Below are 55742 nucleotides of genomic sequence, written 5' to 3' on the forward strand. Positions count from 1 at the left end.
TTGCGACACCGCAAGATAGACGCCGATGGGCAGGCCGAACAGCGTGCCGAGCGCGCCGGAGATGGCGACCATATAGAGGGTCTGAAGCGTGGCTTCGATCAGCAGGTTGATGAGGTTAGCCGACATAGCCCAGCACCTCCGTGAGCAGCTCGTGACGTTCAAGATAAGCGCGGGCTTCGGCGCCGCGGGTGGCATCGACCGAGACCAGCAGGTTGCCGAAGGGGTGCGGGCCGATCTCTTCGATCGCGCCTGCGAGGATATTGACCGGAATCCCGAGCTCGGAAGTGAGCTTGGCCAGCATCGGATCGGTGGCATGGGTCCCGGCGAAGGTGATGCGGATCACCTCGTGGCTGTCGCCCTGCGGGCGCTCGGCCTGCAGATTCCCGGCGACAAAGCTTGGCAGGGTGATGCCGGTGATGCCCGACAGGAAAGAGCGCGTGGTCGGATGCTTGGGGTCGGCAAAGACCTCATAGGTCGAGCCCGCCTCGACGATCTTGCCGCCGTCGATCACCGCCACATGGCTGGCGATGTCGCGGACCACGGCCATCTCGTGGGTGATCAGCAGGATGGTCAGCCCGAGGTCGCGGTTGATATCCGCCAGCAGTTTCAGCACGGTCTGCGTGGTCTCGGGGTCGAGCGCCGAGGTGGCCTCATCCGAGAGCAGCACCTTGGGCTGGGTGGCGAGCGCGCGGGCGATGCCGACGCGCTGCTTCTGCCCGCCCGAAAGCTCTGCCGGGTAGCGGTTGCTGAACTGCTCGAGGCCGACGCGCCCGATGAGGTCGTTGACCCGCCGCTTGATCTCGGCACCGGGCACGCCTGCGATTTCAAGCGGCAGGGCGACGTTGCCGTAAACCGTGCGCGAGCTCAGCAGGTTGAAGTGCTGGAAGATCATCCCAACCTCGCGGCGGATTCCGCCGCAAGTCCGCGGCGCCGGCGCGACCGACGTCATGGCCGGCGACGGTGACCGTGCCCGAGGTCGGCTGCTCGAGCCCGTTGACCATGCGCAGCAGTGTCGATTTGCCCGCGCCGGAACGTCCGATGATCCCGGTGATCGTGCCGGGGGCGACGTCGAGGTTCACATCCTCGAGCGCCATGACGGTGCCGGAGCCCTTTTTGTCAAAGGACTTTCCCAGCTTGTCGAAGGTGATCGCGGCACCTGATGTCTGTACTTCGGCCATCCAAGTCTCTCGTTTTCGTCCGGCCTCCCCCTTGCGGCGCGGTAGACCGGATATGGGCCGGGGACGCAAGCCCTGCCGGGCGCCTGCGCGCGCGGGCCGCCTGTGCGCGAGAGTGTATCATGGCAGAGGGGCAGGAGGCTGTTCCGGCGTGTGGCGCAGGGCACGGGCACTGTTCGCCGCGCGGCGGAAGGGGCCGGAGAATGTTCTTTTTACACGCTGAGGGCCGCGCCCGACCCTGGATGGGCGCGGCGCAAGGCTGGTGCAATGCGGTTTATCTAACAAGCCTTTACGCTATGAGAACAGCCGGGCGGCGTTGCCAATGCGCCCTCCCATGGGGAGGGTCGGGCGCGGGCCGGGCTGGTCGCCCGGGCAGAGGGGCGGCGCGCCAACCCACGGGCAGGCGCTGGCCCGGCTTTCGTTGCGCTATCCCTGACTGCGCGCCGCCAGCCAGGCCCGCCAATTCGCTTCGTTCCCGGCAAAGGCATTGAGATCCACCGGCCCGCGCACCCCGGGCACCAGACCGGTGCCGGTGTACTGCCAGAAGCTCCAGCGCTCGTCGGGGTAGCGCTCTGACGGATGCGCGGTGACCGAGCGCAGCCAGAACTCCGCCCCGCGCAGCGAGCCCAGATCGTTGCGGGCGTAGAAGTCGGGCGTGGTGTAGATCACCGGGGCGGTGCCGTAGTGGCGCTCGACGATGCGGGAGAACTCGCGGATGCTGGCGCGCACCTCATCCGCGGGCGGGCGGATGCGGCAGGTGGGCGAGAGGTGGTTCCACTCCATGTCGAGGATCGGCGGCAGATCTCCGCGCCGTTTCGGGACATTGGCGATGAACCATGCCGCCTGCTCGCGCGCCGCGCGGCAGAAATAGTAGAAGTGATAGGCCCCCACCGGCACGCCCGCGGCCCGCGCCCCGGCGGCGTTCTGTGCGAAGGCCGGATCGATGTGATCCCCGCCTTCGGTCGCCTTGAGATAGCCGAAGCGAATGCCCGCGTCGCGGGCCTCGCGCCAGTCGATCATCCCCTGATATCGCGCCGCATCGAGCCCGTGCACCGGGTAACGCGAGGGGCCGATCGCACCCCAAGCATGGGGATCGGTGTCGCCAAAGCGGCGGGGGATGCCGCTGGCACGGTTTTCGCGGATGTAGAGCGCCTGCGTTTCGCTGGCGGAAAGGGTGGCGGTGCGTGGCGCCGAACTGCCGCAACCGCCAAGGGTCGCTGCGAGTGCGACGATCATCGCGCCCGCCCGGACCCATGGTCTGGGGGATGTCGTGATCATCTTCTTGTCCTGCTCTTGCCTGAGGCGAGCGTAACGCGAAAATCGATTCACGGCATCATGTAGTTGTGCAACATTGGGGGATGACCAAACGTTGCGTCCACGCCGCCGCGCGGGCGGCGACGTGGGGCAGGGGTCAGCGCTGCGAGGTCTGCCAGTCGGGATGGATCCACGGCTGGCCGTTGTCGCGGGGCAGGGGCTGCTTTCCAAGGATATGGTCCGCCGCCTTCTCGCCGCTCATGATCGACGGCGCGTTGAGGTTGCCGTTGGTGATCTGCGGGAAGATCGAACTGTCGGCGACCCGCAGCCCCTCGACCCCGATCACCCGGCATTCGGGATCGACCACCGCCATCGGATCGCTCGCCGCGCCCATCCGGCAGGTGCCGCAGGGGTGATAGGCGCTCTCGGCGTGCTCGCGGATGAAGTCGTCGAGCTGCTCATCGGTCTGCACCGCGTCGCCCGGCTGGATCTCATGGCCGCGATAGGGGGCAAAGGCCTCCTGACCAAAGATCTCGCGGGTGAGGCGGATGCAGGTGCGGAAGTCGGCCCAGTCATCCTCATGCGACATATAGTTGAAGAAGATGCTGGGCGCGTCCTTGGGATCGCCAGACTTCAGCGTCACCGCGCCGCGCGATTTCGAGCGCATCGGCCCGACGTGGGCTTGGAACCCGTGGCCTTCTGCCGCCGCCTTGCCATCGTAGCGCACCGCGATGGGCAGGAAGTGATACTGGATGTCGGGATATTCCACGCCGGCTTTCGAGCGGATGAAGGCGGCGCTTTCGAATTGGTTCGAGGCGCCCGGTCCGCTGCGGGTGAACAGCCATTGTGCCCCCACCAGCGCCTTGCCGAAGAGGTTCCAGTATTTGAACAGCGACACCGGCTGGGTGGCTGCCTGCTGGATGTAAAGCTCGAGGTGGTCCTGCAGGTTCTGGCCGACACCGGCGCGGTCGGCGACCACCTCGATGCCATGCTCTTTCAGATGCTCGGCCGGGCCGATGCCCGAGAGCATCAGCATCTTCGGCGAGTTGATCGAACTGGCCGAGAGGATCACCTCGGCCTCTGCCTTGATCACCTCGATCTTGCCTTTGCGCTCCAGCTCGACCCCGGTGGCGCGGCCGTTCTCGATCACCACCTTGCGGGCGAGGCCGCGCACCAGCTCGACGTTGCCGCTGGCCATGGCGGGCTTGAGATAGGCCTTATAGGCTGACCAGCGCTCACCTTTGTAGACGGTCGCATCGAACGGGCCGAAGCCTTCCTGCTTTTGGCCGTTGTAATCGTCGGTGGCCTCATAGCCCGCCTGCACCCCGGCCTCGACAAAGGCGCGGGTGAGAGGGTTGTCGCGCTTGCCGCGCGAGACATGCAGCGGGCCGTCCTTGCCGCGCCAGTCGGGATCGCCGCCGTGGCCGCCCTCGTGCCATGTCTCCATGCGTTTGTAGTAGGGCAGCACGTCGGTATAGGCCCAGCCCTGCGCGCCCATCTCTTCCCATGTGTCGAAGTCGCGCGCGTGGCCGCGCACATAGACCATGCCGTTGATCGACGAGGAGCCGCCCAGCACCTTGCCGCGCGGGGTCGCCAGACGGCGCCCACCCAGATGCGGCTCGGGCTCGGATTCATAGCCCCAGTCGTAACGCTTCATGTTCATCGGGTAGGACAGCGCGCCGGGCATCTGGATGAAGGGCCCGGCATCGGTGCCGCCGTGTTCGATGACGATGACCTTTCGGCCCGCTTCCGCGAGCCGATAGGCGATGGCGCAGCCCGCAGAGCCCGCGCCGACGATGACGTATTCCGCTTGCATTGAGGGCCTCCTCAGAACGGGGCCTCGGTCGGCGCCATGCCGACGTAGACCGATTTCAACTGGCTGTAGTGCTCGATCGCCGCTTTGGAGTTCTCGCGGCCCACACCCGAGTTTTTCGACCCGCCGAAGGGGGCCTCGACCGGGGTGAGGTTGTAGGCGTTGATATAGCAGGTGCCCGCCTCAAAGCCCGCCGCGACGCGATGCGCGCGGGTGAGGTCATTGGTGAAGACACCGGCGGCGAGGCCGAATTGCGTGTCATTGGCGCGGGTCAGCGCCTCTTCTTCGGTGGCGAACTTCAGCACCGACATCACCGGGCCAAAGATTTCCTCGCGCGCGATGGTCATCTCGTCGGTGACATCGGCAAACAGCGTCGGCTCGATGTAGAAGCCCGCGCCGTCGATCAGCTTGCCGCCCTTGACCAGACGCGCGCCTTCCTCGACGCCCTTCTTGATGTAGCCCTCGACGATCTCGCGCTGGCGGGCCGAGACCATCGGACCGATGGTGGTGGCCTCATCCATGGGATCGCCGATCACCGCGTTTTCCATACGCTCGGCGACGCGGGCGACGAATGTCTCATAGAGCCCGTCCTGCACGAAGACACGGGTGCCGTTCGAGCAGATCTGGCCGGTCGAGTAGAAGTTGCCGTTGATCGCGGCGGAGACGGCGCTTTCCAGATCGGCATCGTCAAACACGACGATGGGGGATTTGCCGCCCAGTTCCATGGTCACATGGCGGATGCCCTCGGCGGCGGCGGCATAGACCTTGCGGCCCGTGGGCACCGAGCCGGTGAGCGAAACTTTGTCGGTGCGCGGGTCGGTGACCAGCGACGCGCCAACCTGGCCATAGCCCTGCACGACGTTGAAGATGCCCGCGGGCGCGCCCGCCTCGATCAGCAGTTCAGCCAGCTTCAGCGCGGTGAGCGGCGTCATCTCGGAGGGTTTGAAGACCATCGCGTTGCCGCAGGCCAGCGCCGGGGCGGCCTTCCAGCTGGCGATCTGGATCGGGTAGTTCCACGCGCCGATGCCGACGCAGACGCCCAGCGGCTCGCGCCGCGTGTAGACGAAATCGCCGCCCGCAACGGGGATATGCTCGCCGGTCAGCGTGCCAGCGAGGCCACCGAAATATTCAAGCGCCTCGGCGCCCGAAGCGGCGTCGGCGATCAGCGTTTCGGACATCGGCTTGCCGGTGTCATGGGTTTCCACCTCCGACAGCGCGCGGTTGTGCTCGCGCAGCAGATCGGCGGCCTTGCGCAGCACGCGGCCACGCTCGGTGCCCGACAGCGCGCCCCATGCCTTCTGGGCGGCTTCAGCGCTGGCCAGCGCTTCGTTGATGATCGCCGGGGTCGCGGCATGCAGGGTGGCAATAACTTCGCCGGTGTGCGGATAGATCACCTCGATCTTCTCGCCTGCGGTGTCTTCGACGTAGCGGCCGTTGATGAAGTGGCTGCCGGCGGGTTGATAGGATGTGGTCATGTTTACTCCTGGGGTCCTGCAAGGGGGGCCATGGGGTCGGGATCGGCCTCCGCCATGGAGATGTCGTCGTTTTCGTGGACTTCGGTGCATTCGGCGGCGATCGCCCGCAGCACATGTTCAGCGCCTTCTGTGCCGTCGACGTCGCCGAGGGCTTCCTCGGGCGGGCGCAGCATCTTGGTATCTAGCGCGTAGCGCAGATAGAGCCCGTCGATCAGGCCGCCGATTCGCCGCGCCACGTCGGGTGCGCGCTCGCGAATCTTTGGGCGCAGCGCGTAGACGAGATTGCTGTGCAGACGGCGCTGATAGAGGTAAAGCAGCCGCCGCGCCTCTTCCGAGCGCAGCGCGAGTGCGTAAAAATTCACCCATGCCGAGATCGCCTCGCGGCGGAAGCTGCCCATGCCGAAACTGGCCTGAACGATCGCGTTCACACGTTCGTCGGGGGTTTTGGCCCCGGCCAGAGCCTGCGTCACATCTGCCTTATATTCCGCGAGGATAGAGCGCATCGCTGCCAGAAACAGCGTGTCCTTGTCGTGGAAGTAATGGAACGCCAGCCCCGGCGAGACACCGGCGCTTTTGGCGATCTGGCTGGTGGTGACGTTGAGAGTCCCCGACGCGCCGATCTCGCGGATCGTCGCAGCGATCAGATCCCTGCGTCTTTCTTCCTCGGATTTGCGTGCCATTCGGGGCTCCCACAGATTTTTGGTTGCTTTTCTGGAATACCCCGTCATTAATTGACTCGTCAATCAATAACTCAGACTTCATCACGCTAACCTCCAAAGGGGACCCTATGAAACTCGTACTGACCACCTCCGCTCTCGCTCTTTGCGCAACCGCCGCCGCTGCAGATTGCTCCAAAGTCAGGTTCTCGGACGTGGGATGGACGGACATCACAGCAACCACCGCCGCCACCTCTACCGTGTTGAAAGCGCTGGGGTATGACACCGAGACCCGCGTTCTGTCGGTGCCGGTGACCTATGTGTCGCTGGAAGAGGGCGACATGGACATCTTCCTCGGCAACTGGATGCCCACGATGGAGGGCGACATCGCGCCTTACCGTGAGGCCGGAACGGTCGACACCGTCCGGGCGAATCTCGAAGGCGCGAAATACACGCTGGCCACCAATGCCGCCGGTGCCGAGCTTGGGATCAAGGATTTCGCCGACATCGCCGCCCATGCCGATGAGCTGGACGAGACCATCTACGGCATCGAGCCGGGCAACGACGGCAACCGCCTGATCATGGATATGATCGAGGCCAACGCCTTCGATCTCGAAGAGTTCGACGTCAAGGAAAGCTCCGAGCAGGGGATGCTCAGCCAGGTTTCGCGCCTGTCGAAGAAGGACGAGCCGATCGTCTTCCTCGGCTGGGAGCCGCACCCGATGAACGCCAACTTCGACCTCACCTATCTTTCGGGCGGCGACGAATGGTTCGGCCCCGACTTCGGCGGTGCCACGGTCTACACCAACACCCGTTCCGGTTATGTCGAGGAATGCCCGAACGTTGGCAAGCTGCTGACCAACCTCGAGTTCACCCTCGAGATGGAAAACGAGATCATGGGCGCGATCCTCAACGACGGCGAAAAAGCCGAGGACGCGGCAACCACATGGCTGACCGCGAACCCCGAAATTCTTGACGGCTGGCTCGACGGCGTGACCACTCTGGACGGCGAACCGGGGCTGCCGGCGGTCAAAACCGCACTGGGCCTCTGATCCGAGGTGTGTGCCCGGCGTCTCCGCGACCGCGCGGGGGCGCCTGCCTCCCTCCTCAACTCTCATAGATAAGGAGAGCTGCCTTGGACTGGCTGACCTCGTATAAAATCCCCGTCGGCGACTTCGCGGCCGCGATCTTCGAAGGTATCCGCGACCACGCCGAAGGGTTTCTCGATCTGCTTTCCGTCGTGCTGGAAGCCATGATCGACGGTATTCTCTGGGTGCTGCAAGAGCCCCACCCGTTCATCATCATCGCTGTCTTCGTCGCCTTCGCCTGGCTGATGCAGCGCAGCTGGAAGATCTGCGCCTTCATCGCGCTTGGCTTCCTGTTCATCCTCAACCAGGGCTACTGGGAAGAGACCACCGAGAGCCTGACGCTGGTGCTGTCGGCCTGTGTGGTCTGCATGGCCATCGGCGTGCCCGTGGGCATCGCCGCCGCCCACCGGCCCCGGCTTTATGCGGTGCTGCGTCCGATCCTCGATTTGATGCAGACGCTGCCCACCTTCGTGTATCTGATCCCGGCGATCGTCTTCTTCGGCATCGGCATGGTGCCGGGCCTCATTGCCACGGTGATCTTTGTGCTGCCCGCGCCAATCCGCCTGACGCAGCTGGGCGTCTCCTCGACCCCCGAGCGGCTGACCGAGGCGGTCCGCGCCTTTGGCGGCACCAACCGTGACGTGCTGTTCAAAGCCGAGCTGCCCTATGCGCTGCCGCAGATCATGGCGGGTCTCAACCAGACCATCATGCTGGCGCTGTCGATGGTGGTGATCGCGGCCCTCGTGGGTGCCGACGGCCTTGGCGTGCCGGTGGTGCGCGCGCTCAACCAAGTGAACACCTCGCTCGGCTTCGAAAGCGGGCTGGTGATCGTGGTGGTCGCCATCCTGCTCGACCGTATGCTCAACTTCGGAGGCGACAAGAAATGACCACCGCTGTCAAAATCGACAATGTCTCCATTGTCTTCGGCGAAGAGCCGGACACCGCGCTACCGCTGATGGACGAGGGGCTGGACCGCGCCACGATCCAAGACCGCACCGGGCAGGTGCTGGGCGTGCACGATTGCAATCTCGACGTCGAAGAGGGCGAGATCCTCGTGCTCATGGGCTTGTCGGGCTCGGGCAAATCGACGCTGCTGCGCGGCATCAACGGGCTGAACCCGGTGGTGCGCGGCGGGGTGCATGTGCGCGAGGGCGACAGCCTCGTCAACGTCACCGAGGCCGCGCCCGCCGACCTGCGCCGCATCCGCAGCGAGCGCGTCGCCATGGTGTTCCAGCAGTTCGGCCTGCTGCCGTGGCGCTCGGTCGCCGAGAACGTCGGGCTGGGTCTTGAACTGGGCGGCATGGGCAAGGCCGATCGCCGCAAGAAGGTGCTCGAACAGCTTGAGCTCGTGGGGCTTTCCGACTGGGCCGACAATAAGGTCGGCGAGCTGTCGGGCGGCATGCAGCAGCGCGTGGGCCTCGCGCGGGCCTTTGCCACCGAGGCACCGATCCTGCTGATGGACGAGCCCTTCTCGGCGCTCGACCCGCTGATCCGCACCAAGCTGCAGGATGAACTTCTGGAGTTGCAGGCCAAGCTCAAGCGCACGATCATCTTCGTCAGCCACGACCTCGACGAAGCGTTCAAGATCGGCAACCGCATCGCGATCATGGAAGGCGGGCGCATCGTGCAATGCGGCACGCCGAACGAGATCGCCGGCGATCCGGCGAACGACTATGTGGCCGAGTTCGTGGCCCACTCCAACCCGCTCAGCTTCCTGCGCGCCAAGGACGTGATGCAGCCGGTCGAAGGCGTCGCCGAAGTGGAGGTCGACGAAGAAACCCCGGTGCTCGACTTCGCTGCAGGTATGACCGAGCGCAACGCGCCGGTGGCGGTCACGCGCGGCGGGGTGCGCGTCGGGCTGGTGACGCCCGCGACGCTGCTCGAAAGGCTGGTGGCGTCGCAAAGCTGAGGCTTACCGCGCAAGCAAAGATAGAAGGGAGGTGCCCGGCGGGGCGCCTCCCTTTGCTTTGTGCGGCGCAGAGTTTCCTGAGGGATCACCCCTACGGGCGATAGACCAGCAGCATTTGCGTCTGCAGCCTCAGCGTCCGCGCCTCGCGTTCCTTCAGCACCTGCTGGCGCGCAAGAAGCAGCGTTTCCAGTGCCTTCTGTCGCGCGTTGTAAAGCTGGCGCACTTTCGAGCCGCGATTGCCGATATGCACGAAGAGATGCTGCCGCGCGCTTGGCACCAAGTCCGCCACGCGGCGCTGTGCAAGCCGAAAGGCCTCGTCCGCCTCAAGCCAGGCGCGATAGGATTTCAGTAGAAGTCGTCGTGATGCAGTTGCCATGCCTCTCCTCCCAAGGAATGCAGCGGTCCCGACAGACTCGAAGTATAGCCCGAGGGCCCGCAGCTGTCAGCCCGGCATGGCGTCGCGGCCTCGCCCTTAGGCGCCGCCGCGCGTGGCGCCGACGACCCAAGGCAACACCTCGGCCAGAATGCGCGAGGTGCCGTGGTCGAAGGCAGCCACCAACGTGTCGGTCTCGGTGTCTACGGCGGGTTCGGTCACCTCGAAGGTGCGCGCCGCCACGACAGAGGCGTCCCGTTCGCGCACGAGCCGCAGCATGATCCGGATCCGCACGACCGCGCCACCCTCGGCCCCCTGCGCCTGAAAGTCCGTGAGCTCGCCCAGCAAGGCGTAGTCCCCTTGCGCCCCCAAGGGCGCTCGCCCGACCGAGGCGAAGGCGCCGGTCTCGGACAGGCTGCGCACCAGCAGGGTCTGTAGCATCGCCGGGGCCTCATCCGACCAGCGCACCCCGGGCAGATATTGCGCCTGCAGCGGTGCCGGGCGGATCATGATCCGCTCAGTCGAGAGCGCGCCGCTGGCAATCGGCGGCTCAACCACCAGTTCCAGCCGCCCGCGCGCCGCCGAAGGCTGGATAGGCGGGGTCTGCAACTCGTAGATCTCCAGCGGCGTGGAGGCGTCGTCGAGCGCGGCAATGGCACCGCAGCCCGAAAGCCCGAGCGCAAGCAGCAAGGCGGGCAGGCGGGCGGGCAGGGATCGCAGGGACAGGAACATATCGGGTTACCTTCGATATTCAGGGGCGCGCGGGTCGAGGAAGAAGCGGCTCGGATCGCGGCGGATCTGCGTGGTCAGCGCATCGAGATTGTCGATCAGTGCGCGCGCCTCGGCGGCCAGCCGCCCGAACTGGGGCAGGGCGGTGGCAGAGAACTCGCGCAGCGACGGGCGGGCATCGCCCACCGCGCCTTCGAGCCCCGAGAAGGCCGAAGCTGCCGAGCGGCTGGCGCTGCGCAACTCGCTGGTGATTTCGGGGATCTCTCCGGCCACCGTGCCGATCGCGCTTTCGAGGCCCGCGAGCGTCTCGCGCAGCTGCGCGGTGATCTGGCGCACCTCGTCGCGGATCACCTTATCGGCCCCGTCAAAGGCGCGCTCGGCGGCGACAAGCGCGCGGTCCCCGGTCTCCAGCGTGCCGTTGATCGCCGCGAGCGTCTCATTGGCATTGGCAAATGTGGTCCGCGCCGCCTCGAGCGTTTCGGAGGCATTTTGCGCCAGCCCATCGAGCTGGCCGGAGGCAGAGGTGAGATCCGCGCCCACCGTGTCGATGGTCTGCGCGGCAGAGCGGGTGGCGCTGCGGATGTCCTCGAAGATGGACGTCAGATCGCCGCCCGCGGTCTGCCCAAAGTCGCGGATGACCGCTGTCGCCTCGGCGGTGGCGGTGCGCAACTCGGCGACAAGGGCGCTGGTGTCGCCCGCGATCAACCCGTCGAGCCGCTGCGCCGCGCCATCCACGCTGCGCGAGGTCTGCGTCAGCTCGGCAATCAGCGCATCGACCGAAGCCAAGGTCTGCTGCGCTTCGGTTAGGCGCTGCGTCGCGGTCTCTCCGGTGGTGGTGAAGGTGCTGGCGAGGGTCTCGGCCCGGTCGCTGAGCGCGGCAAAGCGGCTCTCGATCTCTGCAACCGACCGCTGCACCTGTTCCGTCGCCGGGCCGAGCCGCGTGGTGATGTAATCCTCGGCCAGCTGCACGCTTCCAGAGCCTTGCACGATCAGCCCACGCGCCTCTTCCGAGAGCGCCTCGACCGAGCGCATGGCGGCGCTTGCATCCTGCAGCGTGGTGCCCGCCTCGCGGCTCAGCGTGTCGATGCTCTCGGTGATCGTCCCGACACCCTCGGCAAAGCCATTCACCGAGTCCGCCACCGAAGAGATCGCATCAAGCGTGTTTGTCAGATCCGCAGAGGCCCGCTCGACGTTGCTCAGGATGGTCTGCACCCGCGCCTGCGTTTCACCCCCGATGAGGCCGCGCAGCTCGCGCACCAGTTCCAGCGTTTCCGACAGGATCTCGGGGCCTTCCTCGGTCAGCGATTGCAGCGCGGATTGTCCGGCCTCGATCATCGGCACGTCGCCCTCGGCCTGATCCGACAGCAGCCGCGCGCCGGGGCTGCCCGCGGTGATGCCCACGTAGCCGACGCCGGTCACCCCCTGCGCCTCGATCGTCGCCAACGAATTGCTGCGCACCGGCGTTCCGGCGGTGACCTCGGCCCGCACCCGCACCGAGCCGTCGCCTTCGGGCGAGAGCCCAAGGCTCACCACCTGTCCCACGGGCAGGCCGGAAAAGCGCACCTCCGAGGCGATGCTCAGGCCCGATACTGACGGGAAGTCGATGTCGTAATAGTCGAACTGCTTGTCGAGCTCGACATTGGCGAACCACAGCAGGAAGCCCAGAAGGCCGATGAAGCCCGCGATGGCAAAGGCTCCGACAAGGACGTAATTGGCACGCGTCTCCATGATCAGTCAGCCCCGGCCTGCGGCCCGGCAGCGTCGGGCTTTGTCGCCGCAGCCTGCGCGAGGCGGGCGCGCGGTCCGGTGAAATACTCTTGGACCCAAGGGTGATCGACCTCCAGCATGTCCTGCAGCGAGCCGGTGACAAGAACGCGCCGCTCGGCCAGCACGGCGATACGGTCGCAGGTTGCGTAAAGCGTGTCGAGGTCATGCGTGACGAGAAACACCGTAAGTCCCAGAGCCGTTGTAAGATTGTTGATCAGCTGATCGAAGGCCGCAGCGCCGATCGGATCGAGCCCGGCGGTGGGCTCGTCGAGAAAGACGATCTCGGGGTCGAGCGCCAGCGCCCGTGCCAGCCCCGCACGTTTGCGCATCCCGCCCGACAGTTCCGACGGGTAAGCATCGCCCGCGCGATAGGGCAGGCCGACCATCGAGATCTTCAGATCGGCCAGCGCGCGGCGCAGCGGCGCAGTCAGCCCCGGCACCCGCTGCAGCGGCACTTCGACATTCTCGCGCACGGTCAGCGACGAAAACAGCGCGCCATCCTGAAACATCACGCCCCAGCGGTCGTCGAGCCTTTCGCGTGCGTCGCCGCGGGCGGTGAGCACCTTGGTGCCAAAGGCCTCGATGTCTCCGGCGGCGGGCGTCTCCAGCCCGGTGATCGCCCGCAGCAGCACCGATTTTCCGGTGCCCGAGCCGCCGACAACGCCCAGCACCTCGCCGCGGTAGACATCGAGATCGAGATCCTCATGCACCACATGGCTGCCGAACTGCGTGCGCAGCCCGCGCACCCGGATCACCGTCTCACGCGGCGCGCTCATAGCCCCAGCTCCGCGAAGAAGACCGAAAACAGCGCATCGGCGACGATCACCGCAAAGATCGCCGTCACCACAGCGCTCGAGGTCATCCGGCCCAGAGATTCCGCGTCGCCCTTCACCTGCATCCCCGCGTGGCAGCCCACCACGCCGATGATCAGCGCAAAGACCGGCGCTTTCACCAGCCCGACGATCACATGCGACACATCGGTGCCCTCGATCAGCCGGGTGCGGAACATCGAGGGCGAGATCCCAAGCTCGATCCACGACATCAGCGCGCCGCCGAACAGCCCCATGATGTCGGCCACCAGCCCGAGGATCGGCAGCATCAGCAGCAGCGCAAGGATGCGCGGCACGAAGAGCACGGTCACCGGGTCGAGCCCGAGGGTGCGCATGGCGTCGATCTCCTGCCGCATCTTCATCGAGCCGATGGCGGCGGTGAAGGCCGAGGCCGTGCGCCCGGCGACGATGATCGCGGTAAGCAGAATGCCCAGTTCACGCAGCACCGAGATGGCGATGAGATCGACCACGAAAACCTCGGCCCCGAACTGGCGCAGCTGGCTCGCGCCCTGAAAGGCCAGCACAACGCCGATCAGAAAGGCCATCAGCGACACGATCGGCACGGCGCGCAGGCCGACATCGTCGCAATGCGCGACCAGCGAGGTAAACCGGAATTCGCGCGGATGGGTGATCACCCGCAAGAGCCCGGCAAGGAAGAGCCCGAGATAGGCCAGCAAGCCGCGCAGGAAGGCAAGGCCGCCGATAACCCGCTTGCCCGTGGCCTCGAGGAAGGCCTTGGGGCCATGCGGGGCGGGATCTGCGGCATCGGGCTGCGGCATGGCGCTGCGCACGGTGTCGAGCAGCAGTGTCGCCGTCTCGCTGGCGTTTTCAAACCGGGCGCTGCCGCCTGCCTGCGCCACGCGCTGTTCAAAGGCGATGAGCGCCCAAGCCCCGGCGGTGTCCATGCGGGTGACACCGGCCAGATCGACGCTGACGTCGCTGCCGCCGGGCATTTGGCCAAGCGCCGTAGCCAGCGCGCCGACATCCTGCACGCTCAGCGGGCCGGAGAGGCTGATCCGCCCGCCTCCGACTGATTCTTCGTGCTGAAGCTGCATATGCTCGGCGCTCATGCGCGGGACCCTCCCGGCCTATGCTGCTCATTTTTAAAGGCTTTGCTTGGCGGCGCCAGCGCTATTCACCCGGCCAGCCCGGCGCTGTTGCCGCAGGGGCGCGCTTTGCCGCAGGTGCCGCCCGGCAAAGGAAGCTGCCGCTTTGCGCGCATCATAGCCTCAACAAAACGCCTCATGCGGGAGTTCGCGCGCAGATTTTGGGCAAACACGAGCGGGCCGCCTTCTCTCATGATTAATCGTTTAATTAAGCGTTGACCGACGCGAAATGCCCTGATTAATCGTTTCACCAAAGAGGACATCATGGCCAGCATCAAGCAGATCGCACAGGATATCGGCGTCTCGAACGCCACCGTCTCGAACGCGCTCTCGGGCAAGGGGCGGGTGTCGAAGGATCTGGTGGCGCGTATTCAGGCGCGCGCGGCAGAGCTCGGTTATCAGCCCAGCAGCGCGGCGCGTGCGCTGAAGACCGGGCAAAGTGGTATCCTCGGCCTTGTCATGCCCGATCTGACCAATCCGCTGTTCCCGCGCATCGCGCAGAACCTCTCGGTTGCCGCCGAGGCGCGTGGCCTTGGCATCCTCATCGCCGACTCCCGTGGCAGCGAGGCGCGGCAGGCCGAAGCCTTGCAACGGTTGATCGGGCGCGGCGTCGACGGGGTGGTGATCGTGCCGCAGAAAGGCACCTCGCCAGAGGCGCCGGGCCTCCCTTCGGTGACGATCAATACGGTCTCGGATCCGCGCAACACCGTCTCGGCCGACCATGCCGGGGGCGGCGCACTGCTGGGTCGGCACATCCGCGATCTGGGCCACCGCCATGTGGTGCTGCTGGGCGGCGACAGCGTGTCGGACGTGCAGCGCGACCGGATGCGCGGCATGACCGAGGGTTTGGGCGAGGGTGCGCGCTTTGAAACCGTGTGGGGTGAGCCGGGTCTGGAAGACCTGCCGGGCCTCGTGCGTCAGGGCGCCACGGCGATCCTTGCAACCTCGGATCTGCTGGCGCTGGCCGCGCTGTCGCATCTGTCGCGCGCCGGGCTTTCGGTGCCCGGTGACGTCAGCCTCACCGGCTTTGACGATCTGCCCTTCGCCACCGCCATGCATCCGGCGCTGACCACCACGGCGCAGGACATGGCAACCATCGCCGAGCGCGCGCTCGAAGTGCTCACCGGCATGATCGCCGGTGGCGCCGCGCCCGCTGCGGGCCATGCGGTGCCCATGCGCCTTGTGACGCGCGCCTCTGCCGCCGCGCCGCACCCTCACAAGATCAACGAAGACCCAACCAAGACCCCGACCAACACGGAGTGACTGCCATGAAGACCTCGCTTTCCATTCTCGCGCTCGCCAGCGCATTCGGCACGGCGGCGCATGCCGCCGACAAAACGCTGACCATCTCGGTCTATTCCTTCGCGCAGGACGAATACAAAGAGGCGCTTTACGATCCCTTCGAGGCGATCTGCGGCTGCGATCTGGTGGTCGAGACTGGCAACAGCGTCGAGCGTATGGCAAAGATCGAAGCCAATGCCGCCGACCCGGTGATCGACATGGCCGTGATCTCGACGCAGGACGCGCTGGCGCTGTCGCGCAAGGGGCTGATCCAGCCGCTCGACAGCAGCAAGCTCAGCAACTTCGACAAGCTCTACGACAGCGCCAAGGATCCGATCGGCGACAACATGGCGGTGGGCTACACCTTCTATGCCAGCTCCATCGTCTACCGCTCGGACCTGGTGGACATCCAAAGCTGGGGCGACCTGCTGGGCGACGAGTTGGCCGGTCAGGTCGCGCTGCCCAACATCACCGGCACGCAGGGTCCGCTCACCGTCATGATGCTGGGCAAGTCGATGGATCGGGAAGGCGATCTCGCGCCGGTGATCTCCGAGATCGGCGCGCATTCCGATGACATCGTGACCTTCTATTCGCGCTCGTCCGAGCTGGTGCAGCTGATGAACCAGCAAGAGGTCATCGCCGCCCCGGTGGGCCGCTTCGCATGGGGCAGCTTCAAGAACGCGGGTCTGCCGTTTGCATGGGCCGAGCCCAAAGAGGGCCAAGCCGGCGGCATGAACGTGATGATCATGACCAAAGACAACGGCAACGAGGACCTGGCCTATCAGTTCATGGACTACTGGCTCTCGACCGAGGTGCAGACCAAGATCGGCGAGATGCTGATCGACAGCCCGGCCAACAAAGAGGTCGAGCTGAGCGAAGAGGCCGCCAGCAACCTCACCTATGGGGCCGAGGTGATCGACGCGCTGAACATCCTGCCGGCGGCAGAGGTGCTCGACAACCGCGAAGGCTGGGTCGAGCAGTGGAACACCGAGGTCATCCAGTAATCCGCGGCACACGGAACGGGGCAGGGCGGCGCGCCGCCTGACCCCGATCCGCTCCCTCACTCCGCACCTCACTCCGCCATGGGCACCGATTGCTCCCCGGTGCCCATGGCCCCTTTCCAGACGGGACCCTTACCCATGTTTCGCAACACGCGCGAAGGGCTGGCATTGGCCCTTCCGGCAGCCATCTTCTCGACGCTGCTCTTCCTCGTGCCGGTGTGCATCCTGCTCTCCGAGGCATTCCGGGCCGAGAGCGGCTGGTCGCTGCAGGGCTATATCGATTTCTTCTCCACGCCGCTCAACCGCACGGTCTTTCTGCGCACGCTGAAACTGGGCGTTCTGGTCGCGGGCACGGCGGCGGTGATCGGCTATGCCGCCGCCTTCTGCATCGTCAACCTTGGCCCCAAGTCGCGCGGCAAAGTGTTCGGCATGGTGGTGCTGCCGCTGATGATCTCGCCCGTGGCCCGGACCTACGCGTGGATCGTCATTCTGGGCCGCACCGGCATCGTCAACGAGGCGATCACCGGGCTGGGCCTGTCGGACACGCCGCTGCGGCTGCTGTTCACCGAGACCGCCGTCTTCCTCGGGTTGCTGCAGCTCTTCCTGCCGCTGATGATCATCAGCCTCGTGTCGGCGATGGAGAACATCCCGCGTGACGTGGTGCCCGCCGCCCGCGTGCTCGGCGCAAGCTGGATCGCCGTCTTCTTCAAGGTGATCCTGCCGCTGACCAAGGAAGGGCTCGTCATCGGCGGCACGCTGGTCTTCACCGGGGCGCTCACCGCCTATATCACCCCGGCGATCCTCGGCGGCTCCAAGGTGCTGATGCTGGAAACGCTGCTCTATCAGCGGGTTAACGTGTCCAACGATTTCGTCTCGGCCAGCGTCATCGCCATGATCCTCATCGTCATGTCCTTCTCGGCGAACCTGCTGCTGAAGCGCATCGCCACCGCCCGGAGCTGACCTCATGAACACCTCCATGCGCCACCTCGCCAACTGGTCGATCCTTGGCCTCACGCTCACCTTCCTGATCGGGCCGTTCCTGATCATCATCCTCGCCGGGGCGTCGGACACCGAATACCTCGCCTTCCCGCCCGAGGGGCTGACCCTGCGCTGGTATCTCAAGGTCTTCACCGTCGAGAGCTTCCGCGCCTCCTTCCTGCTGTCGATGGCGCTGGCGGTCTTCGGCACCCTCGCGGCGCTGCTGCTTGGCGTGCCCGCGGCCTATGCGCTCAACCGTTACGACCTGCCGATGGCCGAGACCGTGCGCACCATCGTCGCCGCGCCGATCATCGTGCCGGGCATCATCGTCGGCCTTGCGCTCCTGCGCTACATGGTGGTGCCCACCGGGGTCACGGTGACGCTGGCGCTTTTCATGGCGCATACCGCGCTGGTGCTGCCCTATGCGGTGCGCGTGGTCAGCTCGTCCATGCACAACCTGCGCGCCGATATGGAAGAGGCCGCCGTGCTGCTCGGCTGCACGCGCCTGCAGGCCTTCACCAAAGTGGTGCTGCCGAACATCCGGGGCGGGGTGCTCGCTGCCTTCATCCTCGGCTTCGTCACCTCCTTCAATCAGGTGCCGGTCTCGCTGTTCCTTTCGGGGCCGGGCGTCCGCACCCTGCCCATCGACATGCTCGCCTATATGGAGATCACCTTCGATCCCTCCGTCGCCGCGCTCTCGGCGCTGCTCGCCTTCATGTCGCTCGCCATCGTCTTCACCGCCGAACGCCTGCTGGGATTCTCTCGCTATGTCTGACGCTTTCGTCCAACTCTCCGACCTCACCCTCAGCTACGGCAAATCGGTCGCCGTGCCGAACCTCGATCTGTCGATCCGCGAGGGCGAACTGATCGCGCTGCTCGGGCCGTCGGGCTGCGGCAAGACCACCACCATGCGCGCCATCGCCGGGCTGCTGTCGCCCACCGGCGGCAGCATCACCATCGACGGGCGCGACGTGACCCGCGTGGCGGCCAACAAGCGCGGCATCGGGCTGGTGTTCCAGAGCTACGCGCTCTTCCCGCACCTCACCGCCTATGAGAACGTCGCCTTCGGCCTGCGCCTGCAGAAGCTGCCCGAGGCCGAGATCAAGCAGCGCACCGAGGAAGGGCTGGCGACCGTCGGCCTCACCGGGTTCGAAAAGCGCAAACCGGCTGAAATGTCGGGCGGCCAGCAGCAGCGCGTGGCGCTGGCGCGCAGCCTTGTCATGCGGCCCAAGGTGCTGCTGCTCGATGAGCCGCTGTCGAACCTCGACGCCCGCCTGCGCCTCGAGATGCGCACGGAATTGCAGCGGGTGCAGAAAGAGACCGGCATCACCATGGTCTTCGTCACCCACGATCAGGCCGAAGCGCTAGCGCTCGCTGACCGCATCGTGCTGATGAAGGACGGCAAGATCGAACAACTCGGCACGCCCTCCGATCTCTATGCGCGCCCGCGGACGGCATTTGCGGCGGAATTCATGGGGTTCGAGAATATCTTTAAAGTAGAAGGCGAGGAGATTGTGACAACCAAAGGGCGGCTTTCGCTGACGTCCCGTCCCGAAGCTCCGATCCTTGCATGGCGCCCGGACGCGGTGACCGTGGGCAGCGGCCCGCATCAGGGCCGCGTCGCCGCCTGCAGCTTTGCAGGCGCGCACCGCGAATATGTCATCGACAGCGCGGTCGGCCCGATCAAGGCCGATGCCGCCATCGACCTGCCCGAGGTGGCCCTGGGCGAGACCATCGCCTTCGACCTGCCGCTCGCCACCGCGCGGGGCCTTGCGGCATGAGCCTCTGGGTCGATACGGATTACGGCTTTGACGATCTCTGGGCGCTGCTGCTGCTGCGCCGCTATGGGGCAGACGTCGAGGGTATCTCGCTGGTCGCCGGGAACTCGCCGCTGCCGCAGGTCATCGCCAATGCGCTCGGCGCGGCGCAGGCCTATGGGTTCGACGCACCGCTGCACGCGGGGGCCGACCGCCCGCTGAAGCGCGAGCCCGAAACCGCACAGGCGATCCTCGGGGATCGCGGCATGGACAGCCGGGGCCGCTTTCTGCCCGATGTGGACGGTCCGCAGCCGCCCGCCGACGCCATCGAGGCGCTGGCGGGCTGGCTGATGCAGGGCGGCCCGCGCGAGGTGCTTGCCCTCGGTCCGCTCACCAATATCGCCCTGCTGGTGCAAGCGCACCCCGAGGCCGCCGCCCGCATCACGCGGCTGGTCTGGATGGGCGGCAGCAACGGGCCGGGCAACCATTCGCCGCTGGCCGAGTTCAACGCGCTCTGCGATCCAGAGGCAGCCGATGTGGTGGCAAGGGCCGGGCCTCCGCTCGAGGTGATCGACCTGATGATCTGCCGTCAGGCCCGCTTTGGCGCCGCCGACATGCCGCAGACCGATCCGCTGACCGCCGACCTTCTCGGCGGCTACCTCGACATCGGCCTCAGCCGGGGCCGCGACGGCATGGCGATCTACGATCCCGTCGCCGCGCTGGCGCTGGTCCGCCCCGAGGCTTTCGACTTCGCGCGCCAGACGCTGCACGTTTCGGTGGCCGAGGATGAAACCTACGGTGCGACGACCTTCACCGCCGACGCGGCGGGGCTGACCCGTCTGCCGACCGCCCCGCGCGAGGACATTGCCCGGCTCTGCCTCGACGCGCTGCGGCAGGAGGATGCGCAATGAGCTTCCCAGCCGATCTCAACGACCCCGATCTGCGCGCCCGCGCGGTGCGCGCCGCGCGCGGCGAGGCGCCTTTCGATCTGCTGATCGAGGGTGGCGAGCTGCTCGACATGGTCACCGGGCGCACGCGCCACGCCGACATCGGCCTTATCGGCCCGCTGATCGCCAGCGTCCACACCCCGGACCCGAGCCGCGACGCCGCGCAGCGCATCAGCGCCCATGGCCAGACCATCGTGCCGGGCTTCATCGACAGCCACATGCATGTGGAAAGCTCGATGATCACCCCGGCGGACTATGCCGCCGCGGTGGTGCCGCGCGGCGTCACGACAGCGCTGTGGGATCCGCATGAGCTGGCCAATGTGGTGGGCGAGGCCGGGCTGGACTACGCCTGCGCCGCCGCCAAAGGCTTGCCGCTGCGCCTGCTGCCGCTGGTGCCGACCTGCGTGCCCTCGGCCCCCGGGTTCGAGGCCAGCGGCGGCGATTTCACCCCCGAGACCGTGGCCCGCTGGCTCAGTCGCAGCGACACCCATGGCGCGGCGGAACTGATGACCATGCAGCCGCTCTTACAGGGCGATCCGCGCGTGTCGGGGATCGTTCAGGCCGGGCTGCAAAGCGGCAAGCGGGTCTGCGGCCACGCCCGTGGCCTTACGGGCGGGGATCTGGCGGGCTTCGCGGCGGCGGGGGTCGAGACCGACCACGAGCTGACCGGAGGGGCGGACCTCATGGCCAAGCTCGAAGCGGGCTTCACCATCGAACTGCGCGGCTCGCATCCGCATCTGCTGCCGGAACTGGCAGAGGCGCTGCTGGAGCTTGGCGAGTTGCCGCAGACGGTCACGCTCTGCACTGACGATATCTTCCCTGACGATCTGGCGGCCAAGGGCGGGCTCGACGGGGTGATCCGGCTGCTGATTTCCTGCGGTCTGCCGCCGCTCTGGGCCTATCGCGCGGCGACGCTCAACGCCGCCAGCCGGATCGGGCGGCCCGATCTCGGCCTTGTCGCGCCGGGACGCCGCGCCGATCTGGTACTGCTGTCGGATGTCGAGGCGGTGACGGCCCGCGCGGTGATCGCAGACGGGCGCCTCGTGGCGGAACGCGGCGAGCTTGCCGAGCCGCCCACCGCTGTGCCCGTGCCCGCGACGCTCGCCCAGACGATGCGTCTGGACCCGATCACGGCAGAGGGTTTCGAGATCCCCGCGCGCGGGCCGCAGGCGCGTATCGCGACGCTGTCGAAACCCCGCTTCCCGGTCTGGGGAGAGCGCCGGGTGGAGGTCGCGAACGGGCGGCTCGTGCTGCCTGACGACATGATCCGCATGGGCATCGTCAACCGCCACGGCGCGGGCACGCCGATGCGCACCGCGTTCCTCGAGAACTGGGGCGACTGGCGCGGCGCGTTTGCCAGCAGCGTCTCGCATGACAGCCACAACCTCACGGTCTTTGGACGAAACCCCGAGGATATGGCCGCCGCCGCCAATGCGGTGCGCGCGGCGGGCGGCGGGCTCGCGGTCGCGGCGAAGGGCAGGGTGCTCAGTTGCCTGCCGCTGCCGGTTGCCGGGCTGATCAGCGAAGCGCCGCTGCCGCAGATGGCGCGCGACTTCGCAGCGCTGCGCGCGACGCTCGATGGCCTGGTGACATGGGAGCCGCCCTTTTTGGTGTTCAAGGCGCTCTTCGGGGCTTCGCTGGTCTGCAACGCCGGTCCAAGGCTGAGCGATCTGGGGCTGGTCGAGGTCTTTGAAGGCACCGTGATGGAAAGCTGCGTGCTCGAAGACGGGCTGGGCTGAGCGCCCGGCCCCAAGTCAGACGTCGCGGTCCTGCGCCAAAGCGTGCAGGGCCGCGCCGCGCGCGCCCGAGCTGTCGCCATGCTGCGCGATGGCGATCTTCGGCGCGCGCATGCTGCCGAGCCGCACCCGCTCCAGCGCCGCCGCGAGCCGCAGCTCGACGCCCGGTATCTGCGACAGGCCGCCCCCCAGCACGATGCAATCCGGATCATGCGTCAGTTGCAGCGTCAGCAGCAATTCGCCCGCCAGATGCGCCCAGATCTGCAGAACCACTTCGGCGGCGCGTTCGCCGTCGCCAGCGCGCTGCGCGAGATCCGCAGGCTCCAGTTCAGCGCCGAGATACTGCCGCGCCAGCCACGACAGGCCGGGACCAGACAGGCAGGTCTCAAAGCAGCCGCGCCGCCCGCAACCACAGTCGCGCAGGGCCAGATCGACGCCCAGCCGGTCGCGCAGTTCCTGCAACGCATGTGAAGGAAGGCCAATGTGGCCAACCTCCAGCGCCGAGCCATTGGCGCGATAGCCCGCACGCCCGTCCTGCGCCAGCCCCGCGCCGATCCCCGTGCCCATGATCAGCCCGATCACCCGCCGCGCCCCGGTGCCCGCGCCGCCGTGGGCCTCGGACAGCGCAAAGGCCTGACAGTCGTTGAGCAGCGGCACCGGGCGCCCCAGCGCCTCGGCCAGCGCGGCGGGCAGGTTCTGGCCGGTGATGGGGATATTCGCGGCAAACCCAAGGCCGCTTTCGGGGTCGATGAGACCGGGCAGGCCGATGCCCACCGGCAGCGCCGCGCCAAGCCCCGAGGTCTCTTCCAGCCAGCGCACCTGCGCCGCCAAAGCCTCTACAAAAGCGGTGAAATCCACTGCAGGGGTCGGCAGGCGGCGGGTCTCCAGCGTCTGCATCTGCGCATCGAAGAGCCGCGCCTCGATCTTGGTGCCGCCAAGGTCGATCCCGCCAGAGGTCGCGCGGGGCATGTCCGCGGGCGCGAGGCGGGGCTGATCTGGCTGCGCGGGCATAGGCTCTCCTTATCGGTCCGGCGTGGTGCGGCCTTTTCTGGCAATGGCATAGAGCCTGTCGCGGCGGCAAACGGCAAGGGGATTGCGCGCAACCGTGCGGCGGGCGCGAGCCATAAAAACGAAAAAGGCCCGCACCTCAATGAGGTGCGGGCCGATCTTCATCTGTGCGTCGCGATCACTTCAGATCGAAGCGGTCGGCGTTCATCACCTTGGTCCATGCCGCCACGAAGGCGGGCAGGAAGGCTTCGGCACCGTCGTCCTGAGCGTAGATCTCGGCATAGGCGCGCAGGATCGAGTTCGAGCCGAACACCAGATCGACGCGGGTCGCGGTCCATTTGGTCTCGCCGGTCTTGCGGTCGCGGATCTCATAGAGGTCCTTGCCCACCGGAACCCACGAATAGGCCATATCCGTCAGGTTGACGAAGAAGTCGGTGGTCAAAGCGCCCGCGCGTTCGGTGAACACGCCGTGCTGGGTGCCGCCGTGGTTGGTGCCCATCGCGCGCATGCCGCCCAGAAGCACGGTCATCTCGTTCGCGGTCAGACCCATGAGTTGCGCCCGGTCGAGCAGCATCTCTTCGGCGGAAACCACGTAGGACTGCTTTTGCCAGTTGCGGAACCCATCGGCGACGGGCTCGAGCGGATCGAAGCTTTCGGCGTCGGTCATCTCGTCGGTCGCGTCACCACGGCCCGGCGCGAAAGGCACCGAGATGTCATAGCCCGCGGCTTTGGCGGCCAGTTCCACACCGGTGTTGCCCGCCAGCACGATGGTGTCCGCAAGGCTCGCACCGGCAGCGCTTGCCAGCGGCTCGAGCACGCTCAGCACGCGCGCCAGACGCTCGGGCTCGTTGCCCGCCCAGTCCTTCTGCGGCGCGAGGCGGATGCGCGCACCATTGGCACCGCCGCGCATGTCAGAGCCGCGGTAGGTGCGGGCGCTGTCCCATGCGGTCGAGACCATATCGGCGACGCTGAGGCCAGAGGCTGCGATCTTTGCCTTGAGACCACCGATGTCGTAGCCGGTTGTCCCCGCGGGGACAGGGTCCTGCCAGATCAGATCTTCGGAGGGCACATCGGGGCCGACGTAGCGGGCTTTCGGGCCCATGTCGCGGTGGGTCAGCTTGAACCAAGCGCGGGCGAAGGTTTCCGAGAAATACTCCGGATCGGCCATGAATTTCTGGCAGATCGCGTTGTAGATCGGGTCGACCTTCATCGCCATGTCGGCGTCGGTCATCATCGGCATGCATTTGATCGAAGCGTCTTCCACGTCGACCGGCATGTCCTCGTCGTTGATCTCGACGGGCTTGTACTGCCAAGCGCCTGCGGGCGATTTGGTCAGTTCCCACTCATGGCCGAAGAGCATCTCGAAGTAGCCCATGTCCCATTGGGTCGGGTTCTTCGTCCACGCGCCTTCGATGCCCGACACCACGGTGTCACGGCCAATGCCGCGGCCTTTGGTGTTCATCCAGCCCATGCCCTGCGAGGTCACATCGGCGGCTTCGGGATCGGCAGAGAGGTCGTCGGCGTTGCCGTTGCCGTGCGACTTGCCGATGGTGTGGCCACCGGCGGTGAGCGCGGCGGTTTCCTCGTCGTTCATCGCCATACGGGCGAAGGTCTCACGCAGATGCGCGGCGGTCTTCACCGGGTCCGGCTGGCCGTTGACGCCCTCGGGGTTCACATAGATGAGGCCCATCTGCACGGCGGCCAGCGGGTTTTCCATGGTCGACGGATCGGCCACATCGTCATAGCGGTTGTCCGACGCGGCGAGCCATTCCTTCTCGGCGCCCCAGTAGACGTCTTTTTCGGGGTGCCAGATGTCTTCGCGACCGAAGGCAAAACCAAAGGTCTTCAGGCCCGCGACCTCATAGGCGATGGTGCCCGAGAGGATCATCAGGTCGGCCCAAGAGATCTTGTTGCCGTATTTCTTTTTGATCGGCCAGAGCAGGCGGCGGCCCTTGTCGGTGTTGACGTTGTCCGGCCAGCTGTTGAGCGGGGCGAAACGCTGGTTGCCGGTGCCGCCGCCGCCACGGCCATCGGCCAGACGGTAGGAGCCTGCGGCGTGCCATGCCACGCGAGCGAACATGCCGACGTAGGAGCCCCAGTCTGCGGGCCACCACTCCTGGCTGTCCTTCATCAGCTGACGGAGGTCGTCTTTCAGCGCCTCGACGTCCAGCTTCTTGAGCTCTTCGCGGTAGTTGAAGTTGGGCGCGAAGGGCTGCGTCTTGCTGTCGTGCTGGTGCAGGATGTCGAGATTGAGGGCGTTCGGCCACCAGCTGGTCACCGAATTGGCGGTCGAGGTCTGACCGCCGTGCATCACCGGGCAGCCGCCCGTGGGTTTCACATCATTTCCGTCCATCTCTGGCTCCGACATTCGCTGGGTTATCTGTTACCGGCGGGGCAGTTGCCGCCGCGCAGGAAAGACCTACATTCGCCGGGCCATAAAAAGAAATCGTAATTTTTTCACATTGCGATAAGGTAAAGCTATCAGCGTTCGCGGCGCGCGTGCGCAGCGGAACCCAATGCGCCGCCGGGTGTTGCCTGTGCATGAACAACCCTGAAAACCCCTCCCGCACCCAACCAGCCCAAAGCGAGGCCCAAAGCGAGGCCATGCATCGCCGCGCCGAAGAACGCTCGGTCCTGAGCGCATCGCGCCTCTCCGCACGTCTGATCTATGAGGTCATCCGCCGCGACGGCGAGGAGGAGCTTAACCGCCCCTCGGTCTCATTGATCTGGTCCGGCCTTGCGGCGGGCATCCTGATCAGCCTGTCGGTGATCGCGCAGGCGGTGCTGAAGGCCTATCTGCCGAAGGCCGACTGGGCGTGGCTGATCGAGTGCTTTGGCTATTCGCTGGGCTTCATCGTGGTGATCTACGGGCGGATGCAGCTGTTCACCGAGAACACGATCACCACGGTGATGCCGGTGGTGGCGCAGCGCTCGGCGACCTGCCTGCGCAAGATGGTGCGGCTCTGGGGCATCGTTCTGGCGGCGAATGTGACCGGGGCCACCATCGCCTCGGCCTTCCTGCTGCTGCCGGGCGTGGTGCCGACCGAACTGGCCGACAGTCTGCTGGCCGTGGCGCGTCACGCGGTCGAGGGCACGGCCTCGGGCAACTTCTTTCGGGCTCTGCCAGCGGGTGTGCTGATCGCGGCGCTGGTCTGGGTGATGCCCGGCGCGCGCGGCAAGTCGCTGCTGATCGTGCTGGCGATGACGTGGCTGCTGGCTGCCGCTGGCTTTGCGCATGTCATCGCGGGCACCGTGGAAGCTGGGCTGCTGGTCTGGCACGGCGAGATCGGTGTCGGCCATGCGCTCTTCCGCTTCTTCCTGCCGGTGCTGGCGGGCAACGTCGCGGGCGGCACGGCGATCTTCACGCTGGTCACATGGGGGCAGGTGAAGAACGAGGTCGCACAGGCCGATGAGGGCGGGCAGGAGATCGGCCTGCCCTCCGGCACCCGGCGCGCTTAGGTCTTGGGCGCGGGGTTGGGCGCAGGTTTGGGCGCGGGCTGATCCGGCGATGCGCCGCTCTGGTGGATGCGGAAGTTCCACGCGATCACCGCGTTGAGCACCGCCGCCCCAAGCGCCGAGTAGAGGATCAGATCCAGCGGCAGCACGAAAAGCGCCACGCCAAAGACCACCGCGTCAAAGCACATCTGGAACCAGCCGGTGCGGAAGCCCGTGCGCTCTTCGACGATGAGCGCAAGCACGCCCAGACCGCCCGCCGAGGCGTTGTGGCGGAAGAGGGCGATGAGCCCCGCGCCCGCCGTGGCTCCGGCAAGGATCGCCGCCAGAAGTGGCGGCAGGCGCTCGAAGCTGATCCAGCTCTCCAGCAGCGGCGTGGTCACCGAGATGCCGACCACCGCCACCAGCGTGCGCAGGGTGAAGACCTTGCCGCGACGCTGCCATGACAGCCACAGGAACGGCAGGCTCACCACGAGGAAGATCACCCCGAAATCCACCGGCAGCAGATAGCTCAGCAGCACCGAAGCCCCCGCCGTCTGCCCGGTGATCAGCCCGCAGGCCTTGAGGAAGACCACGCCGAGGCTGGCCATCAGGATGCCAAAGGCCAGGCCCTGTGCATCATAGAGCGAGATCGGGGAGCGGAGTTTCATCGGGGCAGGGGTCCGGGCTGGGGAACAGGGGAATGCGGGCCTCTTGCCCCCCTTCGCGCGTCATCGCAAGCCGCAGATCAACCGGCGGGCGGAATTTCCGTGTCTGCCGTCGCGTATCGCGCTGCGAGATCCGGCTAGATCCGGCGCGCGGGCGACAGGGCACGGGTCAGTTCGTCCTCGCCGCCCTCCAGCGCCGTGGCCAGCACATCTGCGGTTGTCGGGCCAAGGGTGAAGCCCTGATGCCCATGGCCAAAGTGGAACCACATCCCCGGATGGCGCGGCGCAGCGCCAACCAGCGGCAGCATGTCGGGCATACAGGGGCGGGTGCCGGACCATTGCGGCTCGGTGATCCGCGGCCCGATCTGCAGCATGTCCCCCAGCGCGCGGCGTCCTCGCTCTAGCTGGCGCAGATCGGCGGGCGCATCATGGGCCACAAGCGCGGCACCGGTGGCAATGCGCAGCCCGGTCTGCATGGGCGAGGCGACGACGCCATTGTCCATATCGACGATCGGGCGGCGCGGAGCCTGATCGGTCTGAAAGTGCCGGTGGTAGCCGCGCTTGAGCACCATGGGGATGCGATAGCCGAAACGGCGCAAAAGCCGCGGCGCCCAAGGGCCGAGGGCGATCACCACATGCTGTGCGGCAAGCGGCCCATCCGCGGTGGCGACCGTCCAGCCGGAGCCGTCTTGCGCAAGGCTTTCCGCGTCGCCGCCAAGGATCCGCCCGCCGCGCCGCTCGAAGAGCGCCGCATAGGCCGCGACGAGCCCGCCGGGAGAGCTGCAGCTCCATGTGTCGGACCACAGAAGCACGCCCGCAGGCTCGGCCTGCAGGGCCGGATCCTCGCGGCGGTAGCTGGCGCCGTCGAAGGTGCAAAAACGCGGGCCGTAGCGTGCCGCGATGCGCTCGGCGTCCGTGGCATCGCGTTCAAAAGCGCGGGGGTCGCGGTAGATCTGCGCCATGCCGTCGCGGGCGATGAGGTTGTCACAGCCCGCCGCCTCGATCAGCGGCTGGTGATCCTGCGCCGCGCGGCTGGTGAGCCGGGCGTAGGTCTGCGACAGCGCCGCGTGGCGGGAGGGGGCGGAGTTGCGGAAATAGGACCAGAGCGCGGGCGCCATCCCCGCGAGGCCACGCAGCGACCATGTCAGATCGTTGCTGCGCCCGGTCATCATGGCGAGGATCACCCGCGGGTCGCGCGGCATGGCGTAGGGTTCGGCGGCCTCGGTCTGGATCACACCGGCATTGCCAAAGGAGGTCTCGCGTCCCGGCGCGCTGCGATCCAGCAGCTGCACCGCATGGCCGCGCGCCTGCAGCGCCAGCGCCGTGGAGACGCCGACCATGCCAGCGCCAAGCACGAGAATTTCCGCCATAGTCCTGCTCCGCCTATGGAAATTGGCCAAGGCGGCGCCTGCGCCGCACTGCCTGCAAGCTGTAGCGTGCGCGGTGCCGCGCGAAAAGCGCCTCGGGCGCGAGGGCCGCTCTGCATGGCGCATTGAGCACGGTCACAGGGGCCGTGGTGGCGCAAAAACGGGCAGGGCTGGTAGGGCCTCAGGCGCGGGGACGGCGGCCCGGTCCATTGGGCCGGCTCAGCACGAAGATCGCCGCCCCCCCCATGCAGACCAGCTGGATCAGCAGAACACGCCCCGGTAGCTCGAGAAACACGCTCAGCAGGAAGGCCGCGCTCATCATGCCCACCGCCATGGCCTTGTGCCGCGGCGCGATGGCGCCATTGGCGCGCCAGTCGGCGATCATCGGGCCAAAGCGCGGGTGTGACTGCAAATAATCATGCAGCCGCGGCGAACTGCGTGAGAAGGCGAAGGCCGCAAGAAGCACCAGCGGCGTCGTGGGCAGCACCGGCAGCACGATGCCGATGATCCCGGTCACCAGCGAAATGGACCCAAGCGCCAGCCACAGCAGGCGCAGCCCGCCGGTGGCAGTGCGCGGATGATGCGGGTGAGGATCAGGCTTGGTCATCGCGGCGTGCCGATTGCAAAACGCCCTTCAGGGCCGTGCCTTGCAAGATAGGCCAAAACGGCGGCGATTCAAAAGGGCGCGCGCAGCAATAGCACGCGCCATTTCCGTCTTGGCGTCCGCAGCCGGGGAAGGGGAAAGGGGGCCCGGCTGCGGACCCCCGGGGCTTAGAGGGAGGGCGGAAATGCCCCGGTACCCAAGGTCAATCGGTTTGGCTCACCGTCTGGATCACTGTCTGGTTCACTGGCGGACGATCTCGGCCTTCAGCGAATAGGTGATCATCAGAACATCCTTGCGGGTCTGCTCGTCGATGCCATGGGCTTCGAGCGTCGCCATGATATCGTCAATCGCAGCCATATATTCGTCGTCGCCGATGTTCATACCGCGATGCGCCTCGGGCATGTTGCGCCCGGTGTACTCTTCCGGCCCACCGCTGCCCGCGCCGAAGAAATCGCACAGGTGGCTCTTGGCGGTGTCCATCTCCTGCGGCATGTCGCGATAGGGCAGGAAACGGGCGCTGATCACCGGGTTCTTCATATGCGCCTCGATGACATCATCCACCAGCGCGGCAATGCCGCTCTTGGCGCCGAGCCGTTGGTACAGGGTCTTCTCCATCGCATCATCCTCCGATCTTTGCTGCCGGTTGATCTTTCCGGTGGCTGGCGGCAGGCGCCGCAGCGGGCGCCTGCCAAGGTCTCACTGCGCGGCGGCAGCCGCTTCCTGAGGCTGGATATTGTGGTTGACCCGGAAGAGGTTCGACGGATCATAGCGCGCCTTCACCTCGCGCAGCCGGGCGAGATTGTCGCCATAGGCCTCTCCCAGCCGGTCCGGCTCGTCGTCGGGCATGAAGTTGACATAGACGCTTGGCGCCGCGCCCGCCGCGGTGGCGTCAAAGAGCGCGCGGGCCCATGCGATGCAGGCGCCATCTTGGTCGGCGCTGTCCCAGCGGGTGTGGACATTCATCGTGAAATGGCTGTCGCGCTGCGGGAAGGCCGTGGCATTTGGTGCGACACGCGCCATGGCACCGCCGACATGCGCGATGAAGACCTCGCACTGCGGATCGGGCAGCGTTTTAACCGCCCTTAGAATGGCCGAGATCGTCGCATCTTCGAGGGTCAGGAAGTCGCGGCTTTTCCAATAGTTGTGGGCTCCGGGGGTGAGCAGCGGATCGAAGGCGGCCTGCCAGCCGACAAAGGGATGCGGGCCGATGACATCGACGATCGGGCTGCCGAGCGCGCGCAGCTCGCGCATCGCGCTCTCGCCCTCGCTCATGTCTCCGGAATAGCAGGCGGCAAAGATCAGCACCTCGCGGCCATGCCAGTCCTCGGGCAAAAAGGGCAGGGGCGGCGCTTTGCGCAGCACCGACCAGATGGTCAACTCGTCCGGTGCTTTGGCGCAGAGCTCGCGGAACTTCGGCAAAAGGTCTTCCGCAGCATCGAGCGGATGGATGACCAGCCCCGACAGCACCTCGGGCCCCACCGGATGCAGGCGGAACTCGAAGGAACTCACCACGCCGAAATTGCCGCCGCCACCGCGGATCGCCCAAAAGAGATCGGGGTTTTCCGTCTCGGAGGCTCTCAGGATAGCGCCATCGGCGGTGACCACTTCGGCGGAAAGAAGGTTGTCGATGGTCATGCCGTATTTGCGGGTGATCCAGCCGAAACCACCGCCCAGCGTCAGGCCAGAGATCCCGGTGGTGGAATTCACGCCAACCGGCAGCGCAAGGCCGTGGAGCTGCGTCTCACGGTCCACATCGCCGAGGATGGCTCCGGGTCCGACCTGCGCGCTGCGCGCCGCAGGGTCCACGGTCACCGAGCGCATCAGCGACAGATCGAGCATCAGCGTGCCGTCTTCGACCGCGAGCCCGGCGATCTGGTGGCCGCCGGCGCGCACCGACATGCGCAGGCCGTTGCTGCGGGCGAAATTCACCGCGGCCTGAATGTCGGATGTCCCAAGCGCACGGATCACCAGCGCGGGCTTGCGGCGGTGCATCGCGTTCCAGACCTCGCTGGCCTCGGCATAGCCGGGCTCTCCTTCAAGCGCGGTGCCGCCTCGGAGCGCGGCGTCGAGCGCGGCGTGGGCTTCTGCGGTGATCTTCTGTTTCGAGCCGTTGAGGCCGTTGAGTTCAATCCCTGCTGACATGATGTCCTCCGCTTTGCTTGGGGGCGTGCGACCGGAATGTCGCTCTGCCGCCGAAGAATGCGCCGCCCGTCCGGAACGGCTGTCCCAAAGCATGGCGGGTCGGACTGAGGCCAACCAGTGGCGGAACTGGACCAGCAGGTCCAGATCCTGGACTGGATGCAAATTTTCGGATGTGAGCTATACTCTTCTCACCGAGCGAGGAAGGGAGGGGCTCATGTCAAATGCCAGCTATTTCCAGTTCTGTCCGGTGGCCATGGCTGCCGAAATTCTCTGTACGCGGTGGACCATGGTGCTGGTCCGAGAACTCGTCGCGGGCTCGACCCGGTTCAACGATCTCAGGCGCGGCGTGCCGCGCATGTCGCGCTCGCTGCTGGCGCAGAGGCTGCGGGAACTGGAGGCTGCGGACATCGTTGAGCGGCGCCCGGTGCCCGGAACCCAGCACGTCGATTATCTGCTGACACCGGCGGGGAAGGATTTGCTTTCGATCGTCGAAGCCTTTGGCATCTGGGGCCAGAAATGGGTGAAATCCGAGCCGTCGCTCGAGCGGCTCGACGTGTCGCTGCTGATGTGGGACATGCGCCGCAATCTCGATCCCAGCCCATTGCCGCCACGCCGGACGGTGCTGAATTTCCGTTTTCCTGATCTGCCGCAATCCAAGCGCGCGTGGTGGCTGATCGTCGAGCCAAACGGCGCGGTCGACCTGTGTCTGGCCGATCCCGGCTTCGAGGTCGATCTGTTCGTGACCACCGATCTGCGCACGATGACCGAGATCTGGATGGGTCTTGCAACGGCGCGGCAGGCCGCCGAGAGAATGCAACTGGACGGCAATCGCGCGGTGGCTGAGACCATGCAGCAATGGCTTGGCCTGAGCCCATTCGCGGCGCAAAAGAAATTGGTCTCCTGAAAGGGCCGCGCATGTGGCACCAAGTACTTGAGCGCAATGAAGGAGAGTAGCGGCGCCATATTACGCGCATGGCGCGTAATTTCCCTTAATGGAAGAGTAGCTATATATTGGCTCTCGTTTATTGAGAGTTCGGTCTGCCAACTGCGGGCGCCAAGGGTTTTTGTAAGAGATCACGCCAGCGGGCGGGCCTCGCCAAAAGTGAATCCCTGAAACGTATAAGTAAGATTATGTTAATTAAGTACTGCGCGACCGGAAGGCTTTGCTGGGCGCGCGCAGATCGCCTCAGTCCGCGGCTTGCCCGTGGCTTTTCTTCTTAACCTGTTGCGCAGGAGCTTTTTCGGGCTTTTCAAGGTGTTCGTCCTTGGTTCGACTGCCCAGCACGACAAAGAGCGTAATGATGATAATGGCAGGAAAGCCGAGATAGGCCAGCAGCACGACAAGCAGGCTCGCGTCTGAAAGCCACAGGATGATCCCGCCGACGACCCCGAAGAGACCGATGAGGCACGCTATGACAAAGCCGCCTCCGGCGCCGACGCGGCGCGGGGTCTCCTTGTTTTGGTCGTTGCCTGTCATACTCTACTCCCCCTCCCTGAAAAGCAGATGAAGATGCCGATATTACGGAAAAACCACGCCGTTGATACTGATAATTTCGGCTCCAACTCCGGAAACATACGGCAATTCATATTCGTAAAAAAGGCAAAATTGTGCAGCCCGGAATTCGTAAAAGGCATTTCGACAGAAATCCTAACAGCTGGCGGCGGTTTTTACCGCCCGGACTGTGAGGCAGCAACATACGCCGCACCACGATTTGCTCGCGTCTGATCCGACCTTCAAGGCGTCATCCGCCAAAGCTGCTGCGTCCGCCGCCGGTGCGACCGAAGCCGCCGCGCGAGGCGACGCTGGCGCGGGTCATCGGCGCTTTGCCTGCGGTGGTCGGCGGTTTCGAGAACATGCTGGTGCCCAGCTTTGCGCGGCCCGAATTGCTCGAATAGGTGCTGGCGCCGGTGGCATTGGTGAAGCGCCCGTCGGGGGTGCGATACAGCGGCTGCGCGGCCGCCATGCCGGAACGCCCGCCGAGCATATTGCCGATCAGATAGCCCGCCAGCAGCGGCATGAAGATACCGCCAGAGCCGCCCTGAACCTGCTGTGCCTCGCTGTCACAGGCGCCTTCGCCATGCTGCTCTTCGCAGACCTGCAGGCTGTCATAGCGCGGCGCGGATTCCACATGCAGCGTCTCGGCGTCCTGAAAAGCGGTCTCGCAATCTTGCGCCGAGAACATGCCGCCGTTGATCGCGGCGCTGCGGCAACTTTCCAGATCGGGAAAGGCCTGCGCGTCCACCTGCTCTTCGCGGCAGCCCGCAAGGCTGAACGAGGCGGCGCCGACGATCGCCAGCGCGACGGTTCTGGAACGTTTTCTCATCGGTGTCTCTCCCGGTCGTCTGGATAAATCAGTCTCTAATGAAATGCGGCTTGAAGCGCGACAAATCCTGCGTGATCCGTGCGCGGTCCTCGCGAACGCCGATGCCAGCGCAGGTCTCGCCAATCACCCATGCGCCGATCACCGGGCGGAAGCCCTCAAAGACCGGCAGCGGCTGGTAGGCCTGCACCACACGCGCGTGGTTTTCATAGCCGCCATCGGGCGCCGCTTCGAGGAGCGCGCCGTTTTCGGTGATCCGCACCGAAGCGCCCTCGCGCGAGAAGATCGGCTTGCTCACATGGCCTGCCTGCAGCGCCTCTGCAGCGCGAGAGATCAGCGGGTCGTTCACTGTGTCCCCAGCCAGCGCGCCGCTCACCTCATCCTCAAAGAAGGCGGGCAGCAGGTTCGGATGGCCCTCGAACATCCGCCACAGCACGGGCAGCAGCCCCTTGTTCGACAGCACCGATTTCCACGCGGGCTCCAGCATCAGGCAACCGGCGGTGCGCAGGTGCTTGGCATAGTCGTCCTGCAGCAGATCTTCCCAAGGATAGAGCTTGAAGAGCGTGCCGATCACCCGGTCTTCGGCGTCGAGGAACTGCCCCTCGGTGCTGACGCCGAGCTTTTCGAGATCGCTGTAATGCGCGCCAAGCTCCGCCTCGCGCGCCGCCCAGCCCATGGTCTCGACCGTGCCGTAATCCTCGGCATTGCCACCGGCGGCGGTGAAATGCAGATCGGTGCCCGGCTCGAACAGCGCACGGAAGCGCTCGACCAGCGCCTCATGGATGCCGTTGAACTGGTCGTCACCGTCGCGCAGCACGCCCGCTTTGATCTGGTCTTCGAGCCAGAGCCATTGGAACGACGCGCTCTCGTAAAGCGAGGTCGGCGTATCGGCGTTATATTCCAGCAGCTTCGCAGGCCCCTGCCCGTCATAGGCGAAATCGAAGCGGCCATAGATCTCGGGATCACCGCGCTGCCAGCTTTCGGCCACAAGGTCCCAATGCTCGGCGGGAATGCCGAGCCGGGTCATCAGCTCTTCGCTTGCCGTGATCGCAGCGGCGGCCTCGCGGCACATGCCATGCAGTTCGGTTGAGGGATCCTCAAGATCATCCTCGATCTGGCGCAGCGTGAAGCGATAGGCCGACGTTTCGTCCCAATAGGGCTCGCCATGCATGTCAGCAAAGCTGAAGCCCAGTTCTTCGGCCTTGTCGCGCCATCCGGCGCGCTCGGGCAGATTGATCTTTTCCATCGCCTCCTCGGGGTCCGTCTTCGCCCTCCCCTTGCCAGAGATGGTGGGGGAACTGAAGGGCGGATCGGCCGGTCGAGTGTATATAGGCGCGCACGCTGGAAATTGAATTGCCGAAGGTGCCGCCGCGCCCAGGTGACGCAGCGGCACTTCGCATGGTTTATTCGGGCCGTTCCATCAGCCGCAGCACGGTCACCCCGGCGGCATTGGTCAGGCTAAGCCGGTTGCCGTTGCGCAGATAGCCCGATGCCTGCTCGAGCGCGGCGACCATGTCCTGATCAAGCTTCATGCGCGGCTCCGGGCAGGCCCGGCGGGTGCCCGCGAAGGGCTGCACGAAGCTGATCGTTCCGGCGCCGATCTCGGCTCGGCCCGAAAAGCGATTGCAGCCGCCGTACATGGAGAACCTGCCGTCCTCGTCAAAGGCGATGCTGGGCGGATCCTCGGTCACCAGAAGCCGACCGCCAATTTCAGAGGCCGCCCATTCGACGCCAGTGATGCGCACCGGCGCGGCTGCGGGGTCGCTTGGTGCATTTTCAGACGTCTCGGCAGCGGGCACCGGCGCGATCTGTTCAAGCGTGATCTCGGGACGTTCGGGCGCATCGCGGGTCAGCGCGGAAAAGGCGGTGGTGGTGCGCAGGACCGTGGTGGTGCCCGAGGCGACCTTGCCCGAGACGACATAGCTCATGCGCGGGTCGATTTGCGCGGCGTCATAGGGCAGCCGGATCTGCACCGGCAGCGTCTCGATACGATAGCTGCGCTCGGCGATCACGATGGACGGCGCATCGGCCCGCGACACGTCGAGCAGCGAGACCTCGAGCAGCGCCTCGGGCGGCAGCGTGGCCCCCTCGGCGAGATGGACCACCACGGGAAGCTCGGCGGTGTCGGCCATCAGCGGCGCTCCTCCAAAGGCCAGCAGCAGGCTGGCGAGGCCAAGACGGCGGGCCAGCCCTTGCAAAGATGTCATGTGATACCTCTCTGTAAACAATGCATTTTGCGCGAATTTCCTCGCCGCAACCTATGGGTTTTTAATCAGTTTTCCAACGCTCCGGCTGCAGTTGCGCCCATGATGGCCTATGCCCGCTTGACGGGCAAGCGCTGCCCGTCCCCAGCCCTATGCGTTCGCGGAATTCCCCTGCCGCACCAATGCGATGAGCCCTGCATCCGGCAAGCCTGAGGGGGCGACGGGTGCAAATGCCTGTGCTAGGCTCGCCGTCGATTACTCTCCCGGTGGTGCGCGCCGCCGGGTCTCCGCATTTTGAAAAGGTAGGGATTTTGGATGGCTCCGCACGCACGCACCGCGCGATTTGTCACAACTTTCATGATGGCCCTCGTCGGCGGGCTGCTGTTCTTCGCGTTCCTCTATGAGGATGCGGTGGCGCTTGGCCCGGAGCGGGCGGGGGCCGAGCCGCGCAGCCTGCAGATACGCTATCTCGTCGCCATGGTGCTGGGCGGGGCGCTGTCGGGCTGGCTGCTGTCGGGCCTTTACGGGCGGCGCGGGATCGGGGGCTATCTGCTTGGCTTCGTCGGCTCGATCGTGGCGCTGATGGTGGCGGGGCTGTTTGGCAGTGCCGTGGGTCTGCTGCCCGACATCCTGCGCCAAGGCTGGGACGCATCCGATCTGATCCCGATCCTCTTTGGTGCCGTGGCGCTGCCGCTCTCTTTCGCCGGAGCGCCGCTGCTGTTCGTGGGCTGGCTGGTGATCAGCCTCGCCACGCATCTCTGGGCCAGGCGGGTGCGCGGCGCCTGAGGCGGCCACTGCGCATGGGGCGGGTGCCAGGGAGGCACCCGCCGTGCCGGGTCAGCTGCCCGGTATCAATTGCCCGGTGTCAGCTGCCCGGAGTCACGTGGCTGATGTGATCGCCGCTTTCGTCCTCGGCGCCGCGCGCCTTGTTGACCACATAGACGCCGCCGTCTTCGGCGGGTGTCAGGTGGTTGGGGTAGCTGCCGATCTCGGTCTTCGCCACCACGTCGCCCTCGGGCGAGACGGCGACCAGCGAGTCCGAGCCGCGCACCGCGACCCACGCCAGATCGTTCACCGCGTCATAGGTCACGTTGAGCGGCCCCGAACCCACTGGCACGTCATGCAGCACCTCGCCGGTTTTGGCGTCGAGGATCAGCAGGTTGTCGGTGTTCATGCCGGTGGTGAAGATCAAACCGTCCGCTGCGTCATAGGCCACGCCGATGGTGCCCTTGGACAGCGGCAGCGCATGCACAGAGGTCTGCGTGCCGGTGCCCAGATCGACCGTCGCCACCTCGTCGGTGGTCAGGCTGACCACGACCAGCGTGCCGCTCTCGGCGTCGATGTCCATGCTGGCGGTGCCAAAGCGCTCGCCGCGCTTGCCCGAACTCAGCTCGATCGGGGCCAGCTCTTCCAGCGTCGCGCTGTCGAAGACATGGATCACCGGCTCGAAGGTGGCGCTGACGTAGACCTTGCCGTCCAGCACGAGCGCATCGCGGGGGTGCGGCACCGCGCCGGGCTCGAACTGCTTGATCAGCGACAGATCGTCGGCACTATAGACCGCCACGGTGTTCTGCCGCGTGTTGGTCACCCAGACCTGCCCCTGTGCCGCATCGACGCCAACGCCATAAACCGCGAAGACACCGCCATCGCGGCCATCGTCGCCATCCGGCGCGTCTGCGGGGGTCACTTCGGCCAGCACTTCCAGCGTCGACGGATCAAGCTTCATCAGCTTGCTTTCGGTCACCGGCGGGCGGCCCACGGCGGAGGTCACGTAGAGCGCATCCGGGGTTTGCGCCACCTGATAGAGCCCCGACGCCAGTTTCTGCGACGTGACGTTGAGCCCGCCGCTTTCGGGCAGCACCGGCGAGACCTTCAGATCCACGGTCATGGCAAAAGCCGGATCGGCGATCTCGGCCACCACCGGGTAAAGCCCCGGCTCAGCGCCTTCGGGGATGGTAATCTCGGTGCGGAAGGTGCCCTTGGCATCGGCCACGATCGGCGCGCCCTCGTTCAGCGCGACGCCATTCTGCCGCAGCACGACGCTCTGACCGGGGGTGAAGGATCTTCCGCGGATCTCGGCCTTGCCCCCCGCAATGATGGGCGCACGGTTCAGCCCCTCGGCGATCATCTGGCCCTCAAAGCCCTTGGCAAGGTCGGTGAACGGGTCGGAAAGCGCAGCGCCAGCCATCAGCGCGGAAAGCGCGAGGCCGCAAACGCCAGTGCGGAGTGCCGTGGCAAGGGACATGAGTGTCCTCCTTTGGAGGCGGCCGGGCGGGCCGCTGAAAACTGAAAGCAATAGCTTGGGCGCAGCGCCGTGGCTCTGCGGCGAGGGGCGCGCAGGTACCATCTGACTAGAATGACCGACTTTTCCAGTCAAGTATTTGGCGTGTCACATGACATGGCCGTGATCTCGCCCCGACCCAGCGCCCAATCTGCGGATACCCGCAAACGCGCCGCGTGATTGACGGATTGTCTGGCAATCGGTCAATGCCCTTGCTACGCATTTCCCCGGAGGACGATTCACAGGGAGGAGAATTCATGTCCAAGACCTTTACCGCCGCCGTTGCCGGCGCGTTCCTGCTGGCGGGTGCCGCCAGCGCCCAGACCACGCTGCGCATCCAGACCCACCAGTCGCCGGAATCCGTCGCAGGCCAGCTTGTGCGCGAGTTCGCCGAGCAGGTGGAAACCATGTCGGGCGGCTCGCTCGACCTCGAGATGTTCTACAGCTCCGCCGTCGTCGCCTCGGCCGAGACCTTCGGGGCCGCCGCCAATGGCATCCTCGATTGCGACATGACCAACCCCAGCTATCAGACCGGGCGCAACCCGGCGTTCCAATTCGTCGCCGACACCATGGGCGGCTACGACACGCCGCTGCAGTACCTGAGCTGGATCTCGCAGGGCGGTGGCCGCGAGGCGATCAACGAGCTGTACCACGAAAGCGGGATGGAATTCGTCGGCGCCTATCTGGGCGGTCAGGAGTTGATGAACTCCACCGCGCCGCTGGCCGGGATCGAAGACCTGCAGGGTTGGAAGTTCCGCTCGCCGCCGGGCATGGAATCCGAGATTTTCGCCGAACTGGGAGCCACCCCGGTGGTGATGGATTTCACCGAGATCTTCACCGCGCTGGAAACCGGCATCATCGACGGGGCGGATGCCTCGACGCTGGCCAACAACGTGGGCCTTGGCATCTATGACATCGCCAAGCACACCACCTACCCCGGCTTCCACTCGATGAGCTCGGACCATCTGGCCTGCAATAAGCAGGTCTGGGACGGGCTCGAGCCGGCGCAGCAGGCGATCCTGAAAGCGGCGGTGGATGATCTGGCGCTGAACCTGATGATGCGCACCATCGTGCAGAACGGCGAGGCGCTGACCGCCCTGCCCGAGAAAGGCGTGACGATCTACGACTGGTCCGCCGAGGACCGCGCCGCCTTCCGCAAGGCCGCGATCAGCCGCTGGGATGTCTGGGCCGAGAAATCGCCCGAGGCCAAGGTCATGGTCGACAGCCACAAGGCCTTCCTCAAGCGCATCGGCCTTGGTCAGGACAGCGACAGCTGATCCCGACCGCAAACCTGAGCGCGCGGCCATCCCCGGCCGCGCGCGTCCCTCCATTGCTACGGAAAGACACTTAGGATGAACGTTCTGATCATCGGCGGCGGCGGTTTCGTCGGCCGCAAGGTTGCCCAAAGCCTCGCCGCGCGCGGCGACCTGCGCGACGCGCCCATCGACAAGATCACGCTGGCCGACATTGTGGCGCCCGACCCCATCGAGGCCCCCTTCCCCGTCGAGACCCGCGCCTGCGACATCACCGACCGTGCCTCGGTGGACGCGCTGATCGACGCCGAGACCGACGTGATCTTCCATTTTGCCGCCGTCGTCTCGGCCCATGCCGAGGCCGATTTCGAGGCAGGCATGAAGGTCAACCTCGACGGCACGCTCAACGTGCTGGAGCGCTGCCGCGCGCTGGAGACCTGCCCGGTGGTGGTCTTCACCTCCTCGCTGGCGGTCTTCGGCGGTGAGGTGCCCGACCCGATCACCGATCACACCATTCCCAACCCGCAGACCTCCTACGGCATGCAGAAGGCCATTGGGGAGCTGCTGCTCAACGATTATTCGCGCAAGGGCTATGTGGATGGCCGCGGCTTCCGCCTACCGACCATCTCGGTGCGTCCGGGCAAGCCCAACCGCGCCGCCTCGTCCTTCATGTCCTCGATCATCCGCGAGCCGCTGAACGGCGAGCCCGCGATCTGCCCAGTGGACGAAGGGCAAGAGCATTTCTACCTCTCGCCGCGCCGCTGCGTGGAAAACCTGATCAAGGGCGCCGAACTTGATGCCGAAGACCTCGGCATGCAGCGCTGCATGACCATGCCCGGACAGCGCCTGTCGATCCGCCAGATGATCGACGCGCTCACCGCCGTGGCCGGACCGGAACCCGCGAAGCTGATCAAATGGGAAGAACAGCCCGAGATCGCCGCGATCGTGCGCGGCTGGCGGTTCGACTACCGCTTCGACAAGGCGCTGGCGCTGGGGCTTGAAGCCGACGCGAGCTTCGAGGAAAACGTCCGCTACTACATGGAAGACGACATGCCTAAGGCCTGACGGGCCGAAAGAGACGCGATGCTGACCCCGATTATCCAGACCCCGCGATACCGGCTGGTGGCCGAGGAGATCGCCGCGCGCATCCGCGCCGGTGACTTCGCGCCCGGCACCAAGATGCCTGCCGACAAGGATCTGGTCGCAAAGCTCGGGGTCAGCCGCACCACCGTGCGCGAGGCGATGATCGCGCTGGAGCTTATGGGCTATGTGGTCACCCGCTACGGCGCCGGGGCCTTCGTCACCGACACGCTGCCCGCCGCTCCGCCTGAGGTGAAGGGCGAACCCAGCGGCCTGCCGGGCTTTTTCGAACTGGTCGAGGCGCGCGCCGTCTTCGAGCCCGAGATCGCCGCCATCGCCGCCGGGGCGATCTCGCCCGCGGAGATCGCGGCCCTCAACGCCTGTATCGAGGGCATGTGCGACACCTCCCTGCCCTTCGACCGGATCGAGGCGCATGACCGCGAGTTCCATCTGATCGTCGCGCGCTCGACCGGCAATTCGGTCTTCGTCTCGGTGGTCGAGGAGTTCTGGCGCGTGCGTCAGCGCTATCCGGAATGGACCCGCCTCAACAACCGCCAGAGCGCCGAGGACATTGCGCGGTTCTCGCGCGACGAGCATGTGGCCATCGTCGATGCGCTCGCCGCGCGCGACGCCGGTGGGGCGCGCGCCGCCATGGCGCACCATTGCCGCAACTCGGGCCAGCCGCTGCTGGAGCGTTGGCAACTCTTCGAAGGCGATGGCGGCGGCGAGGAAGTGCTGCACCGGCTAAAGGCGCGGGCAGGTCAGAGCTGAATGACGAAGGGCTGAGGGGGCGCTGCCCCCGTCGCGCGAAGCGCGACTCCCCCGGCATATTTTTAAAGAGAAGAAGCTCCGGGAAGAGAAGAAGCTCCGGGGGCGGCTTGGATGCGCACAGAAAAAAGGCCCGCGCGCCATAGGGCTGCGGGCCTTTGATCAACTTATGCGCGAGTTCACTTCAGATCGAAGCGGTCGGCGTTCATCACCTGTGTCCAGGCTTCTGCGAAATCCTCGACGAACTTTCCGGCGTTGTCGTCTTGCGCGTAGACCTCGGCATAGGCGCGCAGGATCGAGTTGGAGCCGAAGATCAGGTCCATGCGGGTGGCGGTCCATTTGACCGCGCCGCTCTGGCGGTCGCGGATTTCATAGAGCCCCTCTCCCACCGGCACCCAAGTGTTGGCCATGTCCACAAGGTTGACCAGCACATCGTTGCTGAGCGCGCCGGGGCGGTCGGTAAAGACCCCATGCGCCGTGCCGCCGTGGTTGGTGCCCATGGCGCGCATGCCGCCGAAGAGCGCCACCATCTGCGGCGCGGTCAGCCCCATCAGCTGCGCGCGGTCGAGCATCAGCTCCTCGGCGGAGACGGCGTAGTCCTGCTTGAGCCAGTTCCGGAAGCCATCGGCCAGCGGCTCGAGCGCATCGAAGCTCTCGGCGTCGGTCATCTCGTCGGTGGCGTCGCCGCGGCCCGGCGCGAAGGGCAGGTCAAGATCGACGCCCGCGGCCTGGGCCGCCTGCTCGACCCCGAGATTGCCCGCCAGCACGATCACATCGGCGATGGAGGCACCGCTTTCGGCGGCGATGGGCTCCAGCACCGAGAGCACCTTGGCAAGACGCTCGGGCTCGTTGCCCGCCCAGTCCTTCTGCGGCGCCAGTCGGATGCGTGCGCCATTGGCGCCGCCACGCATGTCAGAGCCGCGGTAGGTGCGGGCGCTGTCCCATGCGGTGGCGATCATTTCGGCAGGGCTGAGGCCGGATGCAGCGATTTTCGCCTTCACCGCCGCAACGTCGTAATCGGTTGTCCCCGCGGGGACAGGGTCCTGCCAGATCAGATCCTCGGCGGGCACATCGGGGCCGAAGTAGCGCGCTTTGGGGCCCATGTCGCGGTGCGTCAGCTTGAACCACGCGCGGGCGAAGGTGTCGGCGAAATAGGCGGGGTCGGCCATGAACTTCTGGCAGATCGCGTTATAGGCCGGGTCCACCTTCATCGCCATATCGGCGTCGGTCATGATCGGCATGGTCTTCATCGCCGGGTCTTCGACGTCGGCGGGCATGTCCTCTTCCTTGATGTCCACCGGCATCCACTGCCATGCACCGGCGGGGGATTTCTTCAGCTCCCACTCGTGGCCGAAGAGCATGTCGAACCAGCCCATGTCCCATTGCGTGGGGTTGGAGGTCCATGCGCCCTCGATGCCCGAGACCACCTGATCGCGGCCAATGCTGCGGCCCTTGGTGTTCATCCAGCCGATGCCCTGATACTCGGGCTCGGCGGCTTCGGGATCGGCGCTGAGGTCCTCGGCGAGCCCGTTGCCGTGGCATTTGCCGATGGTGTGCCCGCCTGCGGTGAGCGCGGCGGTTTCCTCGTCATCCATCGCCATGCGCTTGAAGGTCTCGCGGACCTGCTCGGCGGTCTTCTGCGGATCGGGCTGGCCGTTCACCCCCTCGGGGTTCACATAGATCAGGCCCATCTGCACGGCGGCCAGCGGGTTCTCCATGGTCGCGGGGTTCGACACGTCGTCATAGCGGCTGTCGGAGGCGGCGAGCCATTCCTTCTCGGCGCCCCAGTAGACGTCTTTCTCGGGGTGCCAGATGTCCTCGCGGCCGAAGGCGAAGCCAAAGGTTTTCAGCCCCGCGACCTCATAGGCGATGGTGCCCGAGAGGATCATCAGGTCAGCCCAGCTGACCTTGTTTCCGTATTTCTTTTTGATCGGCCAGAGCAGGCGGCGGCCCTTGTCGGTGTTGACGTTGTCCGGCCAGGAGTTCAGCGGTGCAAAGCGCTGGTTGCCGGTGCCGCCACCACCGCGCCCGTCGGCGAGACGGTAAGAGCCCGCCGCGTGCCACGCGACGCGGGCGAACATGCCGACGTAGGATCCCCAATCGGCGGGCCACCACGCTTGGCTGTCCTTCATCAGCTGACGGAGGTCATCCTTCAGCGCCTCGACGTCGAGCGATTTCAGCTCTTCTTGATAGTCGAAGTCCGGCCCCATCGGGTTGGTCTTCAGATCGTGCTGGCTGAGGATGTCGAGGTTGAGGCTCTTGGGCCACCAGCTGGTGACCGACTGGCCCCGCTCGGTCAGGCCGCCATGCATCACCGGGCATTTGCCTGCGGTGCTGATGTCGTTTCCGTCCATGTCAATTCTCCCATAGGATGGTCATCCTTGCGCGGGACGAAGGCAGGGCGTGGGGCGCTGGCGCGGGTCTTTGGCGGACCCTGCCCGGCTCGACGCCGTCTTCCCTCCTGCACGGTCAGTCTAACCAGACGGGCCGGACGGGTCAGGTGATTCGTACCACCTGACGTTGCGCATGCGTCATTCTGCCTCGGGCTAAATTATGAGTTTCACATGCTGCATTTATGTCACGAGCCGGTTACGCGAAGGCGCCATCACAGCGCCATGGCCGGGGTCGGGCCGCTGTCCTCCAGCTCCCAGATCGCGCGCCACTGGCCGCTGCGGCGCTCCAGCCGCAGGTAGTTGCGCGCTGCCGCGTAGCGCGTGCTTTGGCCCGGCAACGGGCGGATGCGGATCGGATGCTCGGGCAGCGGTGCCTCGCCCAGCCCCGCCAGCGTGCCCAGCCCCAGCGCATAGGCGCGCGGCGGCGCGCGGTGCGAAATGCCCGAAGCGACCAGCTGGTGGATGAGATGCTCGCCCGCGCCCATCTCGGCGCGGGTGGCGAGGTGGATCTCGCCCGACAGCACGGTGACCGGCCCGGCGCGGCGCATCCGCAGCACTTCGCTCAGCATCCGCCGCCATTCGTCGCGATGCGCGCGGCTCTGCCATTGGTCGCGCAGATCATCCTCGTATTTCTGCATCTTCGGGATCGCCATCATCAGCCCCTCGATCAGCGACAGGCGCGGGCCGAGCAGCGGCACGGAGGAGACGAGGAACGTATGCGGGCCGCCTTCGGTCTGGGTGACGCCCTGCCAGCCCGGCGCGCCCATGACTTGCCGGCGCTCCCGCTCGGATCGTAGATCAGGGCCAAAGAGCGTCAGGCCGGGCAGCTCGTGCCGCCATGACAGGCTGCGCCCCTCAGGGTCGAGGAAAAGCTGCGGCACATCCTCTTCGCGCGCCGCATGCTGGAACAAAAGATAGGTCTCGCGCGCGACGCGGAACAGCAGCTGCCCCACCGCCGAGCGGGTGGCGTCGCGGTGCAGCGAGCCCCAGCCGTCGCAGATGTCATGATCGTCCCAGACGCAAAGCGCGGGCACTTCGGCGGAGACCTCGGAAAATCCGGGGGCCGAGAAGGTGCTGAGGTAGCGCTCGTAGAAGCGGGCGCGCAGGTGGCGTTCGAGATCGGCAAGCTGCGCGGGCGTGGGGGTTTCGGGAATTTCGTCCGGCCAGTCGTCGCTGAGCGGATGGCCATGGGTCGCCTCGTCGGCATAGATTTGGTCGCCGCCCATGAGCATAAGGCCAAAGGCGCTGTCCCGGTGCTGGCCAAGCAGGCGCTGCCACATGGCGTTGCGCTCTTCGGCGTCGCGGCCAAGGTCGCCATGCTCTTCGCCGTTGCAGGAGACGAACGCGATGCGCAGATCACCGGAGAGATCGGCCTGCACCCAGCGCTCGGAGCCCTCGAAACTGTAGTGCGGCGCGTCCTGTGGCAGCGTCAGATCATAGCGCCAAAGCTGGCGGCCCTCGCAGGCGGCCAGAGGCAGCGGGGCGACACCCATGCCGCCCGCCAGCATCTCGCCGGGCGTCTCGCCCTCGGGGCGCACCACAAGCGCGGCGACGCGCAGCGCATCTGCCTTAGCGGCACGGAAATAGAGGATCGGGCCGATCCGATCGGGGAAACTGCTCATCTGCGGGGTCCTGCTGTGTCTTGCCTTCGCTAGAGATAGGCATCCGCCGCGGAAATGCCCGTGTCCGCGCGGAAAATCGCGCGGGAAGGTCTGTCAGACCTTGGCGATGGCCTCGGCGATCGCCGCCATACGCCCGGCACCTGTGGGCAGGGTCGGCAGCAGCGCAGCGAGCAGCAGACGGGCCTTGGCAGCGCTTAGGTCCCCGGCGAGCAGTGCGCCCGCCTCCACCATTGTGACGCCGCCGCTGTCGGAGCCATAGATGGCGCGGGTGCGTCCCTCGGGGCAGCGCGAGGCGAGGATCACCGGGATGCCCGCCGCCACCAGATCGCGCGTGGCATCCGCAAAGCCCTTGGGCGCATTGCCGCGGCCAAAGGCCTCGATCACCGCGCCGCTGGCGCCATTGGCCCCGGCCCACTGCAGATAGCGCGGCGTGCTGCCGAGCCCCAGCGCCACCAGCTCGACATCAGGATCAAGCGCGGGCGTGTCGATGACAAACCGCGGGCGTGCCGGGCGGGAGTAGAGATGCACCTCGCCCTCGTCGATCTCGCCCAGCTTGCCGTGGCCGTTCGAGCGGAATGTGTCGACGCGCGAGCTGTGCACCTTGCTGACGTAGCGCGCGCCGTGGATGTCGCCCTCGAAGACGATCACCGCGCCAACGCCGGTCAGGTCGGGCGTGGCGGCGGTGAGCAGCGCGTCGCGCATGTTGCGCGGCCCGTCGGTGTCGGGCTGGCCCGCGTGGCGCTGCGCCCCGGTGAAGACCACAGGCTTGTCGGATTTGACCAGCAGGCGGGCGAGGAAGGCGCTTTCTTCCATCGTGTCGGTGCCATGGGTGACGACCACCCCATCGACACCCGGCTCGGCAAGCCGCGCGTCGATATGGCGGCAGATACTATGGACCGTCTCGAGTGTCAGCGCGTTGCTGCCCGCCGCGGGAAGGTTGTCGACGGTAACGTCGATGCCCGGCAAGGGCGCATGCAGGTTTTTCAGCAGCGCGTCGCCGGTGAGCCCGGCGGTCACGGGGCCCCCTTCGGTCTGGGCAAAAGAGGCGATGGTGCCTCCGGTCGCGACGAGAACGATATGGGGCATGCGAAACTCCTATGGCACGGGATGCGCGGACCATGAGGCCCGGCGGCGACTGCGCGGAAGGATCGGCGCAGTGCCACCCACGCGGGATCGACCATGCAGAGGTTCGGAACCTTAGGGAAGATAGCGTTTTGGGAAGATACGGGGGGAGGCGGCGACCCAAGGGAGGAGGAGAAGGGTCGCCGCCGATTTCCGGGGCTTGAGGGAGGAGGAGTAAGCCCCGGGAAATCCCGTAACGCGTTTCCGCGTCTGTGAGCAGAATGTACTAACTGTTCCAATTGCTCACAATCGCAAAAGCTGCAAGCCTGCCCTGCTCTGTGCGCATGGCAGCGAGAACGCGGCAAATCCGCTCCAGTTTCAGCGATCTGCGTTGGTCGCAGCAGTCCACCCCTCAATGATGCAAGGGCGGGCTCGGATTGCGGCGTCTGGCGCTGCGGTGGCGGATGTGGTCTCTGGACCGCAGGCATTCCGAGGCACCACCTGCGCCGCGTGTCTCATCTGCCTCATTCCACATCATCTTGCGATTTCCGATCCGCCCACCGCTAACTGTATGTTGACGGCCTATTGGTGAACTGATCTACATGTAGTTGCTTTCGGTTCATCGAGTCGGGTGACGGCCCGGCGCGGCGCTAAGAGGGAAACCGGTCTGATTCCGGTGCTGCCCTCGCAACTGTAAGCGGCGAGTGAAGGCCCTGAGAGCCACTGGGATATCCCGGGAAGGCGCGGCCGGAACCACGACCCGCAAAGCCAGGAGACCTGCCGGAAGCCGGATAGAATTTACCACGAACGGAGGGTTCGGGGCGTGATCAAACGGCGGCAGGCAAAAGTCCTGTCCGGCGGTGCGCCCTCCCCTTCACAGCTTAGGACGCAAGAGCATGATCACCGTCTACTCGAAACCGGCCTGCGTGCAGTGCACCGCAACCACCCGCGCGCTGGACGCCAAGGGCATCGATTACAACGTGATCGACCTGACCGAGGACGCCGACGCCATGGCCCGCGTCACCGAGATGGGCTATCGCCAGGCGCCCGTGGTCACCTCGGGCGAGGACCACTGGTCGGGCTTCCGCCCCGACCTGATCGCACGCATCGCCTCCTGATCATTCGAGGGGATCGGCCATGTCCGGGCTCGTCTATTTTTCTTCTGCCAGCGGCAACACCGCGCGCTTCATCTCTGGCCTTGGCCGGGCGGCGCTGCGCATCCCGGTGTCGCCGAAAGAGATGACGCCCGAGACCGCCGACCCCTTCGTGCTGATCTGCCCGACCTACGCCGATGGCGAGGGCCGGGGCGCGGTGCCGAAACAGGTGATCCGCTTTCTCAATGACCCGTCCCGCCGCGCGCTGCTGCGCGGCGTGATCGCTGGCGGCAACCGCAACTTCGGCGAGACCTTCGCCCTTGCGGGCCGCGTCATCGCGCAAAAATGCAATGTCCCCCTGCTCTATTCCTTCGAGCTGGCGGGAACGACCAAGGATTTCGCCCGCGTCAACGACGGGCTCGACGCTTTCTGGGGGACCCCATGCTTGACCGCCTGAACGAGACGCTGGATTACCACGCGCTCAACGCGATGCTGAACCTCTATGACGAGGCCGGCAACATCCGCTTTGAGGCGGACCGCATGGCCGCGCGGCAGTATTTCCTGCAGCACGTGAACCAGAACACGGTGTTCTTTCACTCGCTGACCGAGAAACTGGGCTATCTCGTCGACGAGGGCTATTACGAGGCCGAGGTGCTCGCGCAGTATGAGCAGAGCTTCCTGCAGAAGATCTGGGACGCGGCCTTTGCCAAGAAGTTCCGCTTCCCGACCTTCCTCGGCGCGTTCAAATACTACACCTCCTACACGCTGAAGACCCGCGACGGGAAACGCTTCCTCGAACGTTACGAGGACCGTGTGGTGATGGTGGCGCTGGCGCTGGCGCGCGGCGACGAAGGGCTGGCGATGTCCTTCATGGAAGAGATCCTGTCGGGCCGCTTCCAGCCCGCCACGCCGACCTTCCTCAACGCGGGCAAGAAGAGCCGGGGTGAGCTGATCTCGTGCTTCCTGCTGCGCATCGAAGACAACATGGAAAGCATCGGCCGCGCCATCAACTCGTCGCTGCAGCTGTCGAAGCGTGGCGGCGGCGTCGCCCTGATGCTGACAAACATCCGCGAGGCCGGCGCGCCGATCAAAGGCATCGAGAACCAATCCTCGGGCGTCATCCCGGTGATGAAGCTGCTCGAAGACAGCTTCTCCTACGCCAACCAGCTTGGGGCCCGTCAGGGCGCGGGCGCGGTCTATCTGAACGCGCACCACCCCGATATCCTGAAGTTCCTCGACACCAAGCGTGAAAACGCCGACGAGAAGATCCGCATCAAGACCCTCAGCCTTGGCGTGGTGATCCCCGATGTGACCTTCGAGCTCGCCAAGCGCAACGAGCCGATGTACCTCTTCTCGCCGCATGACGTGCAGAAGGTCTATGGCGTGCCCTTCTCGGAAATCTCGGTCACCGAGAAATACGAGGAGATGGTCGAGGACAAGCGCATCCGCAAGACCAAGATCAACGCCCGCGCCTTCTTCCAGACGCTGGCCGAGATCCAGTTCGAGAGCGGATATCCCTACATCATGTTCGAGGACACGGTGAACGAGATGAACCCGGTGGACGGGCGCATCACCATGTCGAACCTCTGCTCGGAAATCCTGCAGGTGGCCGAGGCGTCGGAGTTCAACGACGACCTGAGCTACTCGAAGCTGGGCACCGACATCTCGTGCAACCTCGGCTCGATGAACATCGCCAAGACGATGGACGGCCCCAACTTCGGCACCTCGATCGAGACCGCGATCCGCGCGCTGACCGCCGTGTCGGAAATGTCTGCGATCGACAGCGTGCCCTCGATCCGCCGCGGCAACGACGAGAGCCGCGCGATTGGCCTTGGCCAGATGAACCTGCATGGTTACCTCGCCCGCGAGCATGTGCACTACGGCTCGGACGAGGGGGTCGAGTTCACCTCGGTCTATTTCGCCGCCGTGGCCTATCACGCGCTGCGCGCCTCCTGCGCCATGGCGCGGGAAAAGGGCATGACCTTCAAGGGTTTCGAGAAGTCGAAATACGCCAACGGCAGCTTCTTCGAGAAATATGTGACCCGCGACTGGCTGCCGCAGAGCGAGACCGTCGCCAAACTGTTCGACGGCATCGCCCTGCCCTCGCGCGCCGACTGGGAGCAGCTGAAGGCCGACGTGATGGAGCACGGGCTGTACAACCGCAACCTGCAGGCGGTTCCGCCCACCGGCTCGATCAGCTACATCAACAACTCGACCTCCTCGATCCACCCGATCGTGTCGAAGATCGAGATCCGCAAGGAAGGCAAGATCGGTCGCGTCTACTACCCGGCCGCCTTCATGAACAACGAGAACCTCGAGTATTACCGCGACGCCTATGAGATCGGTCCGGAGAAGCTCATCGACACCTATGCCGCCGCCACCGAACACGTGGATCAGGGCCTGTCGCTGACGCTGTTCTTCCCCGCCGAGGCGACCACGCGGGACATCAACCGCGCGCAGATCTACGCGTGGAAGAAGGGGGTCAAGACGATCTACTACGTGCGCCTGCGCCAGACCGCGCTGGAGGGCACCGAGGTGCAGGGCTGCGTGTCCTGCACGCTCTGAGGCGGCCGCGGGGGCTCTGCCCCCGCACCCCCGGAGTATTTTTGGAAAGATGAAAGGGGCGCGGGGCGCTCTGGATGATAGAGGGCCGATGGCCCGCGAATGGGATGATCCGATGAAGGACAGTGTCACCTCCCCCGCCGTGCCGCGGGCGATCAACTGGAACCGGCTGCAGGACGAGAAGGACCTCGAGGTCTGGAACCGTCTGACCGTCAACTTCTGGCTGCCCGAGAAGGTGCCGCTGTCGAACGACGTGCAAAGCTGGGCGACGCTGACCGAGGCCGAGCAGCGGCTGACCATCCGGGTGTTCACCGGGCTCACCCTGCTCGACACCATCCAGAACAGTGTCGGCGCGCCGGCGATGATGCCCGATGCGCAGACCCCGCATGAAGAGTCGGTGCTGACCAACATCGCCTTCATGGAAGCGGTGCACGCGCGCAGCTACAGCTCGATCTTCTCGACGCTCTGCTCGACCCGTGAGGTCGACGAGGCCTTCCGCTGGTCGGAAGAGAACCCGCATCTGCAAGCCAAGGCGCGCGCGGTACTGGAGACCTATGCCGCGGGGAGCGATCCGCTGAAGCGCAAGGTCGCCTCGGTGTTCCTTGAGAGCTTCATGTTCTACTCGGGCTTCTACCTGCCGATGTATTGGTCGAGCCGCGCCAAGCTGACCAACACCGCCGACCTCATCCGGCTGATCATCCGCGACGAGGCGGTGCACGGCTATTACATCGGCTACAAGTTCCAGCGCGCACTGGAGCGCGAGAGCGAGGCGCGCAAGGCCGAGCTGAAGGAATACGCCTTCTCGCTGCTGTTCGAGCTTTACGACATCGAGGCGCGCTACACCGAAGAGCTGTATGACGGCATCGGGCTGACGGAAGAGGTCAAGGCCTTCCTCCACTATAACGCGAACAAAGCGCTGCAGAACCTTGGTTTCGAAGCGCTTTTCCCGCCTGAAGCTGCCGAGGTGAACCCCGCTATTCTGGCCGCGCTGAGCCCAGACAGCGAGAACCACGACTTCTTCTCGGGCTCGGGTTCGAGCTATGTGATCGGCAAGGCCGTGGCCACCGAGGATGAAGACTGGGACTTCTGACGCCAGCCTTCATTGTGAGAGATTTCCGCGCCGCGGTCAGCCCTGCTGACCGCGGCGTTTTCTTTGGCATGCAGCTGTGTACGGAATGCGCGAACGCGGTGATCACAGCGGGGAAACGCGACATCTGCATTCATGCACAGTGAGTGTGCGGGCTGGGCCCACAGGGGTGGTTTAACGCTAAACCAAACCGTCATTCGCGATGCATTGCGGCCCTCATTTTGAGGGGTTTTCCCGTCATCATGCGCAAAGTCACGTTTTCGTGTCGCCTTGTCAGAGGCTTATGATCTGTGATCATAGCGGCATTGCATCCGGGTGCGGTCATCTTGCGCGGCAAGGTGACGCAGCGTAGGGCGACAAAGTGTCGCTCTGCGTGAGCGCACGTTTGTTCCACCTAAATACCGGCAGGACACCCCTAAATGACCGATCTACCCGGATACCCGAGCCGCCGGGGCTTTCTGAAAGCCTCCGCCGCCGGTGTCGCACTCTCGGGTCTCGCCGCCTCTGCCTCTGCGCAAGAAGCCCCGGCGCCCGTCTCCCTCGATCAATACGAACGCGAATATCTCAGCGCCGATGAATGGGCCTTTGTGATGGCTGCGACAGCGCGGCTCATCCCCTCCGAAGGCGATGGCCCCGGCGCCATCGAAGCGCGTGTGCCGGTGTTTATCGACCGCCAGCTTGCCAGCGACTACGGCACCGCCGACGATTGGTACATGGACGGCCCGCATGACGCCGCCGCCGAGCCCGCGCGTGGCTGGCAGACGCCGCTGACCCCCGCCGAGGTTTATCGTCAGGCGATCCCCGCCTTTGACGCCTGGTGCCAAGAGACCCATGGCGCGGCCTTTGCCGATCTTTCGCCCGAGCAGCAGGATGTCTCGCTCACCTCGTTGCAGAACGGCGACGTCGCGCTGGCGAACGAGCTGCGCGAGTTTTGGGGTCTGCTGCTGAGCAACACCAAGGAAGGCTATTTTGCCGACCCGCAATATGGCGGCAACCAAGGCATGCAGTCCTGGGTCTACATCGGCTTCCCCGGTGCCCGCGCGGCCTATCGGGAATGGCCCGAGCGCCACAACGTGAAATACCCGCTTGGTCCGGTCTCGATCAGCGGCGAAAGGGCATAAGCATGGCACGTCAGGAAAAAAAGAAAGACGTGGTCATTGTCGGCCTCGGCTGGACCGGTTCGATCGCAGGCATCGAGCTGGCGCAGGAAGGCCTCGACATCGTCGCGCTGGAGCGCGGCCATGATCAGAGCACCGTCCCCAACTTCGAATACCCGCAGCAGATCGATGAGCTGAAATACGGCGTGCGCCTGAAGATGATGCAAAAGCCGAGCCAGCAGACCGTCACCGTGCGCCGCAACGATGGCGAACGCGCGCTGCCCTATCGCTCGCTTGGATCGTTTCTGCCCGGCAATGGCGTTGGCGGTGCGGGCACGCACTGGAACGGCCTCAACTGGCGTCCGCAAGAGGTTGAGCTGAAACTGCGCAGCCACGTGCGCGACAACTGGGGCGAGCAGATCATTCCCGAGGGGATGAACCTGCGCGACTACCCGGTCAGCTATGATGATCTCGAGCCGTTCTTCACCCAGTTCGAGAAGGTCGCGGGCATCTCTGGCTATGCCGGCAACCTCAACGGCGAGATCCGCGAAGGCGGCAACCCGTTCGAAGGCTGGCGCTCGGAAGACTTCCCGATGCCGCCGCTGCCGACCACCTACAACTCGGCAAAGTTTCAAGAAGCCGCCAAGGCGATGGGCTACCACCCGTTCCCGGCCTCGGCGGGCATCGCGTCCACGTCCTATGTGAACCCTTATGGGATGCAGATGGGGCCGTGTAACTTCTGCGGCTTCTGCGAGCGCTACGGCTGCTACCAATACTCCAAGTCCTCGCCGCAGACGGCGATCCTCGGCGCGCTGAAGCGCATGCCGAACTTCGAGTATCGCACCAATTCCGAAGTGCTGCGCGTGGAACTGGCCGAGGACGGCAAGACCGCGACTGGCGTCACCTATTGGGACGAAGCGGCGCAGGAAGAGGTGTTCCAGCCTGCCGATATCGTCATCCTGTCGAGCTACCAGCTCAACAACGTGCACTTGATGCTGCTGTCGGGTCTCGGCGAGGCTTACAATCCGCTGACCGGCACCGGCACGCTGGGCAAGAACTACGCCTACCAGATGAACGGCGGCGTCTCGATGTTCTTCAAGGACGCCGAGTTCAACCCCTTCGTCGGCCATGGCGCCAACGGTATGGTCATCGACGACTTCTCGATCAGCCAGAACGACTTTGGCGCCGAAGGCTTTATCGGCGGTTCTTACTGGCGCTCGGGCACGTTCAACGGTCAGCCGATCCGCAACATGCCGCTGCCCAAGGGCACGCCGAGCTGGGGCGCGGGTTGGAAGGAAGGCATCGGCGAGTGGTACGGCCACGCCATGTCGATCGGCTCGCATGGCTCGCATATGGCCTATGCGAACAACCACCTCGACCTCGATCCGACCTACACCGACCGCCACGGTCGTCCGCTGATGCGCATGACGTTCAACTGGCAGGACAACGACCTGAAGATGAACCAGTTCATGAAATCGAAGATGGAGCCGCTGGCCGCTTCGATGAACCCTGACATCATGCAGGCGGGCTTTAAGGACATCGGTGCGCAATACGACGTGCGTCCCTATCAGACGACGCATAACACCGGTGGTCACATCATGGCCGAGAACGCGCAGGAAGGCGCGGTCAACCGCTACTCCCAGACCTTCAAGGCGCACAACGTCTTCGCCATGGGCGCGGGCAACTTCGTGCAGAACACCCAGTACAACCCCACCGGGCTTGTGGGCGGTCTGGCCTATCACACGGTGCACGCGATCCGCACGCAGTACCTCTCGAACCCCCGTCCGCTGGTCTGAGGAGAACGTAAATGAAGACCTTTCTCCGCATTATCGGCGGCCTCGTGGTTCTGGGCATCGTCTGCCTGCTCGCCTTCATCTTCGTGCCCGTGCAGCGTAGCGCACCGGCTGAGGAACTGGCTGCCAACTGGGAGCCCGAGCCCGGTCAGGGCGAATATGTGATGCATGCCTCGGACTGTGTGGCCTGCCACACCGCCGAGGGTGGCGCGCCGCTTGCCGGTGGTCGCGCCATCGCCTCGCCCATGGGCACCATCTGGTCGACCAACATCACCCCCGACGCCGAGACCGGCATCGGCGCGTGGTCTTATGACGACTTCCGCGCGGCCATGGTCGACGGCATCGCCAAGGGCGGCACCCATCTTTATCCGGCGATGCCCTACGAGAACTATCGCCTGATGAAGGAAGAGGACATTCGTGCCCTCTATGATTACCTCATGGCAGAGGTCGCGCCGGTGTCGAACGAGGTGCAGGAAACGCAGCTGAAGTTCCCCTTCAACCTGCGCTTCGGCATCCGCGCGTGGAACTGGCTGGCGCTGACCCATGACGCCGGGTTCAACCCGGTGGGCGCGTCCGAACTGCAGGACCGTGGCCAGTATCTCGTCGAAGGCCCCGGCCACTGCGCCGCGTGCCACAGCCCCCGTACGCCCTTCATGTCGCAGGACGGTGTGACGGCGGATGAGGACAGCTTCCTCACCGGCGGCGTCATCGACGGCTGGAACGCGCCGGCGCTGCGCGGCGAAGGCTCTGTTCCGCAGGCGTGGAGCGTGGGCGAACTGGCGGACTATCTTGCCACCGGCCGCAACGCGCATTCCGCCGCCAATGGCGAAATGGGCCTCGTGGTCGAGCACTCGCTGCAGTATCTGACGGATGAGGACAACCTCGCCATGGCCGCCTTCCTCAAGGGGATGGATGGTGCAAAGGTCGAGACCCCCGAGACCGTAGCTGATGCAGGCCCGATCGTGACCCCGGATCCCGAAGCGGACGATGCGGGCCGCGAGACTGCAGAGATGCTGATCTCGGCGGATCCCGAAATGCCGCTGGGCGCACGTCTCTACACCGACAACTGCATCGGCTGCCACTTTGCCACCGGCAAGGGCGCTCCGGGCATCTTCCCGGAACTGCAGGACAACCATCTGGTGACGGGCTCGGAAACCAAGCCGCTGATCTCGGTGATCCTGAACGGTGCCGAGGTGCCGGGCACGGCCAAGCGTCCGATGACGCTGCGCATGCAGGGCTATGCCGACCGTATGTCGGATGACGAAGTGGCCGAGCTGGCGACATGGCTGCGCAAGGCGTGGGACAACGACGCCGGTGTTGTAAGCGCCAGCGATGTGGCGGTGGTACGCGGCGCTGACGCGACGCACTGATCGCCGCACGTTCCTGATATAAGTGCCAAAAAGAAGGGCGGGCCGGATTTCCGGCCCGCCCTTTTCATGCAGCGGGTTTGACCGTGGCAAACGCCCTCAGAACGTCTTGGTCAGACCGAAGTAATAGGCCCGCCCCGGCTCGTTGTAGGTGTTGGCCCCGTCGCCCGAGCGCAGGATCTCGGTGTTGAAGAGGTTGGTCACCCCAGCCTTCAGGTTGAAGCCGTTGTCGAACTGATAGGTCATGCCGAGATTGACCAGCGTGTATGGATCGCGGTCCTCGGTGTCATCCTCTTCATAGCCCGTGGTGGCGCTGTAGCTCGTGGCCTCGATCTTGCCGTAGTGGGTCAGCGAGGGCGTCACGGTCATGCGCTCGTTCGCCTGCCAGTCCAAGGCGGCGTTGATCGTGTACTCGGGCACCAGCGACAGCGGCACTTCGACCGAACCGCCACCCTCAAGCTCGAGCTGCTGGACCGACTCGATCATATAGGTGCCGTTGACGCGAAGGTTGAAGTCCTCGCCGATCGGGGTGGCAAAGCTGCCCTCCAGACCCTGCACGCGCGACTGGGGGATGTTCTCCCACTGGTACAGGCGCCCATCCCGCCACGCGCCGCGCTGATAGACCGAGGCCGTGCCGACCTGTTCGGTGCCCGACTGGATCT

General features: G+C 65.7%; 51 protein-coding genes, 1 pseudogene and 1 riboswitch (2 of these 53 only partly in view). Of the genes and pseudogenes, 23 read left to right on the plus strand and 29 right to left on the minus strand.

The features are described from left to right. The 6 genes and pseudogenes from ACXAD2_RS25450 to betI form a co-directional block, all read right to left on the minus strand. On the minus strand, nucleotides 1-126 hold the start of the coding sequence (locus ACXAD2_RS25450) for a methionine ABC transporter permease (RefSeq protein WP_066109917.1). The gene continues 549 nt to the left of window position 1, outside the view; only the first 126 of its 675 coding nucleotides appear in the window; it begins with the start codon at nucleotides 124-126; its stop codon lies off the left edge, out of view. Further along, nucleotides 116-1178, minus strand: a pseudogene (locus ACXAD2_RS25455) (methionine ABC transporter ATP-binding protein). Before ACXAD2_RS25455 ends, ACXAD2_RS25450 begins: the two are co-directional and overlap by 11 nt. Nucleotides 1179-1601: 423 nt before the next feature. Further along, nucleotides 1602-2453 carry a glycoside hydrolase family 25 protein gene (locus ACXAD2_RS25460; protein ID WP_475176829.1) on the minus strand — a complete coding sequence of 284 codons (852 nt, stop codon included), beginning with the start codon at nucleotides 2451-2453 and terminating at the stop codon, nucleotides 1602-1604. 133 nt (nucleotides 2454-2586) lie between these two features. Continuing rightward, on the minus strand, nucleotides 2587-4245 hold the full coding sequence (gene betA, locus ACXAD2_RS25465) for a choline dehydrogenase (protein ID WP_475176831.1): 1659 nt from the start codon (nucleotides 4243-4245) through the stop codon (nucleotides 2587-2589). An 11-nt stretch (nucleotides 4246-4256) separates the two neighbouring features. After that, on the minus strand, nucleotides 4257-5717 hold the full coding sequence (gene betB, locus ACXAD2_RS25470; protein ID WP_475176834.1) for a betaine-aldehyde dehydrogenase: 1461 nt from the start codon (nucleotides 5715-5717) through the stop codon (nucleotides 4257-4259). 2 nt (nucleotides 5718-5719) lie between these two features. Continuing rightward, nucleotides 5720-6397, minus strand: a complete 678-nt coding sequence (gene betI, locus ACXAD2_RS25475) for a transcriptional regulator BetI (RefSeq protein ID WP_066109932.1) — start codon at nucleotides 6395-6397, stop codon at nucleotides 5720-5722. Between the two features lie 107 nt (nucleotides 6398-6504). Here betI and ACXAD2_RS25480 point away from each other — a divergent pair, with 107 nt between their 5' ends. The 3 genes from ACXAD2_RS25480 to choV all read left to right on the plus strand — a co-directional run bounded on the left by ACXAD2_RS25480 (nucleotide 6505) and on the right by choV (nucleotide 9370). Then, the gene (locus ACXAD2_RS25480) at nucleotides 6505-7425 is read left to right on the plus strand and encodes a choline ABC transporter substrate-binding protein (protein ID WP_475176836.1); all 921 of its coding nucleotides are present in this window, start codon (nucleotides 6505-6507) and stop codon (nucleotides 7423-7425) included. An 83-nt stretch (nucleotides 7426-7508) separates the two neighbouring features. Beyond that, entirely contained in the window at nucleotides 7509-8348 is an 840-nt protein-coding gene (gene choW / locus ACXAD2_RS25485) for a choline ABC transporter permease subunit (RefSeq protein ID WP_164180391.1), read from the plus strand. After that, the gene (gene choV / locus ACXAD2_RS25490; RefSeq protein ID WP_475176840.1) at nucleotides 8345-9370 is read left to right on the plus strand and encodes a choline ABC transporter ATP-binding protein; all 1026 of its coding nucleotides are present in this window, start codon (nucleotides 8345-8347) and stop codon (nucleotides 9368-9370) included. Before choW ends, choV begins: the two co-directional genes overlap by 4 nt. A 91-nt stretch (nucleotides 9371-9461) precedes the next feature. Here choV and ACXAD2_RS25495 read toward each other — a convergent pair whose 3' ends face one another. The 6 genes from ACXAD2_RS25495 to ACXAD2_RS25520 form a co-directional block, all read right to left on the minus strand. Beyond that, nucleotides 9462-9746, minus strand: a complete 285-nt coding sequence (locus ACXAD2_RS25495; RefSeq protein ID WP_066109941.1) for a hypothetical protein — start codon at nucleotides 9744-9746, stop codon at nucleotides 9462-9464. Nucleotides 9747-9842: 96 nt separating this feature from the next. After that, nucleotides 9843-10475 (minus strand): ABC-type transport auxiliary lipoprotein family protein, encoded by a 633-nt coding sequence (locus tag ACXAD2_RS25500; protein WP_475176842.1) that lies wholly within the window; start codon nucleotides 10473-10475, stop codon nucleotides 9843-9845. A 6-nt stretch (nucleotides 10476-10481) separates the two neighbouring features. Further along, nucleotides 10482-12200: an MlaD family protein gene (locus ACXAD2_RS25505; RefSeq protein ID WP_475176844.1), complete on the minus strand. Its 1719-nt coding sequence runs from the start codon at nucleotides 12198-12200 to the stop codon at nucleotides 10482-10484. Between the two features lie 2 nt (nucleotides 12201-12202). Next, nucleotides 12203-13015: an ABC transporter ATP-binding protein gene (locus ACXAD2_RS25510; RefSeq protein ID WP_475176846.1), complete on the minus strand. Its 813-nt coding sequence runs from the start codon at nucleotides 13013-13015 to the stop codon at nucleotides 12203-12205. Further along, nucleotides 13012-14139 (minus strand): MlaE family lipid ABC transporter permease subunit, encoded by a 1128-nt coding sequence (locus ACXAD2_RS25515; protein ID WP_475176848.1) that lies wholly within the window; start codon nucleotides 14137-14139, stop codon nucleotides 13012-13014. Before ACXAD2_RS25515 ends, ACXAD2_RS25510 begins: the two co-directional genes overlap by 4 nt. Nucleotides 14140-14204: 65 nt before the next feature. Then, nucleotides 14205-14450 (minus strand): hypothetical protein, encoded by a 246-nt coding sequence (locus ACXAD2_RS25520; protein WP_475176849.1) that lies wholly within the window; start codon nucleotides 14448-14450, stop codon nucleotides 14205-14207. Here ACXAD2_RS25520 and ACXAD2_RS25525 point away from each other — a divergent pair. From ACXAD2_RS25525 to ACXAD2_RS25555, 7 genes are all read left to right on the plus strand, one after another. Next, nucleotides 14440-15438, plus strand: a complete 999-nt coding sequence (locus ACXAD2_RS25525; protein ID WP_475176852.1) for a LacI family DNA-binding transcriptional regulator — start codon at nucleotides 14440-14442, stop codon at nucleotides 15436-15438. The genes ACXAD2_RS25520 and ACXAD2_RS25525 overlap by 11 nt on opposite strands. A 5-nt stretch (nucleotides 15439-15443) precedes the next feature. After that, complete coding sequence (locus tag ACXAD2_RS25530) at nucleotides 15444-16460, plus strand: ABC transporter substrate-binding protein (RefSeq protein WP_475176854.1); 1017 nt, start codon at nucleotides 15444-15446, stop codon at nucleotides 16458-16460. Nucleotides 16461-16595: 135 nt separating this feature from the next. Then, nucleotides 16596-17417, plus strand: a complete 822-nt coding sequence (locus ACXAD2_RS25535) for an ABC transporter permease (RefSeq protein ID WP_066109964.1) — start codon at nucleotides 16596-16598, stop codon at nucleotides 17415-17417. A gap of 4 nt (nucleotides 17418-17421) precedes the next feature. After that, the gene (locus ACXAD2_RS25540) at nucleotides 17422-18210 is read left to right on the plus strand and encodes an ABC transporter permease (RefSeq protein ID WP_203595350.1); all 789 of its coding nucleotides are present in this window, start codon (nucleotides 17422-17424) and stop codon (nucleotides 18208-18210) included. After that, nucleotides 18203-19216 carry an ABC transporter ATP-binding protein gene (locus ACXAD2_RS25545; protein ID WP_475176858.1) on the plus strand — a complete coding sequence of 338 codons (1014 nt, stop codon included), beginning with the start codon at nucleotides 18203-18205 and terminating at the stop codon, nucleotides 19214-19216. The genes ACXAD2_RS25540 and ACXAD2_RS25545 overlap by 8 nt, the downstream gene beginning before the upstream one ends. Then, nucleotides 19213-20103: a nucleoside hydrolase gene (locus tag ACXAD2_RS25550; RefSeq protein WP_475176859.1), complete on the plus strand. Its 891-nt coding sequence runs from the start codon at nucleotides 19213-19215 to the stop codon at nucleotides 20101-20103. The genes ACXAD2_RS25545 and ACXAD2_RS25550 overlap by 4 nt, the downstream gene beginning before the upstream one ends. Beyond that, on the plus strand, nucleotides 20100-21878 hold the full coding sequence (locus ACXAD2_RS25555) for an adenine deaminase (RefSeq protein WP_475176862.1): 1779 nt from the start codon (nucleotides 20100-20102) through the stop codon (nucleotides 21876-21878). The genes ACXAD2_RS25550 and ACXAD2_RS25555 overlap by 4 nt, the downstream gene beginning before the upstream one ends. 15 nt (nucleotides 21879-21893) lie before the next feature. Here the strand turns inward: ACXAD2_RS25555 and ACXAD2_RS25560 are convergent, their stop codons facing one another. The 3 genes from ACXAD2_RS25560 to katG (ACXAD2_RS25570) are packed head-to-tail and all read right to left on the minus strand — an operon-like array spanning nucleotide 21894 to nucleotide 25236. Continuing rightward, on the minus strand, nucleotides 21894-22886 hold the full coding sequence (locus tag ACXAD2_RS25560; protein WP_475176864.1) for an ROK family protein: 993 nt from the start codon (nucleotides 22884-22886) through the stop codon (nucleotides 21894-21896). Between the two features lie 9 nt (nucleotides 22887-22895). Then, nucleotides 22896-23048 carry a hypothetical protein gene (locus ACXAD2_RS25565; protein ID WP_475176865.1) on the minus strand — a complete coding sequence of 51 codons (153 nt, stop codon included), beginning with the start codon at nucleotides 23046-23048 and terminating at the stop codon, nucleotides 22896-22898. Nucleotides 23049-23061: 13 nt separating this feature from the next. Further along, nucleotides 23062-25236 carry a catalase/peroxidase HPI gene (gene katG, locus ACXAD2_RS25570; RefSeq protein ID WP_475176868.1) on the minus strand — a complete coding sequence of 725 codons (2175 nt, stop codon included), beginning with the start codon at nucleotides 25234-25236 and terminating at the stop codon, nucleotides 23062-23064. Between the two features lie 251 nt (nucleotides 25237-25487). On the opposite strand from katG (ACXAD2_RS25570), the gene ACXAD2_RS25575 reads away from it, so the two are divergent. Next, a complete protein-coding gene (locus ACXAD2_RS25575) occupies nucleotides 25488-26342 on the plus strand; it encodes a formate/nitrite transporter family protein (protein WP_475176870.1) in 855 nt (284 codons plus the stop codon). On the opposite strand, the gene ACXAD2_RS25580 is transcribed toward ACXAD2_RS25575, so the two are convergent. The 5 genes from ACXAD2_RS25580 to ACXAD2_RS25600 all read right to left on the minus strand — a co-directional run bounded on the left by ACXAD2_RS25580 (nucleotide 26339) and on the right by ACXAD2_RS25600 (nucleotide 31096). After that, nucleotides 26339-26986 carry a YitT family protein gene (locus ACXAD2_RS25580; RefSeq protein ID WP_475176873.1) on the minus strand — a complete coding sequence of 216 codons (648 nt, stop codon included), beginning with the start codon at nucleotides 26984-26986 and terminating at the stop codon, nucleotides 26339-26341. The genes ACXAD2_RS25575 and ACXAD2_RS25580 overlap by 4 nt on opposite strands. Nucleotides 26987-27120: 134 nt before the next feature. After that, on the minus strand, nucleotides 27121-28353 hold the full coding sequence (locus tag ACXAD2_RS25585; protein WP_475176874.1) for an NAD(P)/FAD-dependent oxidoreductase: 1233 nt from the start codon (nucleotides 28351-28353) through the stop codon (nucleotides 27121-27123). A gap of 178 nt (nucleotides 28354-28531) precedes the next feature. Further along, nucleotides 28532-28957, minus strand: coding sequence for a YbaN family protein (locus ACXAD2_RS25590; protein WP_475176878.1), 426 nt, complete (start codon nucleotides 28955-28957; stop codon nucleotides 28532-28534). 237 nt (nucleotides 28958-29194) lie between these two features. Next, nucleotides 29195-29569 (minus strand): group I truncated hemoglobin, encoded by a 375-nt coding sequence (locus ACXAD2_RS25595; RefSeq protein WP_475176880.1) that lies wholly within the window; start codon nucleotides 29567-29569, stop codon nucleotides 29195-29197. A gap of 81 nt (nucleotides 29570-29650) precedes the next feature. Further along, complete coding sequence (locus tag ACXAD2_RS25600) at nucleotides 29651-31096, minus strand: FAD-binding oxidoreductase (RefSeq protein WP_475176882.1); 1446 nt, start codon at nucleotides 31094-31096, stop codon at nucleotides 29651-29653. A gap of 214 nt (nucleotides 31097-31310) precedes the next feature. Between ACXAD2_RS25600 and ACXAD2_RS25605 the strand changes: the two genes are divergently transcribed. Beyond that, entirely contained in the window at nucleotides 31311-32000 is a 690-nt protein-coding gene (locus ACXAD2_RS25605) for a winged helix-turn-helix transcriptional regulator (protein WP_066109991.1), read from the plus strand. A 282-nt stretch (nucleotides 32001-32282) separates the two neighbouring features. On the opposite strand, the gene ACXAD2_RS25610 is transcribed toward ACXAD2_RS25605, so the two are convergent. The 4 genes from ACXAD2_RS25610 to ACXAD2_RS25625 all read right to left on the minus strand — a co-directional run bounded on the left by ACXAD2_RS25610 (nucleotide 32283) and on the right by ACXAD2_RS25625 (nucleotide 35624). Further along, nucleotides 32283-32573, minus strand: coding sequence for a hypothetical protein (locus ACXAD2_RS25610; protein WP_475176885.1), 291 nt, complete (start codon nucleotides 32571-32573; stop codon nucleotides 32283-32285). A gap of 265 nt (nucleotides 32574-32838) precedes the next feature. Further along, on the minus strand, nucleotides 32839-33420 hold the full coding sequence (locus ACXAD2_RS25615; protein ID WP_066109999.1) for a DUF1190 domain-containing protein: 582 nt from the start codon (nucleotides 33418-33420) through the stop codon (nucleotides 32839-32841). A gap of 28 nt (nucleotides 33421-33448) precedes the next feature. Next, entirely contained in the window at nucleotides 33449-34663 is a 1215-nt protein-coding gene (locus tag ACXAD2_RS25620; protein ID WP_475176892.1) for a glutathionylspermidine synthase family protein, read from the minus strand. Nucleotides 34664-34820: 157 nt separating this feature from the next. Then, nucleotides 34821-35624 carry an META domain-containing protein gene (locus ACXAD2_RS25625; protein ID WP_475176894.1) on the minus strand — a complete coding sequence of 268 codons (804 nt, stop codon included), beginning with the start codon at nucleotides 35622-35624 and terminating at the stop codon, nucleotides 34821-34823. A gap of 312 nt (nucleotides 35625-35936) precedes the next feature. On the opposite strand from ACXAD2_RS25625, the gene ACXAD2_RS25630 reads away from it, so the two are divergent. Continuing rightward, a complete protein-coding gene (locus tag ACXAD2_RS25630; RefSeq protein WP_475176895.1) occupies nucleotides 35937-36407 on the plus strand; it encodes a hypothetical protein in 471 nt (156 codons plus the stop codon). Nucleotides 36408-36486: 79 nt separating this feature from the next. Here the strand turns inward: ACXAD2_RS25630 and ACXAD2_RS25635 are convergent, their stop codons facing one another. Further along, nucleotides 36487-37866 carry a YncE family protein gene (locus tag ACXAD2_RS25635; protein ID WP_475176899.1) on the minus strand — a complete coding sequence of 460 codons (1380 nt, stop codon included), beginning with the start codon at nucleotides 37864-37866 and terminating at the stop codon, nucleotides 36487-36489. Nucleotides 37867-38159: 293 nt separating this feature from the next. On the opposite strand from ACXAD2_RS25635, the gene ACXAD2_RS25640 reads away from it, so the two are divergent. From ACXAD2_RS25640 to ACXAD2_RS25650, 3 genes are all read left to right on the plus strand, one after another. Further along, on the plus strand, nucleotides 38160-39179 hold the full coding sequence (locus tag ACXAD2_RS25640; RefSeq protein WP_475176902.1) for a TRAP transporter substrate-binding protein: 1020 nt from the start codon (nucleotides 38160-38162) through the stop codon (nucleotides 39177-39179). 75 nt (nucleotides 39180-39254) lie between these two features. After that, nucleotides 39255-40220, plus strand: a complete 966-nt coding sequence (gene denD / locus ACXAD2_RS25645; RefSeq protein WP_475176906.1) for a D-erythronate dehydrogenase — start codon at nucleotides 39255-39257, stop codon at nucleotides 40218-40220. 18 nt (nucleotides 40221-40238) lie between these two features. After that, complete coding sequence (locus tag ACXAD2_RS25650) at nucleotides 40239-41006, plus strand: FadR/GntR family transcriptional regulator (protein WP_475176909.1); 768 nt, start codon at nucleotides 40239-40241, stop codon at nucleotides 41004-41006. Nucleotides 41007-41182: 176 nt separating this feature from the next. Here ACXAD2_RS25650 and katG (ACXAD2_RS25655) read toward each other — a convergent pair whose 3' ends face one another. The 3 genes from katG (ACXAD2_RS25655) to ACXAD2_RS25665 form a co-directional block, all read right to left on the minus strand. Next, nucleotides 41183-43357, minus strand: a complete 2175-nt coding sequence (gene katG, locus ACXAD2_RS25655) for a catalase/peroxidase HPI (RefSeq protein ID WP_475176913.1) — start codon at nucleotides 43355-43357, stop codon at nucleotides 41183-41185. A gap of 251 nt (nucleotides 43358-43608) precedes the next feature. Then, the gene (locus tag ACXAD2_RS25660) at nucleotides 43609-45018 is read right to left on the minus strand and encodes an alkaline phosphatase D family protein (RefSeq protein ID WP_475176916.1); all 1410 of its coding nucleotides are present in this window, start codon (nucleotides 45016-45018) and stop codon (nucleotides 43609-43611) included. 93 nt (nucleotides 45019-45111) lie between these two features. Then, a complete protein-coding gene (locus ACXAD2_RS25665) occupies nucleotides 45112-46104 on the minus strand; it encodes an asparaginase (RefSeq protein ID WP_475176918.1) in 993 nt (330 codons plus the stop codon). Between the two features lie 574 nt (nucleotides 46105-46678). Further along, nucleotides 46679-46879: riboswitch (cobalamin riboswitch) on the plus strand. Nucleotides 46880-46976: 97 nt separating this feature from the next. Here ACXAD2_RS25665 and nrdH point away from each other — a divergent pair. The 7 genes from nrdH (at nucleotide 46977) to ACXAD2_RS25700 (ending at nucleotide 55083) form a co-directional block, all read left to right on the plus strand. Then, on the plus strand, nucleotides 46977-47198 hold the full coding sequence (nrdH, locus tag ACXAD2_RS25670) for a glutaredoxin-like protein NrdH (RefSeq protein ID WP_066110033.1): 222 nt from the start codon (nucleotides 46977-46979) through the stop codon (nucleotides 47196-47198). A gap of 19 nt (nucleotides 47199-47217) precedes the next feature. Continuing rightward, a complete protein-coding gene (gene nrdI, locus ACXAD2_RS25675) occupies nucleotides 47218-47631 on the plus strand; it encodes a class Ib ribonucleoside-diphosphate reductase assembly flavoprotein NrdI (RefSeq protein ID WP_066110035.1) in 414 nt (137 codons plus the stop codon). Further along, entirely contained in the window at nucleotides 47616-49739 is a 2124-nt protein-coding gene (nrdE, locus tag ACXAD2_RS25680; protein WP_475176927.1) for a class 1b ribonucleoside-diphosphate reductase subunit alpha, read from the plus strand. Before nrdI ends, nrdE begins: the two co-directional genes overlap by 16 nt. Before the next feature lie 112 nt (nucleotides 49740-49851). Continuing rightward, nucleotides 49852-50826, plus strand: a complete 975-nt coding sequence (nrdF, locus tag ACXAD2_RS25685; protein WP_475178405.1) for a class 1b ribonucleoside-diphosphate reductase subunit beta — start codon at nucleotides 49852-49854, stop codon at nucleotides 50824-50826. Nucleotides 50827-51242: 416 nt separating this feature from the next. Then, entirely contained in the window at nucleotides 51243-51944 is a 702-nt protein-coding gene (locus tag ACXAD2_RS25690) for a gluconate 2-dehydrogenase subunit 3 family protein (protein ID WP_475176932.1), read from the plus strand. 2 nt (nucleotides 51945-51946) lie between these two features. Beyond that, nucleotides 51947-53716 carry a GMC family oxidoreductase gene (locus ACXAD2_RS25695; RefSeq protein ID WP_475176937.1) on the plus strand — a complete coding sequence of 590 codons (1770 nt, stop codon included), beginning with the start codon at nucleotides 51947-51949 and terminating at the stop codon, nucleotides 53714-53716. A gap of 11 nt (nucleotides 53717-53727) precedes the next feature. Continuing rightward, the gene (locus ACXAD2_RS25700) at nucleotides 53728-55083 is read left to right on the plus strand and encodes a c-type cytochrome (protein WP_475176939.1); all 1356 of its coding nucleotides are present in this window, start codon (nucleotides 53728-53730) and stop codon (nucleotides 55081-55083) included. 96 nt (nucleotides 55084-55179) lie between these two features. Here the strand turns inward: ACXAD2_RS25700 and ACXAD2_RS25705 are convergent, their stop codons facing one another. Continuing rightward, nucleotides 55180-55742: the final stretch of a FepA family TonB-dependent siderophore receptor gene (locus tag ACXAD2_RS25705; protein ID WP_475176941.1), read on the minus strand. It continues 1708 nt past the right edge of the window; only the last 563 of its 2271 coding nucleotides appear in the window; its start codon lies off the right edge, out of view — the gene reads right to left on this strand; the stop codon is at nucleotides 55180-55182.

It is taken from the genome of Salipiger sp. ABN3_019, assembly GCF_056158605.1.

Excerpts from the sequence above, each read along its gene's own strand:
- denD (WP_475176906.1), top strand. The coding sequence starts at position 39,255 with ATGAACGTTCTGATCATCGGCGGCGGCGGTTTCGTCGGCCGCAAGGTT.
- ACXAD2_RS25555 (WP_475176862.1), top strand. The coding sequence starts at position 20,100 with ATGAGCTTCCCAGCCGATCTCAACGACCCCGATCTGCGCGCCCGCGCG.
- nrdI (WP_066110035.1), top strand. The coding sequence starts at position 47,218 with ATGTCCGGGCTCGTCTATTTTTCTTCTGCCAGCGGCAACACCGCGCGC.
- ACXAD2_RS25565 (WP_475176865.1), bottom strand. The coding sequence starts at position 23,048 with ATGAAGATCGGCCCGCACCTCATTGAGGTGCGGGCCTTTTTCGTTTTT.
- nrdF (WP_475178405.1), top strand. The coding sequence starts at position 49,852 with ATGAAGGACAGTGTCACCTCCCCCGCCGTGCCGCGGGCGATCAACTGG.
- ACXAD2_RS25560 (WP_475176864.1), bottom strand. The coding sequence starts at position 22,886 with ATGCCCGCGCAGCCAGATCAGCCCCGCCTCGCGCCCGCGGACATGCCC.
- ACXAD2_RS25480 (WP_475176836.1), top strand. The coding sequence starts at position 6,505 with ATGAAACTCGTACTGACCACCTCCGCTCTCGCTCTTTGCGCAACCGCC.
- ACXAD2_RS25665 (WP_475176918.1), bottom strand. The coding sequence starts at position 46,104 with ATGCCCCATATCGTTCTCGTCGCGACCGGAGGCACCATCGCCTCTTTT.
- ACXAD2_RS25495 (WP_066109941.1), bottom strand. The coding sequence starts at position 9,746 with ATGGCAACTGCATCACGACGACTTCTACTGAAATCCTATCGCGCCTGG.
- ACXAD2_RS25505 (WP_475176844.1), bottom strand. The coding sequence starts at position 12,200 with ATGGAGACGCGTGCCAATTACGTCCTTGTCGGAGCCTTTGCCATCGCG.
- ACXAD2_RS25590 (WP_475176878.1), bottom strand. The coding sequence starts at position 28,957 with ATGACCAAGCCTGATCCTCACCCGCATCATCCGCGCACTGCCACCGGC.
- ACXAD2_RS25510 (WP_475176846.1), bottom strand. The coding sequence starts at position 13,015 with ATGAGCGCGCCGCGTGAGACGGTGATCCGGGTGCGCGGGCTGCGCACG.
- ACXAD2_RS25540 (WP_203595350.1), top strand. The coding sequence starts at position 17,422 with ATGAACACCTCCATGCGCCACCTCGCCAACTGGTCGATCCTTGGCCTC.
- ACXAD2_RS25575 (WP_475176870.1), top strand. The coding sequence starts at position 25,488 with ATGCATCGCCGCGCCGAAGAACGCTCGGTCCTGAGCGCATCGCGCCTC.
- ACXAD2_RS25660 (WP_475176916.1), bottom strand. The coding sequence starts at position 45,018 with ATGAGCAGTTTCCCCGATCGGATCGGCCCGATCCTCTATTTCCGTGCC.
- ACXAD2_RS25530 (WP_475176854.1), top strand. The coding sequence starts at position 15,444 with ATGAAGACCTCGCTTTCCATTCTCGCGCTCGCCAGCGCATTCGGCACG.
- ACXAD2_RS25520 (WP_475176849.1), bottom strand. The coding sequence starts at position 14,450 with ATGCTGGCCATGATGTCCTCTTTGGTGAAACGATTAATCAGGGCATTT.
- betB (WP_475176834.1), bottom strand. The coding sequence starts at position 5,717 with ATGACCACATCCTATCAACCCGCCGGCAGCCACTTCATCAACGGCCGC.
- ACXAD2_RS25600 (WP_475176882.1), bottom strand. The coding sequence starts at position 31,096 with ATGTCAGCAGGGATTGAACTCAACGGCCTCAACGGCTCGAAACAGAAG.
- katG (WP_475176913.1), bottom strand. The coding sequence starts at position 43,357 with ATGGACGGAAACGACATCAGCACCGCAGGCAAATGCCCGGTGATGCAT.
- ACXAD2_RS25515 (WP_475176848.1), bottom strand. The coding sequence starts at position 14,139 with ATGAGCGCCGAGCATATGCAGCTTCAGCACGAAGAATCAGTCGGAGGC.
- ACXAD2_RS25610 (WP_475176885.1), bottom strand. The coding sequence starts at position 32,573 with ATGACAGGCAACGACCAAAACAAGGAGACCCCGCGCCGCGTCGGCGCC.
- katG (WP_475176868.1), bottom strand. The coding sequence starts at position 25,236 with ATGGACGGAAATGATGTGAAACCCACGGGCGGCTGCCCGGTGATGCAC.
- ACXAD2_RS25595 (WP_475176880.1), bottom strand. The coding sequence starts at position 29,569 with ATGGAGAAGACCCTGTACCAACGGCTCGGCGCCAAGAGCGGCATTGCC.
- betA (WP_475176831.1), bottom strand. The coding sequence starts at position 4,245 with ATGCAAGCGGAATACGTCATCGTCGGCGCGGGCTCTGCGGGCTGCGCC.
- betI (WP_066109932.1), bottom strand. The coding sequence starts at position 6,397 with ATGGCACGCAAATCCGAGGAAGAAAGACGCAGGGATCTGATCGCTGCG.
- ACXAD2_RS25695 (WP_475176937.1), top strand. The coding sequence starts at position 51,947 with ATGGCACGTCAGGAAAAAAAGAAAGACGTGGTCATTGTCGGCCTCGGC.
- ACXAD2_RS25585 (WP_475176874.1), bottom strand. The coding sequence starts at position 28,353 with ATGGCGGAAATTCTCGTGCTTGGCGCTGGCATGGTCGGCGTCTCCACG.
- ACXAD2_RS25525 (WP_475176852.1), top strand. The coding sequence starts at position 14,440 with ATGGCCAGCATCAAGCAGATCGCACAGGATATCGGCGTCTCGAACGCC.
- ACXAD2_RS25500 (WP_475176842.1), bottom strand. The coding sequence starts at position 10,475 with ATGTTCCTGTCCCTGCGATCCCTGCCCGCCCGCCTGCCCGCCTTGCTG.
- ACXAD2_RS25640 (WP_475176902.1), top strand. The coding sequence starts at position 38,160 with ATGTCCAAGACCTTTACCGCCGCCGTTGCCGGCGCGTTCCTGCTGGCG.
- ACXAD2_RS25635 (WP_475176899.1), bottom strand. The coding sequence starts at position 37,866 with ATGTCCCTTGCCACGGCACTCCGCACTGGCGTTTGCGGCCTCGCGCTT.
- ACXAD2_RS25700 (WP_475176939.1), top strand. The coding sequence starts at position 53,728 with ATGAAGACCTTTCTCCGCATTATCGGCGGCCTCGTGGTTCTGGGCATC.
- ACXAD2_RS25535 (WP_066109964.1), top strand. The coding sequence starts at position 16,596 with ATGTTTCGCAACACGCGCGAAGGGCTGGCATTGGCCCTTCCGGCAGCC.
- nrdE (WP_475176927.1), top strand. The coding sequence starts at position 47,616 with ATGCTTGACCGCCTGAACGAGACGCTGGATTACCACGCGCTCAACGCG.
- ACXAD2_RS25690 (WP_475176932.1), top strand. The coding sequence starts at position 51,243 with ATGACCGATCTACCCGGATACCCGAGCCGCCGGGGCTTTCTGAAAGCC.
- ACXAD2_RS25545 (WP_475176858.1), top strand. The coding sequence starts at position 18,203 with ATGTCTGACGCTTTCGTCCAACTCTCCGACCTCACCCTCAGCTACGGC.
- ACXAD2_RS25615 (WP_066109999.1), bottom strand. The coding sequence starts at position 33,420 with ATGAGAAAACGTTCCAGAACCGTCGCGCTGGCGATCGTCGGCGCCGCC.
- ACXAD2_RS25625 (WP_475176894.1), bottom strand. The coding sequence starts at position 35,624 with ATGACATCTTTGCAAGGGCTGGCCCGCCGTCTTGGCCTCGCCAGCCTG.
- nrdH (WP_066110033.1), top strand. The coding sequence starts at position 46,977 with ATGATCACCGTCTACTCGAAACCGGCCTGCGTGCAGTGCACCGCAACC.
- ACXAD2_RS25460 (WP_475176829.1), bottom strand. The coding sequence starts at position 2,453 with ATGATCACGACATCCCCCAGACCATGGGTCCGGGCGGGCGCGATGATC.
- ACXAD2_RS25605 (WP_066109991.1), top strand. The coding sequence starts at position 31,311 with ATGTCAAATGCCAGCTATTTCCAGTTCTGTCCGGTGGCCATGGCTGCC.
- ACXAD2_RS25550 (WP_475176859.1), top strand. The coding sequence starts at position 19,213 with ATGAGCCTCTGGGTCGATACGGATTACGGCTTTGACGATCTCTGGGCG.
- ACXAD2_RS25650 (WP_475176909.1), top strand. The coding sequence starts at position 40,239 with ATGCTGACCCCGATTATCCAGACCCCGCGATACCGGCTGGTGGCCGAG.
- ACXAD2_RS25580 (WP_475176873.1), bottom strand. The coding sequence starts at position 26,986 with ATGAAACTCCGCTCCCCGATCTCGCTCTATGATGCACAGGGCCTGGCC.
- ACXAD2_RS25620 (WP_475176892.1), bottom strand. The coding sequence starts at position 34,663 with ATGGAAAAGATCAATCTGCCCGAGCGCGCCGGATGGCGCGACAAGGCC.
- choV (WP_475176840.1), top strand. The coding sequence starts at position 8,345 with ATGACCACCGCTGTCAAAATCGACAATGTCTCCATTGTCTTCGGCGAA.
- ACXAD2_RS25630 (WP_475176895.1), top strand. The coding sequence starts at position 35,937 with ATGGCTCCGCACGCACGCACCGCGCGATTTGTCACAACTTTCATGATG.